54 protein-coding genes (2 of these 54 cut by a window edge) are annotated in these 57,671 nt (G+C 36.6%); 11 read left to right on the top strand and 43 right to left on the bottom strand.

Features of this window, described 5'->3' with window-relative positions:
- Positions 1–904 carry the 5' portion of a carbon starvation CstA family protein gene (locus tag BLQ66_RS01735; protein ID WP_074520642.1) on the bottom strand. 560 nt of this gene lie to the left of the window's left edge, so only the first 904 of its 1,464 coding nucleotides appear in the window; the start codon lies at positions 902–904; its stop codon lies off the left edge, out of view.
- 298 nt (positions 905–1,202) lie between these two features.
- On the opposite strand from BLQ66_RS01735, the gene BLQ66_RS01730 reads away from it, so the two are divergent.
- A complete protein-coding gene (locus BLQ66_RS01730; RefSeq protein ID WP_074520641.1) occupies positions 1,203–2,783 on the top strand; it encodes a methyl-accepting chemotaxis protein in 1,581 nt (526 codons plus the stop codon).
- 160 nt (positions 2,784–2,943) lie between these two features.
- On the opposite strand, the gene BLQ66_RS01725 is transcribed toward BLQ66_RS01730, so the two are convergent.
- Positions 2,944–4,287 carry a YkvI family membrane protein gene (locus tag BLQ66_RS01725; protein ID WP_074520640.1) on the bottom strand — a complete coding sequence of 448 codons (1,344 nt, stop codon included), beginning with the start codon at positions 4,285–4,287 and terminating at the stop codon, positions 2,944–2,946.
- Between the two features lie 210 nt (positions 4,288–4,497).
- Positions 4,498–5,535: a YeiH family protein gene (locus BLQ66_RS01720; protein WP_074520639.1), complete on the bottom strand. Its 1,038-nt coding sequence runs from the start codon at positions 5,533–5,535 to the stop codon at positions 4,498–4,500.
- A gap of 208 nt (positions 5,536–5,743) precedes the next feature.
- Between BLQ66_RS01720 and BLQ66_RS01715 the strand changes: the two genes are divergently transcribed.
- Positions 5,744–6,634, top strand: a complete 891-nt coding sequence (locus tag BLQ66_RS01715; RefSeq protein WP_074520638.1) for a LysR family transcriptional regulator — start codon at positions 5,744–5,746, stop codon at positions 6,632–6,634.
- A gap of 99 nt (positions 6,635–6,733) precedes the next feature.
- Here BLQ66_RS01715 and BLQ66_RS01710 read toward each other — a convergent pair whose 3' ends face one another.
- The 11 genes from BLQ66_RS01710 to BLQ66_RS01660 form a co-directional block, all read right to left on the bottom strand.
- Positions 6,734–7,927, bottom strand: coding sequence for an SLC13 family permease (locus BLQ66_RS01710; RefSeq protein WP_074520637.1), 1,194 nt, complete (start codon positions 7,925–7,927; stop codon positions 6,734–6,736).
- A 144-nt stretch (positions 7,928–8,071) separates the two neighbouring features.
- Positions 8,072–8,617 (bottom strand): prolyl-tRNA synthetase associated domain-containing protein, encoded by a 546-nt coding sequence (locus BLQ66_RS01705; protein ID WP_074520636.1) that lies wholly within the window; start codon positions 8,615–8,617, stop codon positions 8,072–8,074.
- Between the two features lie 117 nt (positions 8,618–8,734).
- Positions 8,735–9,178 carry a GNAT family N-acetyltransferase gene (locus BLQ66_RS01700; RefSeq protein WP_074520635.1) on the bottom strand — a complete coding sequence of 148 codons (444 nt, stop codon included), beginning with the start codon at positions 9,176–9,178 and terminating at the stop codon, positions 8,735–8,737.
- A gap of 164 nt (positions 9,179–9,342) precedes the next feature.
- Positions 9,343–10,992, bottom strand: coding sequence for an FAD-dependent oxidoreductase (locus BLQ66_RS01695; RefSeq protein WP_074520634.1), 1,650 nt, complete (start codon positions 10,990–10,992; stop codon positions 9,343–9,345).
- Between the two features lie 286 nt (positions 10,993–11,278).
- Entirely contained in the window at positions 11,279–11,848 is a 570-nt protein-coding gene (locus BLQ66_RS01690; RefSeq protein WP_074520633.1) for an HD domain-containing protein, read from the bottom strand.
- A gap of 24 nt (positions 11,849–11,872) precedes the next feature.
- Positions 11,873–12,724 carry a hypothetical protein gene (locus BLQ66_RS01685; RefSeq protein ID WP_074520632.1) on the bottom strand — a complete coding sequence of 284 codons (852 nt, stop codon included), beginning with the start codon at positions 12,722–12,724 and terminating at the stop codon, positions 11,873–11,875.
- Between the two features lie 2 nt (positions 12,725–12,726).
- On the bottom strand, positions 12,727–13,440 hold the full coding sequence (locus tag BLQ66_RS01680; protein WP_074520631.1) for a DUF4097 family beta strand repeat-containing protein: 714 nt from the start codon (positions 13,438–13,440) through the stop codon (positions 12,727–12,729).
- Between the two features lie 3 nt (positions 13,441–13,443).
- A complete protein-coding gene (locus tag BLQ66_RS01675; protein WP_074520630.1) occupies positions 13,444–14,409 on the bottom strand; it encodes a permease prefix domain 1-containing protein in 966 nt (321 codons plus the stop codon).
- A gap of 108 nt (positions 14,410–14,517) precedes the next feature.
- On the bottom strand, positions 14,518–14,859 hold the full coding sequence (locus BLQ66_RS01670; RefSeq protein WP_074520629.1) for a PadR family transcriptional regulator: 342 nt from the start codon (positions 14,857–14,859) through the stop codon (positions 14,518–14,520).
- Between the two features lie 491 nt (positions 14,860–15,350).
- Positions 15,351–16,832, bottom strand: coding sequence for an alanine/glycine:cation symporter family protein (locus BLQ66_RS01665; protein WP_083330222.1), 1,482 nt, complete (start codon positions 16,830–16,832; stop codon positions 15,351–15,353).
- Positions 16,833–16,959: 127 nt separating this feature from the next.
- On the bottom strand, positions 16,960–17,421 hold the full coding sequence (locus tag BLQ66_RS01660; RefSeq protein WP_074520628.1) for an RpiB/LacA/LacB family sugar-phosphate isomerase: 462 nt from the start codon (positions 17,419–17,421) through the stop codon (positions 16,960–16,962).
- 265 nt (positions 17,422–17,686) lie between these two features.
- On the opposite strand from BLQ66_RS01660, the gene BLQ66_RS01655 reads away from it, so the two are divergent.
- Positions 17,687–18,511 carry an exodeoxyribonuclease III gene (locus BLQ66_RS01655; protein ID WP_074520627.1) on the top strand — a complete coding sequence of 275 codons (825 nt, stop codon included), beginning with the start codon at positions 17,687–17,689 and terminating at the stop codon, positions 18,509–18,511.
- 63 nt (positions 18,512–18,574) lie between these two features.
- Here the strand turns inward: BLQ66_RS01655 and BLQ66_RS01650 are convergent, their stop codons facing one another.
- Positions 18,575–19,159, bottom strand: coding sequence for a hypothetical protein (locus BLQ66_RS01650; RefSeq protein ID WP_074520626.1), 585 nt, complete (start codon positions 19,157–19,159; stop codon positions 18,575–18,577).
- Positions 19,160–19,354: 195 nt separating this feature from the next.
- On the opposite strand from BLQ66_RS01650, the gene BLQ66_RS01645 reads away from it, so the two are divergent.
- Entirely contained in the window at positions 19,355–20,329 is a 975-nt protein-coding gene (locus BLQ66_RS01645) for a glycosyltransferase family 2 protein (RefSeq protein ID WP_074520625.1), read from the top strand.
- A 93-nt stretch (positions 20,330–20,422) separates the two neighbouring features.
- Here BLQ66_RS01645 and BLQ66_RS01640 read toward each other — a convergent pair whose 3' ends face one another.
- The 13 genes from BLQ66_RS01640 to BLQ66_RS01580 all read right to left on the bottom strand — a co-directional run bounded on the left by BLQ66_RS01640 (position 20,423) and on the right by BLQ66_RS01580 (position 33,950).
- Complete coding sequence (locus tag BLQ66_RS01640; RefSeq protein WP_074520624.1) at positions 20,423–21,667, bottom strand: dicarboxylate/amino acid:cation symporter; 1,245 nt, start codon at positions 21,665–21,667, stop codon at positions 20,423–20,425.
- 262 nt (positions 21,668–21,929) lie between these two features.
- On the bottom strand, positions 21,930–23,744 hold the full coding sequence (locus BLQ66_RS01635) for a DUF438 domain-containing protein (RefSeq protein ID WP_074520623.1): 1,815 nt from the start codon (positions 23,742–23,744) through the stop codon (positions 21,930–21,932).
- Positions 23,745–23,884: 140 nt separating this feature from the next.
- Positions 23,885–24,847 (bottom strand): polysaccharide deacetylase family protein, encoded by a 963-nt coding sequence (locus tag BLQ66_RS01630; protein ID WP_207645126.1) that lies wholly within the window; start codon positions 24,845–24,847, stop codon positions 23,885–23,887.
- Positions 24,848–24,874: 27 nt separating this feature from the next.
- Positions 24,875–26,233 carry an HD-GYP domain-containing protein gene (locus BLQ66_RS01625; RefSeq protein WP_074520622.1) on the bottom strand — a complete coding sequence of 453 codons (1,359 nt, stop codon included), beginning with the start codon at positions 26,231–26,233 and terminating at the stop codon, positions 24,875–24,877.
- Positions 26,234–26,413: 180 nt separating this feature from the next.
- Positions 26,414–27,175, bottom strand: a complete 762-nt coding sequence (locus tag BLQ66_RS01620) for a formate/nitrite transporter family protein (protein WP_074520621.1) — start codon at positions 27,173–27,175, stop codon at positions 26,414–26,416.
- 27 nt (positions 27,176–27,202) lie between these two features.
- Positions 27,203–28,195, bottom strand: coding sequence for a sulfite reductase subunit C (gene asrC, locus BLQ66_RS01615; protein WP_074520620.1), 993 nt, complete (start codon positions 28,193–28,195; stop codon positions 27,203–27,205).
- 10 nt (positions 28,196–28,205) lie between these two features.
- Entirely contained in the window at positions 28,206–28,997 is a 792-nt protein-coding gene (asrB, locus tag BLQ66_RS01610) for an anaerobic sulfite reductase subunit AsrB (protein WP_074520619.1), read from the bottom strand.
- A 1-nt stretch (position 28,998) separates the two neighbouring features.
- On the bottom strand, positions 28,999–29,991 hold the full coding sequence (gene asrA, locus BLQ66_RS01605) for an anaerobic sulfite reductase subunit AsrA (RefSeq protein ID WP_074520618.1): 993 nt from the start codon (positions 29,989–29,991) through the stop codon (positions 28,999–29,001).
- 234 nt (positions 29,992–30,225) lie between these two features.
- Positions 30,226–30,897, bottom strand: coding sequence for a Crp/Fnr family transcriptional regulator (locus tag BLQ66_RS01600; RefSeq protein ID WP_074520617.1), 672 nt, complete (start codon positions 30,895–30,897; stop codon positions 30,226–30,228).
- 39 nt (positions 30,898–30,936) lie between these two features.
- A complete protein-coding gene (locus tag BLQ66_RS01595) occupies positions 30,937–32,217 on the bottom strand; it encodes a glycoside hydrolase family 140 protein (RefSeq protein WP_074520616.1) in 1,281 nt (426 codons plus the stop codon).
- Positions 32,218–32,371: 154 nt separating this feature from the next.
- Positions 32,372–32,785, bottom strand: a complete 414-nt coding sequence (locus BLQ66_RS01590) for an EamA family transporter (protein ID WP_074520615.1) — start codon at positions 32,783–32,785, stop codon at positions 32,372–32,374.
- A gap of 58 nt (positions 32,786–32,843) precedes the next feature.
- Positions 32,844–33,371: a nitroreductase gene (locus tag BLQ66_RS01585; RefSeq protein ID WP_074520614.1), complete on the bottom strand. Its 528-nt coding sequence runs from the start codon at positions 33,369–33,371 to the stop codon at positions 32,844–32,846.
- 72 nt (positions 33,372–33,443) lie between these two features.
- Positions 33,444–33,950 carry a flavodoxin family protein gene (locus tag BLQ66_RS01580; RefSeq protein ID WP_074520613.1) on the bottom strand — a complete coding sequence of 169 codons (507 nt, stop codon included), beginning with the start codon at positions 33,948–33,950 and terminating at the stop codon, positions 33,444–33,446.
- 213 nt (positions 33,951–34,163) lie between these two features.
- Between BLQ66_RS01580 and BLQ66_RS01575 the strand changes: the two genes are divergently transcribed.
- Entirely contained in the window at positions 34,164–34,970 is an 807-nt protein-coding gene (locus BLQ66_RS01575; protein ID WP_074520612.1) for a helix-turn-helix domain-containing protein, read from the top strand.
- A gap of 72 nt (positions 34,971–35,042) precedes the next feature.
- Here the strand turns inward: BLQ66_RS01575 and BLQ66_RS01570 are convergent, their stop codons facing one another.
- The 7 genes from BLQ66_RS01570 to BLQ66_RS01540 form a co-directional block, all read right to left on the bottom strand.
- Positions 35,043–36,446, bottom strand: a complete 1,404-nt coding sequence (locus BLQ66_RS01570; protein WP_074520611.1) for an APC family permease — start codon at positions 36,444–36,446, stop codon at positions 35,043–35,045.
- A 12-nt stretch (positions 36,447–36,458) separates the two neighbouring features.
- Positions 36,459–36,806: a P-II family nitrogen regulator gene (locus BLQ66_RS01565; RefSeq protein WP_242869306.1), complete on the bottom strand. Its 348-nt coding sequence runs from the start codon at positions 36,804–36,806 to the stop codon at positions 36,459–36,461.
- 44 nt (positions 36,807–36,850) lie between these two features.
- Positions 36,851–37,987: a tyramine oxidase subunit B gene (locus BLQ66_RS01560; RefSeq protein ID WP_074520609.1), complete on the bottom strand. Its 1,137-nt coding sequence runs from the start codon at positions 37,985–37,987 to the stop codon at positions 36,851–36,853.
- A 75-nt stretch (positions 37,988–38,062) separates the two neighbouring features.
- Positions 38,063–39,187 (bottom strand): NAD(P)/FAD-dependent oxidoreductase, encoded by a 1,125-nt coding sequence (locus BLQ66_RS01555; RefSeq protein WP_074520608.1) that lies wholly within the window; start codon positions 39,185–39,187, stop codon positions 38,063–38,065.
- A gap of 15 nt (positions 39,188–39,202) precedes the next feature.
- A complete protein-coding gene (locus BLQ66_RS01550; protein WP_074520607.1) occupies positions 39,203–39,523 on the bottom strand; it encodes a (2Fe-2S)-binding protein in 321 nt (106 codons plus the stop codon).
- Positions 39,524–39,573: 50 nt separating this feature from the next.
- Entirely contained in the window at positions 39,574–41,169 is a 1,596-nt protein-coding gene (locus BLQ66_RS01545; RefSeq protein ID WP_074520606.1) for an FAD-dependent oxidoreductase, read from the bottom strand.
- A gap of 85 nt (positions 41,170–41,254) precedes the next feature.
- The gene (locus tag BLQ66_RS01540) at positions 41,255–41,596 is read right to left on the bottom strand and encodes a (2Fe-2S)-binding protein (protein WP_074520605.1); all 342 of its coding nucleotides are present in this window, start codon (positions 41,594–41,596) and stop codon (positions 41,255–41,257) included.
- Between the two features lie 601 nt (positions 41,597–42,197).
- On the opposite strand from BLQ66_RS01540, the gene BLQ66_RS01535 reads away from it, so the two are divergent.
- Positions 42,198–43,568, top strand: coding sequence for a dihydrolipoyl dehydrogenase family protein (locus BLQ66_RS01535; protein ID WP_074520604.1), 1,371 nt, complete (start codon positions 42,198–42,200; stop codon positions 43,566–43,568).
- A gap of 78 nt (positions 43,569–43,646) precedes the next feature.
- Here the strand turns inward: BLQ66_RS01535 and BLQ66_RS01530 are convergent, their stop codons facing one another.
- The 7 genes from BLQ66_RS01530 to BLQ66_RS01500 all read right to left on the bottom strand — a co-directional run bounded on the left by BLQ66_RS01530 (position 43,647) and on the right by BLQ66_RS01500 (position 50,975).
- Positions 43,647–44,282, bottom strand: coding sequence for an L-2-amino-thiazoline-4-carboxylic acid hydrolase (locus BLQ66_RS01530; RefSeq protein ID WP_074520603.1), 636 nt, complete (start codon positions 44,280–44,282; stop codon positions 43,647–43,649).
- A 216-nt stretch (positions 44,283–44,498) separates the two neighbouring features.
- Positions 44,499–44,999: a GNAT family N-acetyltransferase gene (locus BLQ66_RS01525; RefSeq protein WP_074520602.1), complete on the bottom strand. Its 501-nt coding sequence runs from the start codon at positions 44,997–44,999 to the stop codon at positions 44,499–44,501.
- A 109-nt stretch (positions 45,000–45,108) separates the two neighbouring features.
- Positions 45,109–46,350 (bottom strand): L-lactate MFS transporter, encoded by a 1,242-nt coding sequence (locus BLQ66_RS01520; RefSeq protein ID WP_074520601.1) that lies wholly within the window; start codon positions 46,348–46,350, stop codon positions 45,109–45,111.
- Between the two features lie 151 nt (positions 46,351–46,501).
- Positions 46,502–48,448, bottom strand: a complete 1,947-nt coding sequence (locus tag BLQ66_RS01515; protein WP_074520600.1) for an oxidoreductase — start codon at positions 48,446–48,448, stop codon at positions 46,502–46,504.
- Positions 48,449–48,619: 171 nt separating this feature from the next.
- Positions 48,620–49,498 (bottom strand): LysR family transcriptional regulator, encoded by an 879-nt coding sequence (locus tag BLQ66_RS01510; RefSeq protein WP_074520599.1) that lies wholly within the window; start codon positions 49,496–49,498, stop codon positions 48,620–48,622.
- A 9-nt stretch (positions 49,499–49,507) separates the two neighbouring features.
- A complete protein-coding gene (locus BLQ66_RS01505; protein WP_074520598.1) occupies positions 49,508–50,347 on the bottom strand; it encodes an MBL fold metallo-hydrolase in 840 nt (279 codons plus the stop codon).
- A gap of 127 nt (positions 50,348–50,474) precedes the next feature.
- Complete coding sequence (locus BLQ66_RS01500; protein WP_074520597.1) at positions 50,475–50,975, bottom strand: ferritin; 501 nt, start codon at positions 50,973–50,975, stop codon at positions 50,475–50,477.
- Positions 50,976–51,243: 268 nt separating this feature from the next.
- On the opposite strand from BLQ66_RS01500, the gene BLQ66_RS01495 reads away from it, so the two are divergent.
- From BLQ66_RS01495 to BLQ66_RS01475, 5 genes are read left to right on the top strand one after another with little or no spacing between them, the layout of a single operon-like run.
- Positions 51,244–52,185 carry an ABC transporter ATP-binding protein gene (locus BLQ66_RS01495; protein WP_074520596.1) on the top strand — a complete coding sequence of 314 codons (942 nt, stop codon included), beginning with the start codon at positions 51,244–51,246 and terminating at the stop codon, positions 52,183–52,185.
- Positions 52,185–53,330 carry an ABC transporter permease gene (locus BLQ66_RS01490; protein WP_074520595.1) on the top strand — a complete coding sequence of 382 codons (1,146 nt, stop codon included), beginning with the start codon at positions 52,185–52,187 and terminating at the stop codon, positions 53,328–53,330. The genes BLQ66_RS01495 and BLQ66_RS01490 overlap by 1 nt, the downstream gene beginning before the upstream one ends.
- A complete protein-coding gene (locus BLQ66_RS01485) occupies positions 53,317–54,504 on the top strand; it encodes an ABC transporter permease (protein ID WP_074520594.1) in 1,188 nt (395 codons plus the stop codon). The genes BLQ66_RS01490 and BLQ66_RS01485 overlap by 14 nt, the downstream gene beginning before the upstream one ends.
- The gene (locus BLQ66_RS01480; RefSeq protein ID WP_083330220.1) at positions 54,494–55,489 is read left to right on the top strand and encodes a sensor histidine kinase; all 996 of its coding nucleotides are present in this window, start codon (positions 54,494–54,496) and stop codon (positions 55,487–55,489) included. Before BLQ66_RS01485 ends, BLQ66_RS01480 begins: the two co-directional genes overlap by 11 nt.
- Before the next feature lie 15 nt (positions 55,490–55,504).
- Positions 55,505–56,200, top strand: a complete 696-nt coding sequence (locus BLQ66_RS01475; RefSeq protein ID WP_074520593.1) for a response regulator — start codon at positions 55,505–55,507, stop codon at positions 56,198–56,200.
- Between the two features lie 155 nt (positions 56,201–56,355).
- Here the strand turns inward: BLQ66_RS01475 and BLQ66_RS01470 are convergent, their stop codons facing one another.
- Positions 56,356–57,671: the 3' portion of a Na/Pi cotransporter family protein gene (locus BLQ66_RS01470; protein ID WP_074520592.1), read on the bottom strand. The gene runs 475 nt beyond the window's last position; only the last 1,316 of its 1,791 coding nucleotides appear in the window; its start codon lies off the right edge, out of view; the stop codon is at positions 56,356–56,358.

Raw genomic sequence — 57,671 nt, 5'->3', positions numbered from 1 at the left:
CTGCTACAAGGCCTTCGCTGCCGTAAATTGCACAACCTGCTGCTGCCCAAACTAAGGCAATAACACCTTCAGCAACCATTGCGCCGTAGAATACGAATCTACCTTGCTTCTCACTCTTTAAGCAACGAGCCATAAGAGGAGACTGAGTTGAATGGAAACCTGAAATAGCACCACAAGCTACTGTAATGAACATAAATGCCCAGATTGGTGTACCTGATGGATGCATATTTCTAAAGTGTGACCAAATTTCTGGTACCTGATATCCACCTGCAAATGTACCGATGATAACACCGACTGCCATGATAATAAGGCAAATACCAAATACAGGATAAATACGACCAATAATCTTATCAATTGAAATAAATGTTGCAATGAAATAATAGATAAGAATAATTGCAAGCCAGAAAGGTGCACTTGTAAGAATTCCAGAAACTCCATTATTCTTGAATAGTACAACAATTAAACCTGCAGGACCAACTGCAAATACTGTACCAACCATGACTAGTAAGACAACTGAGAATACTCTCATTATATTTTTCATAGTCTTACCAAGGTAAATACCGGTAACTTCTGCAATAGAAGCACCTCTGTTACGTTCTGATAACATTCCTGAGAAGTAATCATGGACACCACCGGCAAAGATTGTACCGAATGTAATCCAAAGAAATACTACAGGACCCCATTCAGCACCAGTTAAGGCACCAAAGATAGGACCAAGTCCTGCTATATTTAGAAGCTGTACTAAGAACAGTTTCCAGAGAGGCATGACAACATAGTCAACGCCATCGTTTAAAGCGATTGCTGGAGTTTCACGATCATCTGGTCCAAATGTGCTTTCCACAAATTTACCGTAAGTGAAATAACCGGCAATTAAGATAAATAGACAAATAAAAAAGCTTATCATATAAAATACCCCCTTAGATGCTTTTTTTATGTAGTCAATCTCAAGATAAGTCTCATAAGTCTATAAAGGTGGATGTAAATTATGGCTTATGAAAAGCCACCTTCAAGGTTTTCTACTGCTTTTAATTATAGTCCTTTTAAAAAATAACTTCAATCTTTTTTGTATTTATAAGACATATAGCATTGATATATTTTTAACGAAGTAAACTTTTATCTGTTTTATATTCCTATTCTAGCAAAAATATATTATACTATTATTATAGTTTTTGAACGTAATAATTTAATAAAGGAGAAAACATATGGGTAATGAAAATGGTACAGAAAACAAGCAGACCATAAGTTATTTAATTAAAAGCACTATCCGTAACCTTTCGATTTTAGTTGCGGTGTTCCTTTTATTTATAGCTTGCGCACTATATCTTTTCACAAGATACACATCTGTTGTTAATAACGGTGGTATTGTTCGAGGGGGTAGCCAAAGAGTTGTTAAACTCGTTCTTGCAGGTTCCGATGAATCCGCAGGAGTTTCCGTAGTAGATACGAATCTTACTAATATTAAAAATGCAATGCATGTAGGAAATTTCGTTTCTAGCCGAAACGATGTTGACGACTATTGGAATGGCACAATTAAAACAGATATTGCTAGCTATAAGTCAACTGGGGATTCTAGTGCATTAATTGCAGATAGCGAAACATTTTTCAAAATGACTAATCAAATGGTTAGCGATGCACAATCGGTGGTTAATGTAATTGCCTACTTTATGTATTTTGTTTTAATCGCTTTCTTTATTGTGGCCTTCTTAATCTTTAGAAATATTAAGAAACTCTTTGATATAAGAGTGGTTGAGCCTCTTGCTAATCTTGAGACAAATCTTGATTCTCTTGCAACTGGCCACCTTTCAGAGGAAATCAGCTATGACAGAGAAGACGAGATTGGTAGATTATATGATCAGCTAAATAGCATGAGCGACAACATTTTAGCATATATAAAGGATATTGAAGAAAACTTAAATCTTATGGCGGATGGCGACTTAGTTACGGAAAGCGGTATGACCTACATGGGTGACTACATTCCTATTCAAAACAACATCAGCCACATTAGAGACTCGCTTTCTACTGAGTTTAAGAGCATGGATTCCTTAGCCGACCACGTGGCAGCTTCTGCTGTAGAGGTTTCAAAGATTTCTCAGGCCCTTGCAGAGGGCGCCGTTAGCCAGGCCGACAGCCTACAGGATTTAAGAAAGAAGATTCAGATTACCTTAAAGGAAAATAAGAAGGTTGACGATTATGTTGACGATGTTAGAAATTCTAGTGGTTTAACTTCAAATAGCGTTGAAAAAACTCGTGAGCAGATGGATAGAGCGGTTCGCGCCATGGCTGACATTAGCACAGCTTCTGAGGAAATTAGAAACATTATCAAGTCTCTTAACGAGATTACAGATGAAACTAGTCTTCTCTCCCTTAACGCCAGCATTGAAGCCGCTAGAGCCGGTGAGGCCGGTAAGGGCTTTGCCATTGTTGCTGAAAATGTAAGAAAGCTCGCAGATGAAACAAGTCAATCTACAGAATCAATTGCACAGCTTATTGAAACAGCACTTGCAAGTATTGCAAAGGGTACAAACATTGTTAATGATGCCGCTGATTCTCTTAATGACATCACATCAAACACTGAAAGCGTAGATAAAATCATTAATAAGCTTAATGAACAAAGCAAAGCTCAATATGAATTAATGGTAGAAATCGACAAGCTTTCAACTTCAATCTTTGATGTTGTAAATGGTAACTCAGCCGTATCTGAAGAATGTGCCGCATCTTCAAGCGAACTTTCTTCTTACTCAGATAACTTAAAGACTTCTGTTGGCAAGTTCCACACAAGCTAAACTTGCTAATTAGGAATATGCTTTACTTACAAAACACATTCCATATAAAAAAACTAGGCAAGATGATTGGATTTCCTTTCATACTTGCCTAGTTCTTTTTTACGAAGAATTATAACTTATTATATTTTTATTTATTGTCGGGACTTGTCAAAGTTCCTACTTATTGACTAGACTCTGCTATGCTGCCCTCACTTTGGCTAGTCTCGGATGTGCTGTTGCCTCCCTCAGGGCTACTGCTGCCGCTTTGGCTAGTCTCCTCGCTACTAGTGTCTGCTAGTTCTTCTTTAACCACTTCTCTAACTTCTTTCTTAATATCTGCATTATCAATAATGGACTCTTCTGCTAACTTCTTAAATAATTTCTTATCCTTAGCTGTATATTCCTGATCGTCGTCATATTTTTTAGCTTCAAGCTTAATCATCTTTCTTCTAAGTCTCTTTTCTTTCATGATATTCTGCTTTTCGCGAATCCATGCCACAAGTAAGACTAAAAGAAGAAGTAGGCCAATATATCCAAGAATTGGGTACATAATTGAGATCAATTTTTTAAAGCCCGCAAAACTGCAAATATAACCTGCAATAACTACTAGGATTAATATCTTTCTTAGTTTCTTTATGTCATCCCCTGCAAATCGCTTAGCAAGGGCATAACTTAAACTAAAAGCTGTATTGAAAATCAATGCAAAGATTATAAAGGTGTAAATCTGGGCAAGCACTGGATTAATCTGGGCTACGATAGTAAGCATTGGAATGTCTGAACTTTTAACAAGGTCTACATTTGCAAATAAAACGCCATAAGCACATAAAACGATAAGTCCAATCAAGGCTCCACCAATGGCTCCGCCTTTCTCTGCTACACCGATTCTAACTAAAGAACCGCCTAAAACAAAAGCCATGGAAACACCTGTAATAGCACAAAGGGCGTAATAATTAACGGCTGAAAAATACACGTTTGGCATTGGTGATGCTACGGTTTCTGCCACATTTGACAAACTATCAAAATCGTAGCTTTTGCCAATAAATGTGTAAGCGGTTATTGCAATAATTAATAATATAATAATCGGTGTGAAAATTCCCAACACCGCTGTAATCTTATCAAAATCCAAAAATGAAACCACAATTACGAGTAGCGCACAAATAAGGGCGCCGATTGCCGATGGCAAATTAAACTGCTGCTGCAAGTTAGCTCCCGCTCCTGCAATCATAACAAAGAAAATTATAAAACCCGACACAATTAGTGTAAGGTCGATTATTTTATTAATAATTGGATGAGCAACTTGCTCAAGAACATCTTGATGACTATTAGAATCGTAGTAACAGCCCAGGGCTATAATAATTCTACCGAAAATAATGTTTAAAGCCACAAGTATCAATATACCGATTAAACCTCGCTTGCCAAAGCAAACAAAGTATTGCATTAAATCCTGACCTGATGATAAACCAGCTCCAACGATTACGCCGACATAAGCCAACGCAATCTTCATACTTTTGCCTAATGTCTTCATACAAAATCTCCTATCTTTAGTTGTAAACAAACATGTCTATTTGTATATATTTTAGCATTGATTAGGAAAATGGTCAAATTGTAGGAATTTTAGGTGCAATTTAAAAAGCCCTCAAATGCTGCATTTGCTGCAATGAGGGCTAGTTAACTTATTAAATTTTGTATAGATTTTTTTGAAAATGTATCGACAATTTTTTATGAAAATCATAATTTAAATAAGTCCAAGTAAATTTTGTAATAATAAGCTCACGGCTGTAATACCTATCCAACAGCTTGCACCAATAATTAAAGGTTTGCCACCAGTTTTAACTAGCTTCACTACGTTACTATTTAAGCCGATTGCTGCCATGGCCATGATGATGCAGAACTTGCTTAAGTCCTTAAGGGGTGCGAATACATTTGCAGAAACCCCAAAATGAATGGCAAGAGTTGTAATAATTGAGGCTAACACAAAGTATAAAATAAACATTGGGAAGGCTCTTTTTAGGCTAAAACCATTAGTCTGCTCGCTGTTTTTCTTTGCCTTCTTGGCTCTAATTATTGATAACACGAGGGTGATTGGAATGATCATGAGGGTTCTTGTAAGCTTGACAGTTACTGCCTTATCTAGTGTTTGGCTGCCAAGATTCCACATGCTATCCCAAGTTGAGGCTGTGGCTGTAACGGAACTTGTATCATTTACAGCAGTTCCCGCAAAGATACCAAAAGCCTCGCCAGAACCTGTGTCAAAGCCGATTAGTTTACCTAGTGTTGGAAAAAATAGAGCTGCGAGGACGTTAAAGAAGAATATAACTGAAATTGCCTGTGCCACTTCCTCTTCCTTAGCATCTACAACTGGCGCTGTTGCTGCAATGGCAGAACCCCCACAAATTGATGAACCAACACCTACAAGAGTTGCTGTGTTTCCCTTAACCTTTAGGGCCTTGTGTAATATGAAGGCGATAAGTAGAGATGTGGAAATTGTGCAGATAATTATTGGAAAAGACTGCTTTCCTGTCTTAACTACCACTCCTAAATCCATGCCGAAACCTAGTAAAACAACGGCTAATTGAAGGATGTATTTAGATGTGAATTTAATACCTTCCTGTGCCTTTGTTCCCTTGTTGTCCCAGAATAAGGCAATTACCATGCCGATTAAAATTGCTATTACTGCTCCACCAATGATTGGAAATTCTTTTCCTAAAAACCACGATGGAATTGAAATTACTAGGCAAATTAAAAAGCCTAACAATTTATCTTTTATTTTCATAATTTCCTCCTTTTTAGCTTTACGCTTTACGCTTTATAACTTAAGAAAGCTTGTATCTGCCTTTCTTCTTAAAAGATTATATTAGAGTTAATGGCAAAAATAAAATTATATATTATAATATAACCATAAGAATTTCTTATGATTAATGGAGCATGCAATTAATTGTAGAACCTAATTAATAATAGATTTCACAAACATAGGAGGGCTTATGTTAGATTTTAGAGTTACAACTTTTTTGACCGTTTGCAAATATATGAATTACACCCATGCAGCAAAGGAGCTTAATATCACTCAACCTGCGGTGTCACAACATATCAAGTTTTTAGAGAGTTCCTACGGTGTTGGTTTATTTAGACAAGAAGGTAAGAAGCTTATCTTAACAGAAGCTGGTGAATTACTTTTTGAAAAAATGCGACAATTAAAAAACGATGAAGAAAAACTTATGAAAACTATTTCTTCTGATTTCAATTCAAAAGGTCCATTTTTTACAAGAGATATTTCCTTTGGCGTTACTATGACTATTGGTGAATATGCCATAGCTAGGCCTATTAGCGACTATCTAAAGGAAAATCCTGAAGCAAATTTTAAGATACATTTTGCAAATACTGAGGAGCTACTAAAAAATCTAGATGATGGAAAGATTGATTTTGCCTTGATTGAGGGCTACTTTCCAAAGGATAAATATGATTATAAGGTCTATAAAACTGTGGACTTTATTCCTGTGGCCTCAAAGAAACACAAGTTTTCAACTAAGGTAACAAAGATTTCTGACCTATTTAGGGAACGCCTAATTATTCGTGAACCTGGCTCTGGTACTAGAAATATCCTAGAGCGAAGCCTTAGCCTAGAAAACTTTAAAATCGCGGACTTTAAACATTTTCTTCAAGTTGAAAATATGCACTCTATAATACAGCTACTTAACCTTGATGCAGGAATTTCCTTTCTTTATAAGGCGGCAGTTGAAGGGGAGCTAAAGTCTGGCAAGCTAGAAGAAATCAAGCTTTCAGACTTTAAGATGAAACATGATTTTACTTTTATTTGGCAAAAGAAAAGCATATTTTCTGAGGAAATTGAGAAAATATGCGATTCTTTGATGTGATGACATGTGATAGAAAGAAAGGCAGTCCCAAATCAATTCGGGCCTGCCTTTCTTTCTAACTTTCTTTCTATTTTCTTTTTTAATACGCATCTTAAATTATTATCTTAAGACTAACCAGGTTGCAATTAAAACTACTAGGAAAAGTAGGTTGTAAACTGTGAAGGTTTTTATGTATTTTCCAGTGTTTTCCTTATATTCCTTGGTGTAGGCCTTATAGGAAATGAGGCTTGCCATGGAAGCAATTAAAGTTCCAAGCCCACCAACATTTACACCAATAATTAATTCCTTATAGTTTGCTGTAAAGCCAGACAACATCAGGGTTGCAGGCACATTACTTATAAACTGGCTTGTGATTAGGGAGATGATGAACTCGCTATTTGCCATTACATTTTCTAAGAAGTCCTTTATAAAGGGAATTCTGCCCATGTTACCAGTGAAAATGAAAAATCCTATGAAGGTTAAAAGTAAGATATAATCTGCCTTGGCAATTAACTTTCTATCAAGCACTAAACCCGCTACTAGCACGATTCCCACAAAGATGTAGTAGGGAATTAATCGGCCTACGGTAAGCAATGCGATAATAAAAAGAAGACTAAAGGCTAGAACTTCTCCTATTTTTAGAGCATTTGCTGTCTTGATTTCTTCTTTTTTTGCAGTCTCTTCTAAATTAGAATTTTTATCCACAGACTTTTCTAAATCAGGATTTTTATCCACAGACTTTTCTAACTTATACAGACTATAATGTCTCTTATTTACAAAAAATATAGCAATAACTAAAAGGATAAAAGACATAACGCTATAGGGCAGCATAATTTTACAAAAATCTATTAAACTAAGGCCTGTAAGCCCGTACATATAGAGATTCTGCGGGTTGCCAATAGGTGTTAACATGCTACCTAGATTGGCTGCTATGGTTTGGAGAACGATTATGGGTATCATTACATTTTCCAAATTCGCCCTTCTTAAAATCATGATTGCAATAGGTACGAAAGTAATTAGGGCCACATCATTAGTTATAAACATGCTTAAGAAAAAGCAGATAAATACTAGGATTGCCATTAACTGCCAAGCTTTACTAAACTTGCTAATTAGCTTATTTGCTAGCATGTCAAAGAGATTGTTTTTCTTAAAGCCTTGAATTATTATCATCAATCCCCACAAAATTCCTAGGGATCTAAAATCTATATAATCTATGTATTTTCCATCTGGACGCACAAGAAGCGCAGACACTATTGCTAGTATCCACGCTACTGTCATCACGATGTCCAATTTTTTCAATTTATCAAAAATCATCGTTTAACATTCCTCTATTTCTAGGAGATGTTTTATGCAGCTTTTTTCTTCTTAATAACTAAAAAAGCTGTTACACATGCAGCTGCGATTGCAGCGATTACCACCTGAATCTTCATAAAATCACCTCCATCTCTTTATATTATTCTAATCCTCACCTAACAGATGCACGATTCTTGCCTCATGCCCTACTGCTGGTAAATATTTTTCAAATACATCGGCAGTTTTAAGCTTCAAGCTGGAAGTATTAATGCAAGGATGACAACCGATATATTCATCCTTTAACACATCTTCATCAACTAGGAGCTGCACTGCATTTTCCTTATCATTCATAAGTCCCATGATGCTAACGGAGCCTGGTGTGATGTCTAAATATTTAAGCATATCTTCTTCATCAGCAAAGGATAATCTTGCTGAGTTTATCTGTTTTGAAAGTTCCTTGGTCTTAAACTTCTTATCTCCAGGCATCATGAGTAAGTAAAAATTCGTCTTCTGACGATTGCATAAAAATAAATTCTTACAAATGACAACTTCTAAAACCTTATCTATTTCATTGCAAAGTTCCATTGTATCTGTTGGCTCATGGTCTGTTCTTTCATAGCCAATTTCTAATTTATCTAGTAAATCATAGACTCTTATTTCTTTATCTAATCGATTCGATATACATTCGGGTCTACCTTTGTACAATTCCATTTTAACACTTCCACCTTTCTTTTAATAGCATTTCTATCGTAAAGATTTTATAAATATTTTATAGAAAATTTTATTTTTATTTATCAATTTCCTAACAAATTACAAACAAACTTGTGTTTATTCTACCAAGGCATACTCCATCTTCACATGCATTATGCCCTCTTCTAAGAATTCCTCAGATACCACCTTAAAGCCAAACTTCTCGTAAAACTTTATGGCATGGGTCTGGGCATCAAGCTTTAATTTATTAGTATGAAAATGTGTCTTTATTCGCTCAAGTCCTTCTTTTAGGAGCTTTCCTCCATCGCCTCTAGCATGAGTTGTTGTAAGAACTCGACCGATCTTAATAAAGTTATCCTCTACCTTAAAGGCTCTAAGATAAGCAATTACCTTATCTCCTTCCTTCATAAATACATGAAGTGCATCATAATCGATATCATCCATATCTTGATATACGATATTTTGCTCCACTACAAAGACTTCTGCTCTTGCCTTTAGTATTTCATAAACTTCTTTTGATGTTAATTCATCAAAAGTTTTTGCTTCTATATTTGTTTTCATATATTTCTTAATTTCCTTTTTATCTTTCATATTAGGCTAAGTATAGCATGATTATAGTGAATGTGGGAATTTTGTTTATATGTGGCTGCTATGCCCACACACTAAAAAGCCAGCCTAGCTTATCTCTAAGCTAGGCTGGCCACCATACTAACCCCGGTTATCTCCTATCTAATTGCAAGATAGAATCTTGTTCCTGCTGGGTAAACTTCTACCTTTTCAAAGCCATGCTGTGCAAGTAATCTTGCTGTGTTATAGCCTCTTACACCAATAGCGCAGAACACAATATATCTCTTTGACTTATCAAGTTCATTAATTCGACTTCTAAGTACACTAAGTGGGATATGTACTGCATCTTCAAACTTAAACATTTCAAGTTCTGGATTTTCTCTAATGTCAAGGATTACAGCATCCTTATCTTTTTCAAGGACGTCCCAATCACTAATCTTTACAAAGCCATTAAGAACATCCTCTGCTACATAACCTGCCATATTTACAGGATCCTTAGCTGATGAGAATGGTGGTGCATAAGATAATTCAAGACTAGTTAAGTCATCAATGCTTGCGCCAAGTCTAATAGCCACTGCAAGAGTATCTATTCTTTTATCAACACCTTCACTACCAACTACCTGTGCACCAAAAATCTTGCTGCCATCCATTGAGAAGAGAAGCTTTATAAAGATTGGCTTTGGATCTGGGTAATATCCTGCATGTGAATTCTGAGTAATAATAATACTTCTGTAATCCTTATCCTTTACAAGGCCACGCTTCTTTAAGGTCTTTTCATTAACACCTGTTGAAGCTGCTGCCATGTTAAAGATTTTAGCAATTGAAGAACCTTGTGTTCCCTTATAAACTGACTTAATACCTGCAATATTATCAGCTACGATTCTAGCCTGCTTATTAGCTGGTCCTGCAAGAGGTACCATAGTCTTCTCACCAAATACAAATTCCTTAACCTCGATAACATCGCCGGCTGCATAAATACTTGGGTCTGAAGTCTGAAGATTGTCATTTACTACAACTCCACCTCTATCATTAACCTCTAGGCCAGCCTCAATGGCTAACTTACTATTTGCTCTTGTACCAATGGCAAGGATTACGATTTCTGACTTAATCTCCTTACCTGATGCAAGCTTTGTTGTAATATCTGCTCCATTATCAACAAATTCTGAAACACCATCATTTAATACAAGTTCGACTCCATTAGCTCTGATTTCCTTATTAAGTAAAAGTGCCATCTCATAATCTAGTGGTGCCATTACTTGATCCTGTGCCTCAACGATTGTTACCTCAAGACCGATTTCTCTTAAGTTTTCTGCCATCTCAAGACCAATGAAACCACCACCTACAACTACTGCACGCTTTGTAGTGTCTGCATTAACTAATTCCTTAATCTTATCTGTATCTGGAACTGTCCAAATTGTCTTAATCTTATCTGAATCTATACCAGGAATTCTAGGTCTTACTGGGCTTGAACCTGTGGCAAGCACAAGATTGTCATAAGACTCTTCGTATTCCTTTCCTGATACCTCTCTTACAAGAAGCTTCTTTTCTTCTTTATTTATGGAAATTACTTCGCTGTTATTTCTAACATCTACCTTAAATCTACTCTTCATAACTGGGAGCTTTGTAACAAGCAAGCTCTCTCTATCCTTAATTACGTCGCCCACGTGATATGGTAAACCACAGTTAGCATAAGAAATGTATTCACCACGCTCTAAGATGACGATTTCCTCATCTTCTCTTAATCTTCTAAGTCTTGCCGCTGTACCAGCACCGGCAGCGACGCCACCAATAATTACTGTTTTGCTCATGTAAAACCTCCTATAATAAAATCAATATTAATATCTCTATAAAAAGAATTTCTCCTTATATATTCAATTGTAGACTTTGACATTTTTTTATCAAGTACGCAAAAATTAATTATCTAGTCAGTTTTTTCTTACCTTTGCGGTCAATTCTCAACACCCGGCAGCTCCCTGTAAAGCCCCAAGACGCATTTCACGGACAAATGTCTTATTTTTACTAAAGGCCAAAAAATAGGACTTAAGCCACATTACTTAAGTCCTTTAAATCCGTCTAATATTATATTGTAATTTACTAGTTTTCCTTAGCTGCCGCTATCTTATCTAGGCTATCCTTAAGCACCTCTGCTCTTAGTTCCTTTAGCCATTCTGAAAATGCAACAGCATCGTGAGCGTAAGTCTTTTGGAGCTCGTATTCATTTTCCGCCCAAGTACTAATAGGCGCTTCGTTGTGCTGAATCAAAGCCTCAAGCTTATCAAGTGCCTTATAAAGCTTGGCTTCCTTAGTTTCTAGGGCATCCATCTCTGCGTAAAGAGCGCTAAAACTTTTTTTAGTTTCCTCAGGGAGACTATTTACCCAATCGGATAATAGCTTATCTTCCACTTCTCTGTCCTTGTCGGTTTTATTAAAAACCGGAATGTCCCCTGTAAAGCACTCTCCTAAGTCATGGATAATGCACATGCAAATTACCTTGTCTATATCAAGCTCAGGAAACTCCTCTCTTAAAAGCATTGCCATAAGAGAGATTCTCCAACTGTGCTCCGCAACGCTTTCCACTCTACCCTTAGATGTGGTGCAATGTCTAGTTGTATCCTTTAGTCTTTCTGCCACATGTAAAATATCTAAGTATTCCCTTGCTTTCATCTTTATTCCTCTTTTCTAAAATTTTTAATTATCTTTCGTTTTTTCAGCCTTTAGCTGCCTTTTATACTCTGTCTTATATTCTTTCTCGTAACGCTTTATCTCTTTTTTAGTAAACTTCTCACCTAATTTAACAATCTTAGCTTCCCTTTTCAACTGCTTCTTCTCTTGCTTTAAACATCGCTTTTCTTCATCAATTCTTAGCTTTTCCTCGTATCTGGAAAGAAGCTTAACCAGATTCTCCTCATTGCTATATTTTCTGCCAACATAAATCATGCGAACTGCCATTATTCCAACTGTGACAAAGATTGCAGAACCTGAAAAGATTGTCATATATTTTCTTAGCTGAATATCCTCTTCCCCAAATCTTCCTAACATAGCAATTTCAAGTGATAACATTGAGATTAGAGCTGCAGTAAAACTCGCCACTCTCGCTGCCCCGTAAAGAGGTCTTGAAATAGTGTGAATCTGCACTAGATTTTTTATAACAAAACCCATGGAAACAAAGGCATAAAGCGCCATTCCATAAATAAGTGGGCCTGGATATATAACCACTGCTTTAAACTCTACCGCCATGTCTAGGATATAGATTAAGAAAATGTCTAGACCAACCAAAATATAGCCACAAACCGTATATCTTTTGTATTCGTTATTCATGTCAACATTTTCATCATGTCTTCTTTCATATCTAATTATGTAGGTTCTAAAGCTCGCCAAAATCAGATAATAGCCGCCCATAAAGGAGAGCCATAGAGAGCCGTAAAGCATTCCTGCTGCCACCTTAATAAAGCCGTATATTAAATTTATAAGAGCCCCAGCATAAAGAAATACTCTCTGTCTTAATTTGAAATCTGATAAAAATGTTGACAAATACTGCATTTTTAGTTATCTCCGTTAATTTTTACATTACCTAGTTTTGAACTAGCCTTTAAATCACCAACATTGCCACTAATTTTTATATTTCCTACTTGGCTAGTACAGCTACCTGTTTCTATATCACAATCTGTTATCTTTATGTTTCCTGTATTTACAGATATTGTGCAATCATCTGCTGAACCATCTGTGATTTTCACATTTCCAACTGAAGAATCAATATTAAGCTTCTCTGTAGTAATTCCATTAAGCTTAGTATTTCCCACATCACTCTTAATATCAATTTCTTCAGAATTAATATCTTCTATATTTAAATTTCCCGCTGCTAAATCTACATCTATTTTATCAAGATTTGTGTTATATGGCAAAGTAATTGTTATTACTCCTGATTCACTAGCTAAAAAAGAGATTCCTACCACTTTTGTTGAAGAATTTTCTTTAACATTTAGCTTTCCATCCTCAAGTTCAACTTTTACATCACTTCCTCTTGAAACGCTATATTTAACATTAAATTCATCTCCATAAACAATCTTTGTTGTTGCAGTATCTGTATCAAGCTCAATGCTATTAACTTCTTCCCCTGTAAAATCCTGACTTAAATTCTTGCCTAGTGCCCCACCAATGCTGTATCTGATTACATGTATATAAAGACCAATTAAAATCGCTACAAGAGTTATTGTATATAACACTAATTTGTATTTCTTCTTTGTTTTATTTGACATAAATTAATCCTCCTCCTCAATGAAATTAAGTCTTAAAATCTTATTAATAAGAAATGCTATTGGGAAAATAATCCATGTCACTTCCCATCTAAAAGTTAAGAAGCTAATAATCAAATAAATGCAAATTACTGTTGTCTTATAAGACTCTAAAATAACTTCAGCCTTCTTACTTGTATAAGTTACACTAGAAGCTCTTGCATGTTCCCCACTCATTGTCTTCTCATCATTAAGATTTAAGACTGTGGAATAACTAGCATTAATAATAGATGCATAAACAATTAAGAATACTCCAATTCCTACAATTAGAAATAAAAGGGCTGGAGAAATAATGTCATCATCTATAACAATTGCAGGAACCACTGATAAAATAAAGCACATAACTCCAACTGAAGTGCAAATAGTATTAGTTAATTCGAAATTTCTTTTTCTTTCTTTTACATAATCTGTTGTAAGCATATCAATCTTACAAGGTTCATCCTTTATATAAGACCACTTTGAGGACTTCATTGCAGAAATTATAAATAGCGCAACAGCTACGGCTACAAATACAAACATAAAGGCCACGTTAGCATTTGAACGAACGCCAAAATCTACATTTGAAAGTATAGGTGGAATTATACTTGTAATGCATAAAAATACGCCTAATGCCACAAATAAAGCTGACTTAGCTCTTGTACTTAAATATCCCTTTACTTCTTCCTTAGTAAGGAATCTTGCCTTTGAATTCTCTTCTCTTTCCTTAGTTTCCTCTACTTCCTTCTCAAGGCCAAGCTCGCTTGCAAGCTCATCTAAATTTCCAAATTCAGAAATTACAGTTCCAACAGCCTCATTATCTGTCTTACCTTCTGCCTTAAGCTCGTTATATTTATCTTCCATCATTTCTAAAAGCTCTGCTTTCGCCTTCTTAACCTCATTAGTGTTTGGTAGATTTCCAAACATAGCATCAAGATAGCTTTTTATTGTTTCCATATTGTCTCCCTTCCATGGCTTAATTAAGTCTCACCCTGAATCCACTTAATTAAACGCATTGCTAATTTTAATATAGTTTTATTAAGGAATTATTAATAATTTAGTATTTTAATAATTTTTTGTAAATTTATTCACCACTTCTTTAATTAAATCCCATTCAAGACATTTCTCCTTATAGTATTCAAGGCCTGCTTCTGTAATTCTATAATAGGTTCTCTTCTTAGCAGTTCCTTCAGAATCTTTATTAGCCACAAAGGATTCAATATAGCCATTCTTCTCTAATCGATTAAATGCTGAATATAGGGTTGTTTCTTTTATTGTATATTTCTCCTCTGAGATTTCCTTAATCTGCTTTGAAATCTCGTAACCGTAAGATGGCTCCTTTAAGAGGATATACAAAATCATAGTGTCGTTGTAACCGCGGATCACGTCACTACTTATCTCAACCATTAGATCACCTCCTAGTTTTGAAAATGTATCTTTAATTTGAACACAGTGTAAGCAATCCCCCGCTTCAAAAGCGTAAGCTTTAAGCGGGGGTATAAAGCTTACTAGTGTCAGAAGGGGTTAAAGCCCCTTCTGACATGTGGCACAAAGTGCCACTGCGTTCATGAGGGAGTAGCGAAGCGGATTCCGAATGTCCGCTATACATTATATCTCCTACGACTATCGTACTACGGCTGTCGTAGTACGTCTATCAAAGTAAATATACTACGACCGTCGTAGTATGTCAATATTAGTTTCCAAATTTAATTAACTTTTCTAAAAACTCTTAAATTTCCAGGCAATAAAAAACTCCTAAAGCCAGATAAATACTGACTCTAGGAGTTGAAAGTTATTCTTATTTAATTTTTCTAAAATTTGTTTCCTTTAGCTTCTTAGTCTAAAGTTTCCTTCTTAACTTTAGGCCGTGACACATTTTCACAAAAAATAATTAGTTCTTATGACACTGCACTTTCGTCATCAAGCTTATTGTTAATGCTTGTAACCTTATTAGCTAAATTAGCAACTTTCTCAGCCTTCTTCTTATCGAAGTACTTCTTAGTTTCAGCAGAAACCACACCTGAAAGAGCAATAAGGGCAATAAGGTTTGGAATTGCCATAAGACCGTTAACGATATCTGCAATTGTCCAAACTGCGCTAACTGTCATGTAAGGCCCGATGAATACGCAAGCGATGTAAATCCATCTATAAACATTTACAACCTTAGTATTCTCGTTAGTTAAGTACTCAAGGCAACGCTCTGAATAGTAGTCCCAACCAAGAATAGTTGTGAAGGCGAAGAATACTAGGCAAAGCATAAGCACGAAGGATGAAACCACTGCTGGGAATGGGAGTCCGTTCTGGAAAGCAAATGTAGTAACTGCCGCACCTTCTAAGCCTTCCACCTGCCAAGCGCCTGTAATAATAATTGCAAGACCTGTCATTGTACAAATCATAAGTGTATCAATTACTGTACCAAGCATAGATACAAGGCCCTGCTCAACTGGCTCGTCAACCTGAGCGGCTGCTGCTGCGATTGGAGCTGAACCAATACCTGCTTCGTTTGAGAAGATACCTCTTGCGATACCTTTCTGCATAGCCATAACCATGGCACCAAGTGCACCACCGGCTGCAGCTCTAAGACCAAAAGCACCCTGGAAAATCTGAAGGAAAGCATCTGGAATCTTAGTAAAGTTAAGTAAAAGGATAAGTACACCAAATGCGATGTATAAAATAGCCATAAATGGCACAACTACCTGTGCTACTGAAGAAATTCTCTTTAAACCACCAATAAGAACTAAGGCTACACAGACAGTAAGGATAACGCCTGAAACTACTGTAGCTACTGAATAATCCATACCAAGGATTGAAACTGTATTAACAGTGTTTGGATCAAAGAAGTTCTTAACTGCTGATGTAATACCATTGATCTGTGTAAATGTACCAATACCGAAAAGACCTACCATTACGCCAAATACTGCGAAAATCTTTGCAAGCCATTTCCACTTAGGGCCCATGCCCTTCTCAATATAGTAAAATGGTCCACCAATAATATGACCATCTTTTGCTTCGCTTCTATACTTAACAGCAAGCATACATTCTGCATACTTTGTGCCTGTTCCTACTAATGCTGCAAGCCACATCCAGAATAGGGCTCCTGGACCACCTGCACAAATTGCTGTTGCAACACCTACAATATTACCGGTTCCAATTGTTGCTGAAAGTGCTGTACATAGCGCTGCAAAGCTTGATACTTCACCTTGTTTACCAGACTTATCATTCTTAAACATGAGTCTAAAGCCCATGCCGATTTTAGAAAATTGCATTCCGTGAAGTCTGATTGTTAGTAGCAAGCCTGTAAATAAGATTAAAACTATGAGGGGCATACCCCAAACATAGCCATCTAGAGTTACAAGAAAGTCATTAATTGAGTGTAACATAAAATAATCTCCTAAATAAATTGTTTTGATAGCTTTACCTTGTTGTCGTTCACACATTTTCTAAAATTTAGGATGGTAAGCCTTCTCCTAATTAAACCGGGATATAAAAATGTGCCTAAGCTTTGGTTTACTTAACTGGGACGCAATGCTTATCGTTGATTTCACAGACCTTTCTTACTCTGTTACGGTATTTCTCTTCCATTAAAGGATCTGTGTTTAGCCAAGTTTTAACAACTTCCATGGCCATAAGTCCTCCAATGATCTTAGCGCCTAAACAAAGAATGTTAGAATCTGTGTGCTGTCTTGCAAGTGTTGCACATAGGAGATCTTGGCAAACCGCTGCATAACAACCATTAATCTTATTGGCGATTAAGGCACTTCCATATCCTACGCCATCGCAAAAAATTCCTCTTTCACATTCACCTTTGGCTACTGCAAGACTTGCAGGGTAAACGAAATCTGAAAGGTCGCAGGATTTTTCGTCGTAGGTTCCAAAGTCTTCTACTTCGTATCCATTTTCCAATAAATACTTTTTGATTTCTTCTTTCATTGCTGTACCAGCATGATCATTAGCCATTGCTATCTTCATAAAAACCTCCTAAAAAATAAAATTTTTCCCACATTATAAATTTTGCTTTTGCGAAAATGTATTTCTAGTAAAGACATTTGTCCGCGTACCTAGTATAGCATAAATTTTAGGATTTACCCATATAAATTTATATAACTTTTAAGAAATTCGCTATTTTACTGGATTTAGAGCTATTTTTTTATTTTAGTACAATCTAAATGTCCGCTTTATTTAGCTAAAAGCCTATGTTAGAATAAAATTAGCTTATTTAAAAAGGAGAAAATTTATGAAGTTTATTTCATGGAATATTGATTCTTTAAATGCTGCTCTTACAAGTGATAGCAACAGAGCTCTCCTTACAAGAGAAGTTTTAAAGACTATTGCAGACAAAGACGCCGACCTTATAGCAATTCAGGAAACAAAGCTTCCAGCCACAGGCATGAATACTAAGCAGGAAACTGCACTTAAGGCTTTCTTCCCAGATTATAACTATGAATTTGTAAGTTCTTGCCCACCAGCTAGAAAGGGCTATGCAGGAACTATGGTTTTGTATAAAAAAGACATGCAGGTTAAGGCTAGTTTCCCAAAGATTGGAGCTCCTGACACTATGGATGATGAGGGTAGAATGATTACTCTAGAGCTTGAGGACTATTTCTTCAACCTTGTTTATACCCCTAATGCCGGAGATGGACTTAAGCGTCTAGCTCTTCGTCAGGAATGGGACAAATGTTACGCTAACTATCTTGCCAAGCTTGATCAGACAAAGCCTGTTATTGCCTGTGGTGACTACAATGTAGCCCACACTGAAATCGACCTTGCCAATCCTGCTAGCAATCATATGTCAGCAGGCTTTACAGATGAGGAAAGAGAAGGCTTTACTAATCTATTAGCAAAGGGCTTTACAGATAGCTTCCGCTATACTCATCCAGAGGAAAAGGGCTGCTATTCATGGTGGTCACAAAGAATTAAGACAAGTAAGATTAACAACTCAGGCTGGAGAATTGACTACTTCCTTATTAGCGACAGATTAAAGGATAGCCTAGTTTCTTCAGAGATGGTGGATTCTGGTGAACGTCAGGATCACGCACCGATTTATTTAGAGTTAAAGTAGAATTGGATTATTGTAAAAATAAGACATCCTATCACAGCGATAGGATGTCCTTTTATTACAATTTTATTTTTGATTATAAGAATTGTTATAGTTGTTATTATTGTAATTTTGATTGTTAAATTGAGTATTAAGCTGCTGTGGTTGCTGATTTTGCTGTGGTGTCTGCCATTGCTGCCACTGTCTACTTTCTTCCTCTCTCATAGCCTTATCTTTAGCTTCTTTTCTTGCAAACACCTTTCTTTGTTTCTTCTTAAGTCCTATAACTAGAAGTAAAAAGAGAATGGATGTGACTAAATAAATCACTTTACTTGTGGTTAATTCAGATTTTGAGGTATACCACTGAGGATCTGAACTATTATACTGAGTATTGTTAGTATAAATTGTAATCACATCTCCTACTTCTGCATTCCAATCATTAATTTTATATATATTACCTGCACTGTCATAAGCAAGCATATAGTGACCTCTTACTCTTTCTCTATGTCCATATTGTATTTTTTTCTTGCACTTCTCTGATATAGTTACAGTTGCAGTATGTATCTCATTATCAATAACCAAGTCATAAAAACTGCTACAGAAAGAGAATATAAAAAAGACTATTAAAATTGCAATTCCTATATTGGTTAAGTGTTTCATCAGTTTCGTCATAATATGCCACCCCTTTAACTTTTTTCAGTACTATTTTACACAAAGTTTCTCAAAAATCAAACTATGTCCTTTTTTTACAATTATTATAAGCTAGCTTATGCTAGACTTTTTCTTGTTTTAAGGACTTTTAGGCCTATTTTGCCATAATCTTAAAACAATCACTTAAACAAGAGACACAATATGTGGGAGGAAAAAATGATTAGTATACTTATTCCTATTTATAACAGTGAAAAATATCTCGAGGAACTTTTTGAAAGTATCAAAGCCCAGACTTTTACTGACTTTGAGGTCATTATGATAGATGATGGTTCCATTGATAGCACAGCTAATATTTGTAAAAAATGGACATCAACCGATTCTAGATTTAAATATTTCTACAAAGAAAATTCTGGATATTCTAAGACAAGGAATTACGCATTAGATAAAGCAACTGGCGACTATGTCTTCTTTATTGACAGCGATGATTTTATGTCCCCTCAAACTCTTGAATTCCTATACGAGACCCTAACTAAGAATAATTTAGACTTAGTGGCTTGTTATGAAAATGATTTTAAAGACGGCAGTAAGCCTGAAATAATCAGCTATGACGCTCCGACAATTAAACATTTTCTAAATAATAAGGACTATCTTACAACCTTAACTTATGAGGATCTTGTTATTGCTAGAATCTGGAACAAGCTCTATAAGCGCAGTATCTTAAAGGACATTGTCTTTAGGGAATGCGTCATGGAGGATAGAATCTTTAACATTGAGCTTTCCAAGCGAATCACTAAGGGGGCCATTCTTGATAATAAGCTTATTTACCACAGATTCCATGAAAATAGCGTCATGACCACAGTAAGTAAGGACATTTACGAGGGCATGTATCTTGCCTGCAAGGAGCACATTGTCTATGCTAAGAGGCTTATTAGTGATGAGAGGGAGTTTAAGGGCATAAATGAGGCTCTTATAAGCCTTCTTAATAGATTTGCTGCAGGCGCTCATGCTGAGGGCTTCCTTGAGGAAGAGAGAAAGCTTCGTAGTCTTTTAATGAGTTTTTATAAGGAAAATGGACTTAATAAGTTAACTTTAAAGCTATTCCTACAAATTTATCTTTATCCAATTTGGCGTGATAGAAGCCTTAGAAAGAATCACATATGGATTGGTGGAAGAAATATGAATAAGCACTAGAACTGATAAAATAAAGATCATCATAACGCAAAGAAAGACCTCTACAATAGAGGTCTTTCTTTGTTTTGGTTATTAATTTGATATAAAGTATAATTAGTTAGAAGCTAATTCTTTGGCTAGCTTTCTTTCCTTTTTACGTCTTTCAAGGGCTGAAACAATTACTGCACATGATGCATCACCTGTGATATTAACTGTTGTACGTCCCATATCGAAAATTCTATCCACACCAGCTACTAAGGCAATACCTTCAACTGGAAGGCCTACAGCCTGTAATACCATAGCAAGCATTACCATTCCGGCACCTGGAACACCAGCTGTACCGATTGAAGCAAGAGTTGCTGTAAGTACGATTGTAAGCATCTGTGGTAGAGTTAAATTCACACCATAACAAGCAGCGATAAAGATTGAACAAACACCCTGGTAAATCGCTGTACCATCCATGTTAATTGTTGCTCCTAGTGGAAGGATGAAAGATGAAACATCCTTGTCTGCACCAAGCTTTTCTGTACATTCCATGTTGATTGGAAGTGTACCAACTGAAGAAGCTGATGAGAAGGAGAACATGATAGCTGGTAACATCTCCTTAAAGAACTTAAGTGGTGAAATCTTAGCAAATGTTGACACTGTAGCCGAGTAAACAACTATCATATGGATTAAGTATGCAAGGTAAGCTACAAGTAATACCTTAGCAAGGGAACCAAGTACTGCTGGACCATTCTCAGCAACTACTGGACAAAGTAAGCAAAATACACCGATTGGTGAAAGGTTAATAATCATCTCCATAGCCTTTAAGAAGATGTCATTAATAGTATCTACTAAACTAAAATCTCTCTGCTTCTCACTGTTGTCGTTAATAAGTAATAATGCGAAACCAATAATTAATGAAGCTACGATAATCTGAAGCATGTTAGCCTCAACGAAAGGCTGAACAAAGTTAGATGGGAAAATACCTACTAAAGTATCCATGAAACTTACGCTTGAAGAAGCTTCATAAGTTAAATCTGTAGTCTCTACTACTGTGAAAATTCCCTTAAAGAGATTAGCAAATACAAGGCCTATTGTAATAGCTAAGGCTGTTGTACACATGTAGTAAAGCACTGTCTTAATACCGATTGAACCAACCTTCTTAATATCCTTCATTGAGAGCACGCCGCTCATGATTGAGAAGAATACTAATGGACCAACTACCCACTTAACTAAGTTAAGGAAAATTGTACCAAAAGGCTTAATATAAGTTGTTGCAATTTCTGGTTTTGCTGTAAATGCAATACCAGCTATAATTCCTAAAACCAAGGCAATAAAAATCTTGGCTGATAATGATAACTTTTTCTTTTTCATTTATACGATCCTCTTTCAAATGTGTTTTTCGTTCATTATCTTAACAAAAAAGGCGTCTTTAGGCAATATTTTTAATGCAATTCAAAAAATACTTTATAAAATTAACCATATGCTTGAAATTTGCCTTTTTATCTAAAGTGAATTTTTTCATTATCAGCCATTTTAGGGCATTGGCTTTATATAATTAATCTTTAATGTACACAACGGTAAAGCGGACATTCTAAATCCGCTTCGCTACTTCCTCATGAACGCAGTGGATTGCTTACATGCGTTCAAAATGCTTCTTTGCAAATCCCATTGGCTGCACACATTCAAGTGTTCCAACGTAGTTTTTATCCTTATCGCGAACTGCCATATACTTAATAAGTACAGGTTCTTCGTCTCTGCTTGTCCAAACATCTACACAGTCTCTTCTGCCTTCTTTAAAGTCCTCAAGAATCATTCTTACCATTGGATCAATTTTAGGTGGGTGGCATGAGAATACTTCTCTTCCTAGAGCTGAAAGTGGTCTCTTAAATAACTTTACGTCGTCTCCATCATTAAAATATCTATTTACATTTTCCGCATCAACAAAGGTAAGTTCCATAGGAATTGTGTTAAGCATAGCGTCTAGCTGCTCAATAGTTAAGCGGCCTGATGGGAGATTAGCGCTACCTGCTTCTTGCTTATAATCCTTAATATTGCCCTTAGGAGTTGCCTTTTCCCAAAGAGGACGACTTCCTATAAGGCAAGGCTTGTAATCTGCGAAATCTCTAGCTATATCGCACCAGTCTTCCTCTGTAAAATTCTTAGCGCATAGTGGGAAGAGGATATTTTCTTCTTTGTAAATCATCTCCTCAGCCCTTGTAACTACTGCATCTAATCTCTGGTTCCAAAGCTCATTAGTTAAAAAGCCCTCATCTTCTAAGGCGCTATTATAAAGGGATTTCATCTCGTCACGAATCTCGTCATCCACGCCCCACATTACATTGGCAGGGCCAGAAAAACCATACTTCACATTAAGGATTGGATATAATAAATCCCCTTTTTCTGCATAGTGAATTGAAGCTTCTCTAGCCTTCTTTAAGGCAGGCATTACATTTTCCTTAGTATCCATAGCATCTCTTAATTCCTTTAGTGCTTTTGATATTGCCTCGTTTTCTAGAGCAAAGGTATTAAGTGGGTGATTTTCAATCTTTCTTAATTCCATGTAAATACTATCGGCGCCATCCTGACGTTTAACAGGTGCTGCTTTAAACTTAGATCCAATACCCATACCAAAGGATTCGCTCATAGCTTCCTTAACATCTACCTTTCCAAGAGAACCAAAGGATACTGTAGCTCCATTTGGTGCAACTAGAGTCTGGGCGGTTTTTAGCTCTGCCCCTGCTTCTCTTTGGCGCTTAAGGGATTCTTCTACTGCTTTTTCAGCATTGGCGATTTTCTCTTCTCTTGTGGCACCATGGAATAGGGCTGAGTGCACATCACAGAGCTTTTGTACATCTGAAACCTTTGTGCCCCCTGCAATTAAGGCCTGCTCAGCCTTAGCAATTTCTGCTGCATCAACGTCTGTAAAATTTTCCACGAAGTCCTTTCTTACAGATTCAATGTCCTCACCCTTTGAAAGACGCTCAACATAAGACTTAATCTTAAGAGTTCTCTCATCAAGCTCTAGCTCTTTTACTTCATTGCCATTGGCATCTTTTCTTTTTGGAAGCTGGGCAGCTAACATCTTCTTGGCAGTCTCAGAATCCACCTTCTTTGTAGGCTTCACCTCTGTATCTGAATCAACACCTACATCAAATAATCCTTCTGCTGCCATCCTCTCTAACATCTTTTTATCTAACTTTCTTTGTACGAAAGCTGGCATCTTTCCTTCAAGTTCGAAGCCATTATTCTTTAGGGCAAGAATCACATCAATCATGTCGATTTTTTTCAAAATTGCTCCCTTAGGAATTGTCATTAACTGGCCCATTGTATTTAAAATCTTAGGCTTCGTTACCTCTGTAAAACCTAATTCATACATTATATCTATAAGTTCTGGATATTCATTACAAAGTTCATACACACTCTTCTTTAAATTGATTTTCTTACTCATAATTTTCCTTTCCTTAAAAACTTAGTCGAAAACTAAAAATCGACTGAAACTAAACTGCTAATAACTACACTATAAACTCTATAGAAAAAATAAGATGTGGCTAAAACCACATCTTATAACTTTCTTAATGATAAGATTTATCAGAAGTTCTTATAATTCTCACTTTTGGGTGGAAAATCATTACAGTCAAATCTAGGTAATAAAAGCTTATTATCTTTATTTAAATCAGCCACTCTAACCTCTGTTGTTAGACCCAGCTTAGCCCCTTTCTTTACTACAAAATCAAGAACATCCTGATTGTAGCTTCCGTATGGATAATTCATTACCCAGTTGTCCCTATCTATAAACTCATCCATAATTTCAAGGGCTGCCTCTAAGTCTTTTTCCATATGTTCCTTTTCTAGATTTCCAAGCCAATAGTGATCATAGCCATGAAGACCTATAAACATGCCGTTATTTTTAAGGACTCTAACTTGATTTTCTGTCATATATAATTCATAGGCTAGCTGCTCTTCTGTGACTCCAAGATAGTCGCTAAAAAGCTCACTAGATATGATGTTTCTTAAGTCTTCTGGAAGGACGGTTTGAAGTAATTTTTTTACAAAAACTACATCCTTTTTGTCATATTTTCCATCTACTGCATAGGTTTGCCAAAGCTCTTCATTAGTGGGGTAGTCATATTCCCTACCTCTATAAAAATCCAGCTTCTTTTTTAGGTCTGGGACTATTCTTTTAATATCTGTACTTGCAAGTATATAGTGGATTTTATTCACGTCTAGAAGTTCGTGCTTTGCGAAGGTTTTGCCGGTTATATAAAAGCTAGCGGTTAGCTTTAATTCCTGAAGAAGAGGAAAGGCAAAGGTATAGTTATCAATATAGCCATCATCAAAGGTGAGAGCTAATGCATTTTCAGGTAAATCTAAGTTTTCATTAGCAGCTGCTAATAATTCTTCCATGCTAATGACATTATAATTTTTTTTGAAAAATTCCAACTGTTCTTTAAATAAAGGAAAGTCCATGCCTTTAATGTTAGGATATCTTGAATGGACTAAATCTCTAGTATAGTGATACATTACGATTCGAACTTTTCTATTATTTTCCATAATCGTCTCCTTAGCAAAATCCCTTAGCTACTGGGCCTTTTTTAAAGGCTTAAATACATTATTATCATTTAAAAACAAGTTGTCAGCTTCCTCCGTCATTATATCTAACATAACCTTGCCAAATACTGGATCAAACTGACTTCCAAGGCCATTTATAATTTCTTCTCTTACTCTAGCCTCTGGCAAAGGATCTCTATAGCTTCGCTTTGAAGTCATAGTATCATAGGCATCTGCCACTGCAATAATCCTTGACATTACTGGTATTTCCTCACCCTTTAGTCCCTCTGGATAACCGCTTCCGTCATACCATTCATGATGATATTTTGCTCCAAGACTAAGGTATGGAGAGGAGTTTATACTTGATAAAATCTGGCTTCCGATGGTTGTATGAAGCTTAACCACTTCATACTCTTCTTTAGTAAGCTTGCCAGCTTTATTAATAATGTCATCAGGAATACCAATTTTTCCTACGTCGTGAAGTAGAGCTGCGTAGTAAATCTTTCTACACTCCGTAAGTTCAAGGCCTGCCATCTTTGCAATCATCCAAGAATATCTTGCCACACGTCTTGAATGACCATGGGTGTACTCATCCTTGGCATCTATAGCACTTGCTAGCGCTGAAGCAGTCTCTTCGAACATGCTAGCTAAAAGTTCCTGTTCTTCCTTTAAAATTCGAATTTCATTTTCATTAGCCTTACTAATCTTATCGTTAAGATCAATTAGAGAGAAAATGTATAGTAACATAGCAATTCCCACGATTGAAATGTTTGTAAGGGATAGGCCATAAAAGAAAATTTGAGCAATTGTGGCAAGAAGTGGCACAATAGTAAAAAGTGTAAGTGGCCAAATCATGATTTTACTGATTTTTTTGCGTTCTCTTTGAACGACTACCTGCTGTAGGATAAGGGAAAGAAGTGGAAAAATGTAACAAAGCATAAATAATTCCCCTCTTTGATACCTGTTGCTTTCATCAAAGGTGTAATACATTCCCGTAAACTGTGAAATTAATATAAATGCTTCACCTGTTATTAATAAAGAATCAACCATTCTAAGAACTGTAGAGTTGATTTTATCATTTTCATTAACTCTTACAACGAATTCCTTTAATACCATATTAAAGGTATAAATAACAAATAAACTTAAGGCATACACTAGATAATTACTAACTCTTACCATAACGTAGCCTGTTGTTGATGTATTTCCTCTATAAATATAAGCTAGTCTATCTGATAAAAGTAGGCATAGTGAACTAAACTCCATTAAAAATAGAGCTACCCTTCTTCTTTTAGTAAGTGCTTTTGAAATAAAAGCTAAAATTGTCAGGGCTGTACAAATACCGCAAATATACAGCATTATGTCCAATTGATTATCTTTTAGTATCCCCATATTCCCTCCATTATAATAGTATTTATTGATAATAATATAACTATTGTATTTATTATATCATTAAAATTATAAAGTGACTAGCATTTGGACTTAACTTAAAATGAAATAAGCTATCCCACATAACATAGGATAGCTTACTCGTTTAAATTCTTTTTTTCAATTATAAAGTCTAATATTTTTCTATTTTTCTTTAGCTGCGATATAGTAAGGAATAGCAATAAATAGAATTCCTCCCACCATATTTCCAAAGGTTACCCATAAGAGATTATGAAAATATCCTGCTGTAGTAACTGCTACACCACATGGATTTAAAAGTGCTTCTGTAAGGAGAGTCATATTGGCAATACTATGCTCAAAACCTGTTGTAATAAAGGCAAATAAGCACCAGAATACCATGATTAATTTTGCTGAATCAGACTTTGCTCTAAAACCTGACCAAACAGCTAGACAAACTAACATATTACAAAGAATAGCTCTTGTAAAAAGTTCAGGTGCTGTTGCTGACATTTTGCCTAATGCACCGTTTGCCATAAAGTTTCCTACTGCCCCTTTAGCAAGTCCTGTACAGTTATAGATCAATGCAAGTAAAACTGCACCTGCCCAGTTACCTAGATAGCAGACAATCCATACCTTAATAGCATCAAATATTGATGTCTTCTTCTTTAAAACACCTGCTGTCATTACAAGGTTATTACCTGTAAAAAGTTCTGCACCACAGATTACAACAAGTGAAAGTGCGATACCAAAGGAAGCACCCATAACTGTCTTAGTTGCTGGAGCACCTCCTAGCTGACCGCCAATAGTAAAAATAAGTAAAATACCAAAACCGATATAAGCACCGGCAAGCATTGATAAGAGGAAGTATCCAATAGGATTCTTTTTAAGCAAGTTTGCTTTTGCTGCAGCCCCATTTGCAGCCATTTCAAATTCATCTTTAAACATAAATTAACTCCTTTAACATTTACCCTATTAATGTTTATTATCAAAATGAATGCCTTCCCAATACACGTTATTATTCATAATAGTCTCTGGCATTAATTCTACATCTTTAAGTGCGAATTCTTTGAATTTTTCAAAGCCTACGCGATCAATAATATAACCAATATGCTCTTTTCTAGCTGGAGCATTTGGTGAAATATACTCTTCAACGAAAGCATATGTATTCTTGATAATCTTAACAATATTTTCTTCATCCGCCCATACAAGGAAGTCCTTACCAAGTCTAGGATTCTTCTTACCTGTACGACCCATTATTGTAAGCTTATAATACTTCTTTTCAGATCTTGTCCACGCTCTTGTAGGACACTTAGTAACACAGACACCACAACCAATACATTTTTCAGTATCTCTTACAATCTTATAGTTTTCCATACGAAGTGCTGAAACGGATAAGGCTGTACAACCCTTAACACAAGCATTACAGCTAATACATCTATCAGGATCGTATTGTGGCATTGTCATACCAATAATACCGAAATCGTGCATACGAACCTTAGCACAGTCGTTAGCACATCCTGTACATGCAATTTTAAAGTGAAGATCATTTGGGAAAATCTCCTTATCAATTCTTCTTGCAAGCTTAGATGTATTATAATTAGCAAATGGACATACATTATTACCGATACATGCTGATACATTACGTGTACCAGATGCAGAATAACCGTTATTATTGTCCTTATCTTCTGGATTTTGATTAATTCCAACCTTCTCAATAATTGGCTGAAGTAATTCGTTAACCTTGTCCATATCTTCAAGGTGAATTCCTTCAATTTCAAAACCCTGACGTGTTGTTAAATGAACATATCCATTACCATATTCTCTAGCAATTTTTTGTACCATGCCAAGTACTTCGGCATCTAGATAGCCGCCAGGAACTCTAATTCTAGAAGCTCCTATACCACGCTCTTTACTAATACGCCAAGCATGTTTTTTGGCTTTTTTTGTATTTATATCAAGACTCATAGAAACCTCCTTAATCAAATAATTCCTTAGCTTCAGTGTAATTAAATACAGGTCCATCTAAGCAGACGTACTTGTCATCCATCTTACAGTGACCACATTTTCCTATACCGCAACACATCTTTCTTTCATAAGATGTCCAAATCTGCTCATCTTCAATACCAAGCTTTTTAATTTCCTGGATTGTAAACTTAATCATAATTGGAGGTCCAACACAGATAAATACTGCATTCTTAGGATTTTCAAACTTAAGGTCTGGAATATATTTAGTAACCATACCCACAGGTCCTTCATAGCCTTCAGGCGCTGCATCTACAGTCTTAATTACATTAATAGTCTTAGCCCACTCTTCAAAATCTGCCTTAAATAAAACATCTTCAGGGCTCTTAAAACCTGCAATAAGTGTTGTTGAAACCGCATCTTTAGGATTAGCTGCAAAATGCTGAATAACACCTCTCATTGGAGATACACCAGTACCACCACCAATGATTACGACTTCCTTTCCCTTAAAATTTTCAATATCAAATCCGTTACCATAAGGTCCGCGAATAAGTAAAGTATCGCCAACATAATTTTCAAAAACCTCATCTGTAACCTTACCAACTCTTCGAATTGTAAAATCTACCAAGCCATCCCCAATACCACTTACTGAAATTGGAGCTTCACCATACTTTGGAATAGAAATTTCAAAGAACTGTCCTGGCTTAACCTCACCATTAAATTCCATACGGAAGGTGTACTCTAAATTTGTGTGCTTAATTACTTCTTTTATCTTAGAAGGAAATGGAACATATTCATTTTTCATATTAACCTTCCTCCTTTGCTAATCTATTAAGAATTGCTGCATGTGAAATGTACTCAGGACAGACATCATCGCATCTACCACAACCTACACACATGGAATAGCCAAATCTTTTCTCAAAATCATAATGCTTATGCATCACTTTAAATCTCATTCTATCTGCCTGCTTCTTTCTAAATTCAAAGCCACCAGCAATTTCTGAATAGCCATCTATCTGACAAGAAGCCCAAACTCTTCTTCTTTCACCAACCTTAGGATTATCCTTATAGAAAATGTCCTGCATTGTAAAACATGTACAAGTTGGACAGACAAAATTACATCTTCCACAGCCAATACATCTGCTGCCATATTCTTCCCAAATAGGATTGTCCTTAGTTGCCTTAGATAAATTCTTAGGGATTGTAACCTTTTCCTTATTCTCTGTTACATAATCTGGAGTTACATCCTGTTTTGTCTCTCCTTCAAAAACAGTTACAAAGTCTTCATTCTTTGCATCCACAAAGGCCTTATCCCCATCAAGCTTTAAGTATAAATCGTAATTATCTGCCTTATTAGTTCCCATGCTTACACAGTAACCTGATTCGCAAGACTTACTACAACCCATTAAGCAAAACTTAGCTCTTGCTCTAACTCTCTGGTAATAAAAATCCCCAAACTTATTATCAAGATAAATCTGGTCTAATCTTTTAAGAGCATGCATATCGCAGGCCCTAAGGAAAATTAGTAAATCCTTAGTTGGTCCCTTAGGGACAGTTGTTTCATCTTCTGTAAAGTAGAAAAGAGTTTCGTTAATCGATAATAAAGCCTCTTTAAAAGAATAATCTGATTTCTTATTCCATTCGATTTCATCAAGACTTGTTACTTTATCGTATCGAACAACGTCTACTTCTGAAAATGTACCGTCTCCTTTTTTTACTACAGGAGCATAAATATCATGTGTTTCCTGTAATTTCTTAAATATGGATTCCATCTTGTCTTTAGCTAATTGATAACCCATAACACATCTCCTTTCCTTTACAAAAAGATTTTTTATTAGCAGATTGTCTTTTATTTAACAATCTCAACTACAAAGTTGTCCCAGTCCTTTTCCTGTAAAAAAATAAATATCAAAAAAACCGGTCATACCTGATAATAATTATCAAGTATAACCGGTATAAAATCTGTGATTTAAATCACGCTCATGTCATTTTTGTTAAAAAATAATCAAATCTCCTCATATTTTTTGGTTGATTTATACTATAGTTTTTAAAGTGTCCATATCTGTTACAATTAAAACACCTTTATCATGTTTTATAAGTTTTTCTTTTTTCATTTTAGAAATTATTCTGGACACAGTTTCTCTTTTAGCTCCTACCATACTAGCTAGTAAAGTAACTGTTACCTCAAATTTAATCTTTCTTCCACTATCTATATCTTTACCATAATCCCTTGCAAGTTTCCAAATCCTAGCAGCTAATCTTTTTTCAATTGGAAAAGTTCCATTAGAATTTCCTGTTTGTCTATACAGCCTACGTAATTTGTGAGCTAAGGAATTATACACAATCTTAAAGGCTTCGTAATCATTTTCAAAAAAATTATCTAGGTCCTTAACATAAATCTTTAAAAGTCTTAGATCACTTAAGGCTCTTGCAGCAATAGACGTCTTATTGTCCTGTAAACAAACCTCATTTACAATTTCGCCATCAGTGCATATAAAAATAACTCTTTCATCTCCGTATTTTGAATTTCTATACAAAGAGACATAACCCTCTAGAATTATGTACATATGCTCTATCTTCTCTCTTTCAATAAAGAGAACATCGCCTTTTTTTCGTGTTTCAATTTTCCCAAGCTTTAAAAATTTTTCTCTGCTTTCACTAGAAAGCTTATCTAATACATTACGTGATTTTACTTTCTTTTCCATACTCGCAAATATATTATTATCCCTTCGTAATTTATAAATTTATTGTATCACCAACACTGTATCTGTGTTTCCATTGTAATCTGGAATTTGTTCATATTGGTAGATATCTGTTTTAACCTTATCAATGTAACTATAAATTCCTGTAGCCGGATTAAAATAATAAATATCTTTACCAATATAAGCACTAGTATCTAATTTATAGCTCTTTCCTAAATAATTATAGGCAAACAAGAAATCATCAGAAGCAAATACAGCAATTCTATCATGCTTTTCTCGCTGTCCTTCTATTAAATAATCATCTCTTGATTCACCATTAGTAAAATCTACTGACTCCATTAAGTCCTTAAGATGCTTCATCTGTCCTGAGCCTTCATGATGCATAGCCTTTTGCCAATAATCCTTAGCTCCATAAACCACTCCGTCTATACTACCATCATAAAACATTATAATTGAACAATCTCCATATGTATGTCCGGCAGCTCCAGCAAACACAGACCAATAAGCGTATCTTCTTACCTCCCTTGATTGCCAGTAAGGTTGAGTGTCATCATGCAGGCCTTGTAATATTTGCTCATAAGAAGGCTCTCCATCAAGAGTTGGTCTATTAGAGCTTGCATGATCAAATTCCACATAGCGCCAGTTATCCTCTCCAAATAAAGACAACTGATTACTTGTATCATCCCAGGCACCCATCTGGCACTGGTCATATCTTCTATGTCCAGACTGAAACATGTTAAAATCCAACCAATCTGCATCCTTAAACCACAAGCTAGACGAACATCTTCCAAAAGGATGAAAACCTATTAACTTATCAGGATTTTTCTCCTTAAAAAGCCTACCCATCTTATTATATAAATCTACATAAGGACCGGCTTTTATATCGCCTCCTATAAGCCATATAACATTTTCCTTCTTACCAAATCTATCAGCAAGAAAATTAATATATTCCTCTAGATTATCCATATTTAAAATATCTTTTTTAACCAAACTTCCCCAAGTTGGCACTAAAGCCATGTAGAGCCCTAAATCTTTTGCCATATCAATAATCTCTTCAACATGCTGCCAATAACTTTCTTTATGGCAATCATATCTTTTTGTAGGCATCTTATTAATATCTTTCATGCCCTCTGTAGCATAGATAAGCACCGCCTGAATTACATTGTAGCCCTTATCTGCCCTATTTTTTAAGAAAATGTATGCCTCCTCTTTAGTTAAATTGGCAAATATAAGCCAAGCCGTATCTGCAAGCCAGAAAAAAGGCTTATTATCTTTTATAAAATATGGCTTGTCCTCCATTATTTTAAGTGAATTAGTAAACATAAAAACCTCCCCAATTGCTTTTTATATCTTAAAAACATTTTAAACTTATTAAAATTTATTATCAATAAAAAAGAACCTTATAATCTTTACAAAAGTCCTAATTCCATGACTTTTATTTATTATAAGGTTCTAATTTCACATTTTATAATCATTATTAAAGTACCATAAATAATGTTCCTGCTGTTATAAGTCCACATCCAATAAGTGACTTAACTGTAAAGTCCTCATGTAAAAATACAAAAGCAAGAATTATAGTAATAACAACGCTTAACTTGTCCACTGGAACTACCTTTGAGGCACTTCCTATCTGTAGTGCTCTATAGTAACATAACCAAGAACCGCCTGTTGCAAGGCCTGATAGAATAAGGAAAATCCAATTCTTTCTTGAAAGCTCTGTAATACCTGAGTAAGTTCCAGTAATAAGTACCATTCCCCAAGCCATAAGCACAACCACTACTGTTCTAATGGCCGTTGCCAAATTAGAGTTAATTCCTTCAATACCTACCTTAGCTAAGATTGATGTTAAAGCTGCAAATACAGCTGATAACAAAGCAAATATAAACCACATATTTTTCCTCCTTTGTGATTGAATCATTTCCTGTTATGTCGCATTTTTACAAAGCAAATTAAATGTAATATACGTAATCAGCCTTACGTGGTGCTGGCTTAGGAGCTTCTGCTGCTGCATAACCTAAGGCACAGTGACCGATTCCTTCATATTCACCTTCAATGCCAAGTCTATCTAGAATCTTTTGTCCAAATTCTGACTCGAATTCCTGCTTAGCTCTGTTAATCCAAATGCTGCCAACGCCTAAGCTTTCAGCTGCATTCATAAGATTTCCCATAACAAGAGAACCATCATAAACATGATTTGGATTGTCCTTTTTTGCTATGACAATTAATATTACTGGTGCGCCGTAAAATGGATCAAAGCCTTCCTTCCAACCGCCAATCTTACAGTTTTCTTTTGCAATTTCATCACGTAACTCCTTATCAGTTACTGCAATAATTGTTGCACTCTGCATTCCCTTACCAGATGCTGCGTAAGTTCCTGCCTTAATAATTGCATCAAGTTCTTCCTTTGATACCATGTCAGGCTTAAATTTTCTACAACTTCTTCTAGTCTCTAGAACCTTTAATGTTTCATTAGTCATATTAAATTCTCCTCACTTTATTGACCTTATTAAATTTCACAATACATTTATCTAATTACAATTATGATACTCTTAGTTATTAATTTCAACCGCCTTTTTTGCAAATCTGCTACCAAAAATTGTGAAGTAATCCTTGTAGTTATCCATACCGTTAAAGGCTTCCTTATTGTTATTAACCCCTACAGGTCCTAGGTGAATAACAGGCATACCCTCTGAGTTTCCACCAGAATAGCAAAGCATTCCATTGACCATTTCAATGGTAAGGATTTCCTGAATTACTGCTGAACCACCACCATGAGTAAACTGCTGTGTAGCAAAGGCTCCGCCTAGCTTTCCTGCAAATGCTAACTTCTTACTGTTTGCAAGCATCCAACCGTGAATGTCTGGTGTCATTGTAGCTGCATAGCTTGGGGAACCTATAATAAGGCCCTTTGCTTCCTTAATAAATTCCTCGTCACATTCCTTAATATTAAAAGCCTTAGCTTCCACTGTATCTACACTGTTCATTCCTTCAACAATCCACTCAGCACCCTGCTTTGTGTTACCTGTCTTTGAATCGTAAACTACTGCTAATTTCATAATAAACCTCCTATTTTTCCATTTGTTTTATAATAGCAATAAATTGTATGCAATTAAAGTCTTATAGGAATAATTAATAATTTTTTTCATTTTACAATTCATATCAATTGTAGTAATATCTTTTTATGGACAAAGAAGTCGCTTTAGATTTCTTTGTCCTTTTTTTGTTGTTTTTCAACAGATAGCAAATAAATATTATTGGGGGATTAATAAATGAGAGCAATTCAACCTTATTTCGCACTTTCAGCAAGCAAGTACTACAAAAGAGAGCTAACAAAGCATGGAATTTCACACATTTACGAGTACAAATCAGACCTTTCTTCTGACCTTCACACCCTAGTGGTACCTGACGCTAGCATTGATATTCTCTTTGATTTAACGGATTATAGCTACAAGCCCTATGCTGCTGGCAGCGTTTTAAAAAGCTCATCCATTGATACTAAAAAAGATCACAAATACTTTGGAGTTCGCTTTGTACCCGGTGTTGTGCCTGACTTTCTAGATGGCCGATTTAAGGATTTTCTTGATAATTCCATTGAACTTGAGGCCTGTCTTAGAAAGAAGGACTTAATTGATAGACTAAACGATGCCAAGACTTTTCTTAATAAGGTTGAGGTCTTTTTGAACTTTTATAATGATAAAAACAAACCCGCTTGGAAGAACTCTACTTATGACATTTATAGTTATGCAAGAAAATGTATCAACAACAGCAAGGGTCTAATAAGGGTAAATGAACTTGAGTCGGAACTTAATTACAGTGTCCGATATATTAATAAACTTTTTAATGAATATTGTGGACTTTCTCCAAAGGCCTATTCAAATATTATTCGCTTTCAAACAACTCTTGATCAATTAAACCGCGAACCTAATAATTCCTTTACAAATATTTGCGAGACCCACGGCTACTACGACCAAGCCCAGTTTATTAGAGAGTTTAAAAAATTCACCACTAAAACCCCAGCGGTTTATAGAAAACTAGTAAATACTAGCAATTACAGCGATAAGTTTATTTTCCAATAATAACAAGAACGCTAAGCCACTATTATTAGGGCTTAGCGTCTTTTTATTTATGTCGCTTTTTAGGAAAGTAGTTTATGCGCTTTTTTTCTGTTCTTCTCTAACTAGATGATACAATTCATTTTCCATAGCCATAATATCCTTAACCTCATAGGCCTTAAATAGTGGGCGTTTCATAACCTTCTTAACCCAGATAAAGGCGTAAACTGCTAGGACTGCAAAGATTACAAGAACTGTTCTATAAATTATCATCTTTGTCTCAGTATCAGAGGCTATATTATAGATCATGAAAATGTTACCAACTATGCCAACTATTGGAATTACGGGACCAAATGGCACTTTAAAGGTCCTTGGTACATTTGCCATCTTCCTTCTAAATACTAGAACATTAAGGGATGAAATACAGTAGGCTGCCATCCAGAATACGCATCCAATAAGGATTAGTAGTGATAACTGTGAAGTTGTGGATAGGCCTGTTGCATTAATTAATACCATGGCGCCACCGATTAGTAGAATGCCTACAAATGGCGCATCATTTTTATTCTTCTTCATAAAAACCTTAGGCAATAAACCAATCTTTGCCATGCCTGCACAAATATAGGCAAGGGAAGAAATTATGGAATTTACTGTACTTACAACTGCAAAAACTGAAATGAGAGCCATCCAGTATTTTCCAAATTCACCAAAGAGGCTAATTCCGTAAAGTACGTGTGGAGCTGCATCTCCTGCAAGTGTTGCCCAGTCAGTGTAATTGTGCATTCCAAGGATTAAGATAATTTCCATGGCAGTAACAATTAAAAGACTTAGAATCATGCCAAGAGGTACATTTCTTCTTTGATTCTTAACGTTTGGAGCGATGGGAATAATAAATTCACATCCTAGGAATAAGAAGAAAGCTAAACCAACCATTGAAAATATATCTGACATATTAGATGTTAAAACTAATGGCTGCTCTACAACTTCCCCAGTTCCTAACTTTAAAGCTCCTATAATACCCATGATAAAAATTGAAAAAATAAGACCATAGGCTACTACATTTTGAATCTTAGCAAATAAATCTATACCGTGAAGATTAGCGGCGATTAGTATCAAAAGTAGGACTATACAAAATACGCTTCCAGGAATTTTTGTATTAAATACACCAGTTAATGTGTTACCAAACATGGCACATTCTGCGGAACCAGCAATTGTATTACATACAAGATAGCCACCTACCATTGTGATAATTGAAATAAATGGACCAAAGGAAGCTAGTGTGTACTGTGCAAGACCTCCTGTTAAGTTTGGCATTAGGGCATTTAACTCTGACAAACAAAGGGCTGTTGTAATGTTAATTGCACATGCCATAAGCATTGATATTATAAATGTTATTCCAAGGCTACCAGCACCTTGTCCCACTGACATTAAGCAGCTAGTAGCAACTATTAAACCTACTCCCGTTGCTATTACGCTTGGGAGACCTAATTTTCCATTGTTCATAAGCCTTCCTCCCTAGTTAAGTGCTGCTTTTCCTTCCTCGCCAGTTCTAACTCTAATGATGTTAGTAACATTTGAAACAAAGATTTTGCCATCTCCTATATGACCTGTATAGAGTTCTTTTTTAATCACGTCCACAACCTTTTCTACAAGGCCCTCCTCTACTACAAGCATCACCATTTGCTTTGGTAATAATTCAGGTGTCTTCTTCATTTCTAACTCATATTCCTGTGTTCCATTTTCAACACCACAACCAAGTGCCTGAATTACTGTCATTCCTGTAACTCCTAGCTTACCTAGTGCCTTTTGTAGATCTGATAACTTATAAAGTGATGTTACAACCTCTATTCTTTTAAATTCCATAGACAATTCCTCCCTATTTTGAAAATGTATTGCGAATTACGCCCTTAAGCTAGAGCTGGTTCCTGCCATAGATTAAGCTTTGTACCAATTCCCATTTCTAGAGCATTTCTATAAACCACAGTACCCCAAGCTACATCTTCAATTGGCATACCACCTACTGAATAAACTACGATTTCATCTTCTTTTCTATGAACTGGAATCTTGCCAAGTAAGACGTCGCCTAAATCGTCAATATCTGACATTTTCATCTTACCCTCTGCAATTAAATCCATAACCTTAACGGCTGGGATTGGAATCTGATTATAGGCATTAGGGCTATACTCTTCTTCCCAAGCCTCATAGAGCTTAATATTATCTGTTACAGTTCTTGCCCTATTCATAATGAAGTCTTCATCAAATCTTAGAGCTGCTGTTGTACAAATCATTGCCCCTTTCTTTACCCATTCCTCGTTAATGTATGGATAAAGCATTGGATCACCACTTGGACAAGAAGTTGCAGCATAAACTATATCTGAATCTCTTACGCAATCCTCAATGTTATCAACCACAATAACTTCCTTAACTGTTGGATATTTTTCATGTATGTGATCAATGAACTTATTAATAGATGCGATTCCTCTACCTTTTAACTTGATTGTCTCAATCATTGGTCTAACTGCCATCATTGCTGCAAGAGCTGTCTTACTCATAACCCCAGGTCCAATGATACCTACCACCTTAGTTTCCTTTGGTGCAAAATATTTAAAACCAACTCCAGGGATGGCGCCAGTTCTAACGGCTGACAATACATTTGCAGACATATAACAAAGAGGAGCGCCAGTTTCCTTATCATTTAGAGTTAACATAAGAATGGATCTTGGAAGGCCCTTCTTCTTATTCTCAACGTTAGAGCCGTACCACTTCATGCCTGCCATATCAAACTTGCCACCAAGGTAAGCTGGCATTGCCATAAAACGTCTATCTGGGGCATCTACTGGCATTTCTGGGAAGGGAGATTCTGTTGGGAAAGTTACCATGCAACCGTGAGAATTGCCATTGGCACCGCCCATTCTAAAGTCGCCCATCTTCATAAGTTTAAGCATTTCTTCCATTGTTTCGATACATTTTGGCATATCTGCCACACCTGCTTTGATTGCATCATTTTCATTAAGATATAAAAAATCTACCTGTGGATAACTCATAATAAATTCCTCCTTATTAACTTTTTGTAGTAGTTGATTATTGTGGGGCTCTCGCCCGAATTAGTTAATTTAGACTTATGCCTTAGCTGCGAAGCGGTTATAGGCAAGTCCTGAAATATCGCATGTTAGCCCCTCTCCTAAAACTAGATTTGCCATATTTAAACCTACTGCTGGTGCGATTCCAAAGCCATGTCCTGAAAATCCGCAAGCTAGGTAAAGGCCCTCCACCTCGTCTACCTTATCGATTACTGGCACGCCATCTACCATGCGGTCCATCCAGCCAGCCCAGGTTCTAACTATCTTTGCGTGGGATAACTTTGGAATGTACTTTATAATTCCCCTAGCAATACATGCTGCTGTAATGCTTGAATTAACTGGAGTTCCGTTATCTTTATTAACTGCCTCAAGTCCTGAGGAGCCGCCTATTACAAAGGAACCATGCTTTGATTGATGTCCGTAAAAATCTGCCTCTGCTGTACCAAGCATCTGTTCAAACATTCTAGGCTCTGCCTCGGTTACAAGACATTCAAGAAGTGCCCTAGACATTGGAATATCGATTCCTACGTAAGCTGCTAAATCTCTGGCTGCGATTCCATTTGCCAAAACCACATTGTCTGCCTCGTAAATATCATGGGCCGTAATAACCTGTCTTAATCTGCCTCTTAGTTTCTTAAGACTTAGAACCTCCTCTCCTGTAATAAATCTAACTCCAAGCCTTCTTGCTGCCTTATAGTAAGCAAGGGTTGCAAGTAGGGGATTTGCGTGTCCATCCGTTTCACACCAGCTAGCGCAGCTGACTTCTTCTGATAAAAATGGGTTAATCTGTCTAACCTCATAGGCATCTATCATTCTTACATCAAGGCCACAAGCCACTGCTCTATTAGTAAGACCTGTTAAAATTTCCTTGTGTTTTTCTGTCTTTCCTAGTCTTAAATTGCCTTTTTTATAATATTCAACCTCTGTTCCTAATTCTTCTGAAAGGTAAGGCCACAAATTCTTAATTCCATACATGGCTAGTGGCAACTCTCTTGGGTCACGTCCTGACTGTCTTACACCACCGCCGTTTCTTGAAGAACCACCGTCTCCAATGTTGTCGGATTTTTCCAAGACAATTACTTTCTGTCCTTTTTTAGCTAAATAGTAGGCTATGGCATTTCCAATAATTCCTGCCCCTACTACGATTGTGTCGGCTGTTGTCATTATTTACCCTCCTTTTTAATTTTCTTCGTTGGCAATGACATACATCTCTGTAGGTCTCATAGGAGATCTGCTTGTTGCTGGCTCTAGCTTATCTGGGCTAACGCCTAACTCCCTTGCCACAATGCCCTTAACTAGCTTGGCGCAAGTCTGGCCCTGACATAGTCCCATGGTGCAGCGAAGATATCTTCTAATCTCAGCCATGGTATACATACCGTCATGCACTGCTCTTCTAATCTCGCCTTTTGTGATTTCCTCACATCTGCATATGAGCATGTCATCATCTTCTCTTTCCTCAAATTCCTCGTCTTTAAGACTTCTATCTACAAGTTCGTGCATTCTAAAACCTCCTTTTGAAAATGTAATGCTTTTTCATAAATCTATTAAATCTAAACTGACTTAGCTAACTTTTCCTTCTTATAAAATCTTGCCTTCATAGCAAATTCCTTTGGAACCCTGATTGTAAGTACTGCTGTTTTATCAAAGGCAAGTCCTGTTCTTACCTTTACAACTTCAGCGATACACACAGGATGTCCTGCTCTTGAAAGGGCGATTCCCTTTTCTCCAACTTCTGGAAGTGGGTAGATCTCGTATGGAAGAGTGATTTCTGCCATGCCCTCGCCTACATTTTCATTGACCAAGAAAATGGCCTGTCCTGGACAAGATGCTACACACATTCCGCATCCTATACAGTCTACAGATTCATCAACTGCGGGCAATGATGTGATTTTTGAACCAATCTTTATACATTTCTTAGGACATGCATCCTGACATGGATTACATGGAATATTCTGTGTACACTCCATAACCGGGTGGATTCCTAACTTGTGAACTACTCCTGGGAATCTTTCTATCTCTTCATCAGCTACAAAGCCTTTTGCCAATAAATTGTTAGAAATGTCGATTCCTTCCTCTGTTTTTTCAATCTTCTTTCCTCTATTGGATGGTGCAAACATGCCTTGTCTTAGGCCGTCTAGCGCCTTATCTAACTCATCTTCTTTTTCCTTCATAAGCTTATCCTCGATGTAGCCTAGATAATTTGCGGCATAAATGCCTGCCTGTCTGCCTTCAATCATGGCTGAGCTTGCTTCTTCAATTCCTGAAACATCCCCTGCTGCAAAGATTCCCGGGATTGAAGTCTGGCCATGTTCATCAATAACTGGTACCTGACCGCCTTTTCGTGGGTTGTCATCCATCTTGCAACCTGCCATTTTAAGTAACTGACTCATTGGAGATAAACCAACGGCAACGCAGACAGTGTCTACATCAAAATGCATCTCAGTGCCTTCTATAAACTTAAAACTTGGATCTAGCTTTGCAATGGTTACGCCTGTCACGTGGTCTGTACCTTCCACCTTCTTGATGGTGTATGGCAAGTAAAATGGAATGCCCATTCTAGATATCTTTGCTGCATGTACGCCGTAACCGCCGATTCTTGGTGCGGCATCCACAAGTGCCACCACATCACAGCCGCACTGCTTTAGCTGATAACTAACAACTAGTCCTACATTTCCACTACCAAGCATTAATACTTTCTTTCCTGGTAGGATTCCGTGGAGATTAAGCATTGTTTGTGCAGCTCCGGCACCAATAACTCCCGGTAATGTCCAACCTTCAAATGGCACCATATTTTCAGCAGCACCAGTAGCTACGATTATGGAATCTGCCTTAAAGTGCTTGATTCCTTCCTTAATCTTTACCACCACTTCCTTATCCTGATAGATACCAAGGACTGTTGCAGAAAGTTCTACCTTAGCCCCTGCCTCATCTGCTTCTTTTAATAATTGGTATCCTATGTTAAAGCCTCTAACCTTGGCTCTGTGCTCCTTTGAACCGAAGAACTTGTGAATCTGCTTAAATAACTGTCCCCCTGGTTTTTCATTTTCATCAAAAATAATTACGCTAGCTCCGGCCTTGGCTGCCTCAATTCCTGCGGACAAGCCCGATGGACCAGCACCGATAACTATTAGGTCGTATCGTTCCATATGAATTCCTCCTGATTTATTTCTGGGATAAGTAAACCCCGAATGCTTAAGCTTTTGGCCTTTTAAGCTTACTTAACTCACCAGCTTACTTAGCTTCCTTTAATTCTTTTACAAATGGCTCATCACTTGTGCCATACTGTGTGTCTACTGTCATGCCCTCTTTTAGTGGAGTTACGCAGGTTCTGATGTTTGGCTCGCCGTTTACAATCATTACACAGTCTGTGCAACGGCCTATGGCACAAAAGACGCCTCGTGGACTGTGCTTCTTTTCTGTATATCTATGAACTAAAACTCCTGCTGCCTTTAGGGCCACTGCAATTGGCTCGCCTTCGTATCCTTCAAGGACTTGACCATCGTGAGTAAATTTAACTAGTCTTCCTTTCTTAACCTCTCCAAGTATTGGATGTTCCTTAATTCTTACTTCCATTTCAAACTCTCCTTTCTATAAAAAAAAGGGACCGAAGTCTTATGACCTCGGCCCCGTTGCCTTTGCTTTATGGCTATATGATAACTTTTCTCAAAACATGTGTATTGTAAAAATCGGAACTAATAACTTTGAACGCAGTGTAAGCAATCCCCCGCTTCAAAAGCGTAAGCTTTAAGCGGGGGTATAAAGCTTACTAGTGTCAGAAGGGGTTAAAGCCCCTTCTGACAGGTGGCACAAAGTGCCACTGCGTTCATAGGTAAGTAGCGAAGCGGATTCCGAATGTCCGCTTTACAATGTGTTCTCATTAATTTTGGCTATAGATATATTTTTATACAAATATATCTATATTGGATGTATAATATATGTGGCTTATGTGTATTTTAAAGAATTAATTGTATGCAATTAAATTTTGCGTTTGACAATTAACTAACAAAGTGTTATATTCATTGTACACAATTTAATCGCGTTTAAAATTAATACAATTCAATATAAAACTAATATTAGTCACTTTTAAAACATATACACATTTACATAACTACGAAAATTAAAACATTTACTAGAGTAACTACTTATTAATCTCATTTATGAAAGGAAGAAATTTATGGGAAATTTTGATTACGACGTACTTTACATTGGAACAGGACATGCGGCTTGGCATGGTGCCTTAATCTTAGCTGGAGCTGGCAAGAGAGTTGCATTTGCAGAAAGAGACCTTACAGGTGGTACTTGCACAAACTATGGTTGTGATGCTAAGGCCTTACTTGATGGTCCTGCAGAACTTGTATCTGCCCTTGATAGATACAAGAATCTCGGTCTTGAGACAGACATTAAGATGAACTGGCCAAAATTTATGGAATATAAGCATGCTAATATTGATCCTCTTGCAAATGCAATGACAGGCATGTTAACTGGTGCTGGATTTGAAATTATTAGAGGAGATGCTAAGTTTGTTGATGCTCATACAGTTCAGGTGGGCGACAAGTGCGTAACTGCTGAAAATATCGTCATTGCAACTGGTCAGTATGATTACAAGCTTGACATTCCAGGCAAGGAATTCATGCACACAAGCCGTGAAATTCTTGACTTAAAGGATTTACCTGAGCACATTACATTTGTTGGTGCTGGTATTATCTCAATGGAATTCGCTTCTTTACTTACACAGTTTGGCGTAAAGGCTACAGTTATTGAATTTACTGATAGAGCCCTTCGTCAGTACAGCGAAGAGTACACAAACAGAATTATTGCTAAATTAAAGGATGCTGGAGTTGAATTCTACTTTAATGAGGCAGTTTGCGGCGTTGAAAAGAGTGGAGAAAAGTACCTTGTTAAGACACAATCTGGCTTATGTGTTGAAACAGATTATGTTTTAGCAGCAACAGGTCGAAGAGCTAACACAGAGGGCTTAGATCTTGAAAAGGCTGGCGTTGAATATACAAACAGCGGTATTACAGTTGATGGATTTATGCGAACAAGCACAGCAAACATCTATGCTAGCGGTGATGTAGTTGATAAGAAGATTCCAAGACTTACACCTACTGCTACTTTTGAATCTAATTACATTGCTACTGCAATCCTTGGAAATCCTCAGGAAATTGCATATCCTGCAGTTCCAAACGTAGTATTTACACTACCTAGAATTGCTGCCGCTGGTGTTGGCGTTAATGAAGCCCTTGCAAATCCAGATAAATACACAGTTCAGAAGATTAGCTATGGTCAAATGCTAGCTTTTGAATATAGAAATGAAACAGATGCTGAAGCTACAGTAATCCTTGATAAGGATAACTATCTTGTTGGTGCTGAACTTTACGGCGACTTAGCAGCTGAAATGATCAATGTTGTTGCAATGATCATCAACGGCCGCATGACAAGAGAAATGATGATGGGTACAATCTGGGCTTTCCCAAGTCAGGTAGATGGCCTAACAGAGATGCTTGCACCAATGCTTCACTCTGATTTCGCACCAAATAATTAATCCAAAAAAGTGATATTAAACTTTCCAGAAAAGCCACAGGTTGTAGGACCTGTGGCTTTTTCTTTTAAAAAGCAAATCCTATATGCTCTTACTTCTTTCCCAACCATCTCCTGCGTCTGTTGTATAGCGAACAAATCTAAAGTCACAGCAATCGCCGCCCTGACATAGCGTTTTTGTTCTTATGAAATCAGTATATGGAAGGCTTCCGTAATTGATAATATCTGCGTGACAGCACATTGCTCCAAGCTTTAATAAGTCTCGCTTTCCAAGAATCTTTGCGTAGATACATTCGTTACATTCAAACTTAAATTCATTTTTTGAATCCTCATCTAAATGCCATGTGTATCTCCAGCCTGTGCCTGACTTATGCTTAAAGCCAAAAGGCACTACCTTTTTCATAAGTGGTAAGAAGAAACTTTTCCTTGCAAGCTTTTGCATGCTGCTTGGATCAAGGAATTCCCACATTTTCTCAGAAACTAATTTGTAGGCTTCTTCTTCGGATTTACCATGTTTTTGTAAAACTTCGTAAAGTGCAATAGAAGTTATTATTTGTGCCATGTGCTCATAGTTTCTCTTATCACAATATTCTTTCTCCTCCACAAGCAACTCTTCCATTCGCTTGTAAACATCTTCCTTAATTGACTCCTCTAATGTTGGAAAATAATTTTGATATCTACTAATTTTAACTAATGCTTTTGCTTTGTACTTTTTCATTCCTATCTCCTCTTAAATCGATTATTAAGTATTTAGGTTTAATATCTCTAACTTAAAATAATTATAATCTGAAAAAAAGTCCTAGAATAGCCCTATTTTTAAATACATTTGTTTTAGTTTCTTAATCTTGCACATAAAAAGACGATTACATAGAAATGTATTAAAAACATTTTCCATATAATCGCCTAAAGTTTTTATTATTATATTAATTACAAACTAAGCAATCTTCTCAAATGCGATTCTTGGCATATTATCACTTTCTACATAAACTGTTCCAGTGTGCTTAAAACCTAGCTTTGTAAGTAGGTTCTGCATTACCTTGTTGTCGCCGTGAGTATCGATTCTTACGTGACCTGATTTCTCGAAAGCCCAGTTTAAGCAAAATGTACCAATACCTCTTTCAGAACCATCCACTGCAAGTCTGTGAACTACTGCGTATGGACTATCTTCAATCCAACCACCTTCAGTGATATCGCCGTAAGTTGGATCAATGTCCTTACCGAAGTTATAGAAGAATACGCCGATTACTTCGTCTTTGTCGTTTAGACAAACAAAGCTTTTCTCTCTTTTGATATCTTCAACAATTAAATCTCTTGGTGGCCACTGTGTTGGTCCCCACTGAGTTGGATTTCCATGTTCTGTCATGAATTTTCTTGCGTAAGCATAAATATCCATGATGCGGTCTAGATCAGTTGTTACTGCATTTCTGATTTTCATAATTTAAAATTTCCCTTTCTAATAACTTCCTTTTAAATATAAATAAATGTATTATCAAGAGATATTTTAACAGAGCTAGATACATTTTCAAGTAAAAAGATTTAGCCTTTTACTTATTCTTCTTAGCTACTAGTCTGTAGATAAATGTAAAAAGGATACCTACAACTGAGAATACAATTGCGTAAATAAATGCATTCTGGTATGCTCCTGTCTTTGCAAATGTTTGTCCCATGATCTGTGGACCAAAGTAACCTGCGATAGCGAAACCGATAAACATAATTCCGTAGTTTACTGAGTTATTCTTAGGGCCGAACTGGTCAGCTGTAAAGCCTGGGTATACGCCCATGAAAGCGCCATAGCTGATACCAACGATTGAAAGGCCGATGTAGAATAGAGTAACTGTGCCCATTCCTGAGAAATAAAGGCATAAAAGGCCAATTACTGCAAGGATGCAAGCAAGGAATAAAGTATTAATTCTACCAATCTTATCTGAAACGAAACCAGCCACAATTCTACCTAAAGCATTAAATAAAGCTAATACTGAAACTGCTAAGCTCGCTGCTACTGCTGATAAACCTACCATGTGCTGGGCAACTGATGAAGCCTGTGATGTGATCATCATACCAGTAAAGGCGCCACATGTAAGAAGTAAAAGCATTACGTAGAATGTAGGTGTCTTTAACATTTCCTTCCAGTTCATGTTCTGCTTAACTGCTGCTGTTTTCTTTGGTGTGAAACCTGCTGGTGTGTAGTCATCCGGGCACTTCTCAAGGAAGATTACAGAAACTGCAATAAGCACCATGAAAACTATACCAACAATCTTAAAGGCTGTTGTTGCATTTGTCTTAGCAACAATTACAGTAACGATTGGTGGGAGAATTACTGAACTTAAGCCGTAAACAGCTGTTGTGATGCCACCAACTAAGCCTCTCTTATCTGGGAAGAACTTAACGCAAGTAGAAATTGTGCTACCGTAAGCCATTCCAAGACCGAGACCACCAATGAGACCGTAAGTTAGGATAAGTCCGTTAACGTTAGTTGCAAAGCCTGATAAAAACATACCTAAGCCCCACATGATACCGCCAATTAAAATGACTTTTCTTGGTCCAAACTTATCATTAAACCAACCACCTGAAATCATTGTGATTGGGCCAACTGAGTTAGCAATTGTATAAACGATTGCAAGGTCTGCGGAAGTCACTGTTTTTCCAAGGGTATTTGTAAAATAGTCTGCCATACCAGCAGAGAACACGCTCCACACATAAATAGAGCCTAAACAAAGATTAATAAAACATCCTGCAATTAGGACAATCCATCTTCTTTTATCTAAATTTTTAATTCCTAAATTCATATTTTTATTCCTCAATTTTTTTATATTATTTTGCTAGGTGCGGTCGCCTTGGGAGTGACGACCTATCTTTAGTGATTATATTTCCCGGGCTTTTTACATTTTCAAAACTACTTATCTTTATGAAAATGTAAAAGCACCGGTTAGTTACATCTTAGATATCAAGTGCTGCGTGGTAGCCCCAATATACTGCGTTTGTAATTGTTGAAACCTTAGCGGCATCACCGATTACTCTAACGAATGGAGCGCAGTCTCTTAATTCTTCAACTACGTTTGTTCTTGAACGCTGGCCAAGGGCGCAGATTACGCTTGAACCCTTAACAAATACTGCCTTGCCGTCTTTGTCTTCACATTCAACGCCATCAGCTGTTACCTTAACTGCCTTAAGGCCTGTGTGTACATCAACATATTTGTCAATCTGCTGTAAGAGTAATGGACGATGTCTTACGTTAGCATCCGGTGCGAGGCTATCTCTCATTTCTACGATAGAAACCTTCTTACCTTCCTGACCTAAATGAATTGCACACTCAGAACCTGCAAGGCCGCCACCAAGAATTACAACTTCGTCGCCTACCTTGTCCTTTTCCTTGTAATAGTTGTTGACGATGACTACATTTTCACCATCAAGACCTGGGATAGGAGGTACAAGTGGTGAGGAGCCAACAGCGATAATTATTGCGTCTGCATTTTCAGCAAGGGCATATTCCTTAGTAACTTCAGTATTTAAGCGGATTTCAACGCCAGCCTCACGAGCTAATTTCTCGTAAGTGCCTGTAAGCTGGTACATTTCGTATTTGAAAGAAATTGCCTGCTCACTCTTTAAAATACCGCCAAGTTCAGATTCCTTCTCGCAAAGGATAACCTCATGGCCACGTCTTGCTGCTGTGTAGGCTGCATAAAGTCCGCCAGGGCCGCCACCTGCAACTAAAACCTTCTTCTTAACTGGAGCTGGTGTGATTTCGTCTCCCTCGATTTCACGACCAATAATTGGATTTACTGTACAACGTCTTGTGGATGTAGCTGCACGTTCTGCCATACAAGTAAAGCAACGAAGGCAACGAACGATTTCGTCATCACGATTCTGCATAACCTTTTCTGGAAGGTATGGATCTGCAAGGAGGGCACGTCCCATGTAGACAATATCTGCCTTTCCAGAGGCAATAATCTCTTCCATCTGTGCTGGGTCATTAAGACCACCAAGAGTGGCAACAGGCACAGATACGTGCTTCTTAATTTCTGCTGCAAGATATACATTTCTACCATGCTCTTCAAACATAGATGGATGTGTAATTCCAAATGTTCTCTGGTAAGTACCTGCTGAAACATGAAGGATGTCTACATAAGACTCTAATTCCTTAGCAATTTCTACACCTTCTTCAAGGCCATAACCCTCATCAAAGAATTCAGAACCTGACATTCTAAATTCGATTGGGAAACGAGGACCTACTGCATTTCTTACTGAAATAAGGACTTCCTTTGCAAATCTGCATCTATTTTCAAGGCTTCCACCATACTCGTCAGTTCTTTTGTTAAAGTATGGTGAAAGGAACTGATTTATTAGCCAGCCGTGTCCGCCGTGAATCATAAGCATTTCAAAGCCTGCGCGCTTTGCCATGGCTGCTACATCACCATAAGACTTAACGATGTCATCAATCATGTCCTTAGTTAAGGCCTTAACTTCTACGCCGTCAGGACGAACTGTATCAGATGGTCCCCACTGATTCATGCTCTTTTGCTTTGACTTATCTGTCATGTAAGTTCCTGCATACATTCCTGAATGTGAAAGCTCTAAGGAAGCAATTGCACCATGTCTTCTAATTGCATCTGCTGTGTATGTAGCACAAGCAAGGGAATTTAAAATTGAAGGATCAAGGTGATATGCGTGGCTTCCATCAGTTTTTGGATGAACCATACATTCTGATACTGTTACAGCACCAGCGCCGCCCTTTCCTCTAAGCTCATAGAAGGCTGTAGACTTAGGTCCGATACAACCATCATTAGTAATGTCAGTTCCGCCCATTGGTGCAGAAAACATTCTGTTCTTAAAAGTTACGCCAGCCACTGTAATTGGGCTTGATAAATGTGGATACTTTCTTTCCATCTGTTTTTCTCCTTTTGAAAATGTATTTTTTTATTTACTATTTCTTTAACCGCAAATTATCTGCTAATTTAAGGGATTGATAATTATTTAACATTTGCTTGTTATAATTTTAACACTCCTTATTGATAATATTCTATCAACAAAAAAATAGAAGGTAGAAACTAATAGTTTCTACCTTCTTGCATTCTTTTTTAACTCTTTTTCAATCTTTAACAAGCATTCATCTTTTCTTTTTTCACTTTTATAAACTAGATAGACACTCCAAGGAATGGCGTCTTTAATAGGGATTAGCGCTACATTTTCAAAAAGTCCTTCTCTATTATGGATGTCCACATCGATTCCTATTCCAATGCCTTCTCTAACAAACTCATAAATCATGGCAGCTTCCATGGTTTTAATGCGTATGTGTGGGAAAAATCCTTCGCGCTCGCAGGAATTAATCAAGTTATCATAAGCCTGATATTTCTCGTTTAAACTAATTAACTGCTCATCCTTTAAGTCTGCTATCTTTAGGCTTTTCCTATTAAAGAGCTTATGCCCCTTTGGCACAACTGCACACATGGTCTTACTTTCAAGCTCCACTTCAATAACATTCTCTGCTGCCACACGGCCAATTACTAGGCCTAGGTCTATCTGATTTTTTGCAAGCTTTTGCTTAACATCAAGGTTTGAGGATTCCTCGATACTTAGCTCTACATTTTCAAAATCCTCTTGTATCTTATCGATGACACTTAAGGGCAACATCCTGATTAAACCGCAGGAATAGCCAAGTTTAAAGAGCTTCTTCTTGCTTTTAATCTCTTCTAGGCCTTCCTCAAGCTCTCTTGTGCTCTCCAAAATTCTGTGGCTTTTCTTATAAAAGAAAACTCCCGCTTCTGTTGGCACAAGGCCTTGCTTGGTTCTATCAAAGAGCTTAACCTGAAGCTCTGTTTCAATTCTATCCAGGGCTTTACCTAGTCCCTGAGGTGTGATAAATAAAGACTTCGCTGCCTTATTTATACTTCTTGCCTCATAGCATTCCATATAAAAACGTATATCTTTAATATCCATAGTGACTCCTTATGCTAATTTTACTTCATCGCCAGAATGCACGTATTCTAGCTGATCTCCCATGATGTCCTTCATCATATCAAAAGCTGGGAGGCCTGTGCAATGACAGGTATAAAATTTAGTATTGTAGGTCTTTAATACATTTGCAATCTCTTTAATTTCCTTAACCTCAGCCTCTGTGTAATCGGAGTTCTTCTTTAGGTGGAAACCGCTGATTACGTAGTCTGGAGTGGAATCGTATTTATAAATGTAATCATCCATAATACTTAAGATTCCATTGTGAGCACAGCCTGAAACTAGGATGCTTTTATTATCATCTCTAATAACTAAGAACTGCTCATGCTTGAAATCATCCTTCACAAATCCATCTGGCTTCTTTACTAGAAGACGGGCGTTTGTAAATGGAAGAGGATGAGTTCTTTCCTTAATGGTGAAAAGCTCAAGCTCCTCATCGATTTTAAAGTTGCCACCAATCTTTTTTAGATTATCAAGCTTGCTTATTTCTGGATCAATTCCAATATATCTATATCTTTTTCTTCCTGCCTCCACGCCATCATCAGCGTAGTATTCACGCTCCGCAAGGGCCTGCATATAGATAGTTGCCTGATTATTTATTTTTGTAAAGGGCATTATGCCCCCTGAGTGGTCATAGTGGCCATGACTTAGTATAACTGTGTCCACTTTTTTCAAATCTATATCAAGCTTTTTTGCATTCTCAAGTGTCACCTCTGATGGTCCTAAGTCCACTAATAGCTTGTGACTTGTGGTTTCAATGTAAAAAGAAAAACCATGGGCACAGTCACAACCGCTACATCCTTTTGTGTTTTCGATTAAGTTTTGAATTCGCATATAGGCCTCCTTCCAATTTCTTTTTATATAATAGCAAAAATGTTTCACTTTGCCTAATTATGCAAAAACCCTTCAGCCATAGAAGCCGAAGGGTAAATTACTGTAAAGTGGCTAATTACTCGCGCTTTTAAAGCGGGGGATTGCTTACACTGCGTTCAATTTTCTTATCTAACATATAGAGAAGTCTTCTATCGCTGCCAACGGCCTCAACCCTTGAAATCATCTTTCTTGAATTCTCCTCTTCCTCCTTTTGCTCCTCTATAAACCAATCGAGGAAGCTTTGAGTTGTGTAATCATTTTCAGCAATAGCCAAATCCATAATCTTGCAAATCTCTGCGGTAATGTACTGCTCGTGCTTATCCGCCTCAATTACTGCAGCCAAGGCACTTTCTATCTTAATATCCACCTTATCTATGGCCTCAAGGCACACATCCTGCTTAGAATCTAGAAGATAATCATAAATCTTCATGGCATGCTCCTGCTCTTCTGTGGCCTGAACTCTATACCAGTTGGCAAAGCCATATAATTTAGCCTTTGTAAAAAACTTAGAAATTCCCAAATACAGGTAAGCAGAGTAAAACTCCTTATTTACCTGTGCATTAAGCAAATCTGCTACATTCTGTTTCATAGTCCGTCTCCTTTGCTATTTATTTGTTTGACACATGTATATCTATTGCTAGTTTACCATATCTATAATTAGAATACAAAGTTTTTATTTTTATGAAAATGTAAAAAGACATGACATTTGTCACATGCAGGAAATGACTGCAATCACTAGTATCCAGAGCAGGAATTTAATATTATAATTTTAGATTTACGAAATTGCTTTTAAACTTGTGTAAGTTAATGCTAGGTAAATTGATAATAATAAGGGAGTTTATTAAGGAGATAAATTTATGAGTGATTCAATCGTTAAAGTTAACAATTTAGTTAAGCGATACAAGGAAAAAATCGCAGTGGACAACTTCTCACTTGAGCTAAAAAAGGGAGAAATTCTAGGACTTTTAGGACCTAACGGTTCTGGAAAAACTACAACTATTAACTGCATTTTATCTCTTCTAAGTTTTAACAAGGGAGAGATTATGATTTTCGATAAAGAAATGAGCCCAAAGGCCTACGACATTAAGTCAAAGATTGGCGTAGTTCCTCAAAATGTTGCAGTTATGAATACTTTGAATGTATATGAAAATGTAGATTTCTTCTGTGGGCTCTACATTAAAGATAAAAATAAACGCCGCCGTTATGTTGAGGAAGCTCTTGAATTTACAGGACTTAGCGACTACAAAAAATATAAGCCTAAAAAATTATCTGGTGGTTTAGTTCGTAGACTTAACATCGCTTGTGGCATCGCCCATAAGCCAAGCTTAATTATCTTTGATGAGCCTACTGTTGCTGTTGATCCTCAAAGTAGAAATGCAATCCTTGAGGGTATTAAAGAAATGAATAGAGCCGGAGCTTCTATTATTTATACTTCTCATTACATGGAGGAGGTTGAGGAAATCTGTAGCCGCATCATCATTATGGATCACGGCAAGAAGGTAGCCGAGGGCACAGCAAATGATTTAAAGAATTCCTTAAAGATTCGCGAAAGCATTTGCATAGGAATGCCTGCCATAAATGAGGATATAATTAAGGATATTAAGGGCATCAACCATGTCTATGACGCTAAGTATAGCGAGGGCGAGCTTGTTATTAGCCTAGATGGGGGCGAACATAATCTTGTACATGTACTTGAATATTTTAATGAAAAAAATCTACCATTCGGTCATGTACAAACTAAGCTACCTACACTTAATGATGTCTTCCTAGAAATTACTGGAAAGGAGTTGCGTGATTAATGTTTTTAAGAATATTTTCCTATAAGATAAAGCAATTAATTAGAATGCCATGGATTGTGGGCTGGAACTTTCTCTTTCCATTAGTCCTTGCAAGCGCCTTTTATCTTGGCTTTGGCAACATGATTAAGGATGACCCCAACCGTTTAGACACTATTGAGGTTGCCTATGTGGCTGGTGATGGTATAAATAGTAACTTTTTATCCGTTATAAAGGAGCTTTCAAAAGAGACAAAAGATCACGGTAAAATCCTTGAGGTCACTAGCTTTGATAGCTTAGAAGCTGCTAGTGATGCTTTGAATAAAAAAGACATTGAAGGAATTTATTATGAGCATGATGACAGCATTGAAGTCATTGTTACTGAAAATGGTCTTATCTCCACTAGTCTTTCTCAGATAGTAAAAAGTTATCAAAACTATCAAGCAAGTTTTGAAAAAATTTTATCAGAGAAGCCAGAAGCAATTGACGCTCTTATTGCTAGTATAAATTCCAATATGAGCTTTTTGAAAAAATACGACTTTAAATCCGGGGTATCACAGTATATGCAATTTTTCTATGCCCTACTTGCCATGTCCTCACTTTTCTCATCTTGGGTAAGTACAGCCATGATGACTAGCCTATGTGCCAACCTTTCTGAATGTGGCAAAAGATTTGAGATGGCACCAGGTCATAAGCTAAAGGCGATTTTTGCAGGAATCCTTGCAGGTACTCTACTTCAGTCCATATCAAACACAGTTGTTATCTGCTATGTAGAGTATTGCCTAGGCCTTCACTGGGGCGCACCAATTTACATGGTCATTGCCATTACTAGCCTTGCTAGTGCCCTTGGAATCTCAATTGGTACCTTGATTGGCTCTATCTTTAAAAATGAAATGGCCCTCTCCATGGTACCACTTGCCTTTACCATGACTTGCTCCTTCTTTTCAGGACTTATGATGGGTGGCATCCAGCAGATTATAAAAAATTTCTGCCCAATTTTAAATAAAATCAATCCTGCCACAGTTTTCACAGATAGCCTATATCAGCTAGCTTGTTATGGCAAAACTTCTGCCTACTATCAGGATTTAGGAATAATGGTGCTTATGATTGCCATTTGCCTAATTATTAGTGTTCTAATTTTAAGGAGGAGAAATTATGACAGTCTTTAAGGCTACGCTTCTATCATTAAGGAGCTTTCTATCAACAATAATTATATACTTTTTAATATTTGCTATATTCACAGTTGTAAGAGCCAATTTTTCAACTAACTATAATGCTGACATTTACAAGGATACAAGCCTTAATGTGGCAGTGGTAGATTTGGATAAAAGCGACATCAGTGAAGCTTTAATTAGCTATCTAGATTCTAGTCAAAATATTACAAAATTAAATTTAAGCAATAATGAACTAGATTACCAAGCAATCAATGATAACGTTCGTTTTGAAATTTACGACTACGCAATTGTTATTCCAGAAGGCTTTAAAAATAAACTTCTCTCTGGAGATTACAAAGATTCAATCCAATACCTTGCTTCCACAAATTCAGCTAGTGGTTATTTAATAAGTCAGAAAATAAATACATTTTTATCAGACATCAAAACTTACCTAGATTGTGGATATAGTGAGGAGGAGGCCATTAGCATCTCCCTAGAGCAAGTTAAAAAAACAGACATTGTAGAAACTAAGATTTACTCAAACAATGACTATAAATCAACTATTAACAATGCATCTATTTCAAGCTCCTTCATATTTAGCGCCTATTCCTGCCTTATGATTCTTACGGTTTGCATCGCTTCTGTTCTAGGATTTTTGAAAAATAAAGACTCAAGGGATAGAATTAGCATTAGTGGTACATCTTTTGCTAGGCGTAACAAGGAATTAATTCTTGCAGTTTTAGTTATAGGCTTTGTTATTACTGTATTTTTCTTTATCTATTCTGCTATTCTTGGAAGAAATCAGCCAGATTTTCATATGCTTTTCTTCTATGGAATTAATGAATTTTTCTTAATGCTACTTGGCCTTGGAATTGCTTACTTTATATGCTCTATCACTTCAAATACAAACCTTATAAATATGATTTCCAACATGATTGTTCTCTCAATGAGTTTCCTTTGTGGAGTGTTTGTTCCTTCAGAATTCATGTCAGAATCAGTGGTTAAGTTTTCACAGCTTCTACCTGTTTATTGGTTTGTTGATTGTTGCAAATATATCGAGCATCATAGTGCTTCAAATGTTATTAGTTCACATTTTATAGAGTGTTTGCTTATTCAATTAGTTTATGCAATAATATTCTTTGTAGCAGGAATTATTATTAACAAAAAGAAGGAGCAATATGCTTACTGATGTTTTTATTAGACTAGTTGCAGCAATCATGCTGATCATATTAATAAATGCAAATGACATTACGACAAGTTCAGTCGTAGTGTCAATTTGCACATTTTTATTCTTAGAAATCACTATCTTAATTCCAAAAAGGAAACTAGCAGATGCACTTATCTTTGTGCCTTTCGTAGTTTGCCTAATTTTTCTAATTATAAGGAAGCCGACAAATTTTCCTATATACTTGGCCTTCCTCTTATTGTCTTTAATTTTTACCTATGTTTCCACAATTCTTTACGAAGAAGTCATAACTTATAAACAAAAGCTCTACAAAACTCGTGATGATAGTGTGGAAATCGAGAGTTTACTTAAAAATAAAAATAAGCATTTAGTGCTTGAACAGGACCAGCAAATTCACCTTGCTACCCTAAACGAGCGTAACCGAATTGCTAGGGAAATCCACGATAATGTAGGCCACATGCTTAGTCGCGCCATTCTACTGCTAGGCGCCATTAAGACTATGAATTCTGATGAAAATATAATGCCCCAGCTAGAGATGCTATCAAACACTTTAGATGAATCCATGGAAAAAATGCGAAATTCTGTCCATGACCTTAGAGATGACTCTATTGATCTTGCAAAAAATTTTGACGACATTATAAAGGAACTCACTGATTTTCAGGTTTCTACAGAATTAGATTTTGAAAATAATTTACCAAAGGAAGTTAAGTTTAGCCTTATTGGAATCTTAAAAGAAGGAGTTACAAATATAATTAAGCACAGCAAGGGTGACAAGGTTTCAATTATTTTGCACCAAAACAGAAACTTTTGTACTCTTACAATTTCTGATAACGGAGAACTAGATTCTGATATTAAGAAGATGATTCAGTCTGGAATTTTTGAAGGAATTGGACTTGAAAATATAAGACAGAGAGCTAACGCCTGCAACGGCGATGCTTACTTTTACTGCAATGATGGCTTTACAATCTTTGCTAGGTTGAATTTTTAATAACGAGGTAGAAAAATGCAAAAATCTATTTTACTAATTGATGATGACGAACTTATTACCATGTCCCTTGAAATGATTATTTCAAGCAAGGAAGAATTTAAAATTGTAGGAAAAGGACATAGCGGATTAGAAGCTATTAAACTTTACGAAGAGCTACGACCTGACTTACTTTTAATGGATATTAGAATGGAGGGCATGAATGGATTAGAAGCTGCAAGGGAAATTCTAGGGAAGCACCCTGAGGCAACTATCCTATTTTTAACTACATTTTCAGATGACGAATATATTATCGAGGCCTTAAAACTTGGGGTTCGCGGCTATCTTTTAAAGCAGGACTACAAGGCATTAGACACTGCTCTCACTGCTGCCATAAATGGCCAAAGCGTCTTTGGGGGAACTATTATAAATAAGTTGCCAAAGCTAATGCAGGTTGGGACTAACTCTGAAAATGATTCCTCTAGCCTTGGGGCTAATAATGCCACAAGTTCAGCAACTGCTACTCTCCCTAGCTTTGACTATGCCGCCGCAGATATTACTGATAAGGAATTTGCTGTTATTCAATTAGTTGCTGATGGTTATTCAAACAAAGAAATTGCTGGCAAACTTTTCTTATCAGAGGGAACAGTTAGAAATTATCTCTCCACAATTTTAGAAAAATTAGACTTAAGGGATAGAACCCAGCTTGCTATTTTTTATTTGAAGAATATCTAAATAAGATTTATTGTATTTAATTGTAAAAATAAGACATGTAAAAAGTGCTATAGATAGTGATTATAAAGGCCTTGCCCATCACTTTCCATAGCACTTTTCTTTATGGTTAATTACTTGTAAGCTTAAGTTTTGTCGCAATCTACTTATAATGAATTTTAGCTAACCTCGTCTAATTCAGGTAACATGTAGATTTGCTTTAGTCTAATATACTCTTTTCTAAAGTATGGGTCGCTACCCTTTACCTTAACATCCACATATTCGTGCATATCAAGCTCATCAGATTCGATTTCAATTAGGGCTGCCGCTACATTAGAGCAATGGTCTGATACTCTTTCATAATTTGTCAAAATATCTTCTAGTAAAATACCTGCCTCCATTGAGCACTCACCGCGCTTTAATCTATCAATATGTCTTTGCTTCATTTCCATTACAAGATCGTCAATGACCTCTTCAAGTGGCTCAACATTTACTGCAATCTTTGTATCTCTAGATTTAAATGTTGTTAATGTCAATTTCATAATATTCTTAACTGCAACGCCTAAGAACTTTAATTCCTCAGTAGCCTTGAAGGAGAAGTCTATATTTTCATCATTCTTCTTTTTAAAGGACTCGGCGATATTGATTGCATGATCTGACATTCTTTCAAAATCACTGATAGAATGTAGTAAAATTGATAACTCATGGCTATCGTCTTTACCTAAATCCTTGCTTGCTAACTTAACTAAATAAGTTCCAATCTTATCTTCAAATTCATCCACTAACTGCTCAAGCTTTATTACTTCTTCAACCTTTTCCTCTGAATATTTAGCCTGAAGGTCGAGAGCTGAAAGAATAGCTTCGTTAGTGAGTTCTGACATTTTTACAACTGCCTTCTTACAAAGTCTAATTGCATAAGAAGGTGTATCAAGGAAACGCTCATCAAGGGCTGCAAGCTCTGCTGGTCTGTCGGACTCAAATTCAGTATCCTTATGATTTCTAACTGTAAATGAAGCGAGCTTTACAAGCTGATTTGCAAATGGGAATAATACCACTGCGCATCCTATGTTAAATAAACTGTGAATTACTGCAATTCCAGCTGCTCCTGCAGAATCTGTAAGGAATGTAAAATGCATCACACTATTAATTGAATAGAAGCAAATCATGAAAATAATTGTTCCAATTAAGTTAAAGTATAGATGAATAAATGCAGCTCTCTTAGCATTCTTACTTGCTCCGATAGCTGAAATCAAAGCAGTTACGCAAGTTCCTATGTTCTGTCCCATAATAATTGGAAGTGCTGTTCCGTAAGTTACTGCACCACTCATACAAAGGGCCTGTAAAATACCTACGGATGCTGATGAACTCTGAATTACTGCTGTAAGTACTGCACCTGCTACCATTCCAAGTAATGGATTTGAAAATGCAGTTAACATTCCTGTAAATGCTTCGTTATCCTTAAGTGGCTCTACTGCTCCACTCATGGTTTCCATAC

Origin of the sequence: Lachnospira pectinoschiza (genome assembly GCF_900103815.1) — a bacterium.
Classification (GTDB): domain Bacteria; phylum Bacillota; class Clostridia; order Lachnospirales; family Lachnospiraceae; genus Lachnospira; species Lachnospira pectinoschiza_B.
Note: the sequence above shows the minus strand (reverse complement) of the source record. Positions and strands in the feature narration are given on the sequence as shown.

Bases quoted from the DNA above. Each gene is read 5' to 3' on its own strand.
- BLQ66_RS01730 (WP_074520641.1), top strand. From the start codon at position 1,203: ATGGGTAATGAAAATGGTACAGAAAACAAGCAGACCATAAGTTATTTA.
- BLQ66_RS01725 (WP_074520640.1), bottom strand. From the start codon at position 4,287: ATGAAGACATTAGGCAAAAGTATGAAGATTGCGTTGGCTTATGTCGGC.
- BLQ66_RS01720 (WP_074520639.1), bottom strand. From the start codon at position 5,535: ATGAAAATAAAAGATAAATTGTTAGGCTTTTTAATTTGCCTAGTAATT.
- BLQ66_RS01715 (WP_074520638.1), top strand. From the start codon at position 5,744: ATGTTAGATTTTAGAGTTACAACTTTTTTGACCGTTTGCAAATATATG.
- BLQ66_RS01710 (WP_074520637.1), bottom strand. From the start codon at position 7,927: ATGATTTTTGATAAATTGAAAAAATTGGACATCGTGATGACAGTAGCG.
- BLQ66_RS01705 (WP_074520636.1), bottom strand. From the start codon at position 8,617: ATGGAATTGTACAAAGGTAGACCCGAATGTATATCGAATCGATTAGAT.
- BLQ66_RS01700 (WP_074520635.1), bottom strand. From the start codon at position 9,178: ATGAAAACAAATATAGAAGCAAAAACTTTTGATGAATTAACATCAAAA.
- BLQ66_RS01695 (WP_074520634.1), bottom strand. From the start codon at position 10,992: ATGAGCAAAACAGTAATTATTGGTGGCGTCGCTGCCGGTGCTGGTACA.
- BLQ66_RS01690 (WP_074520633.1), bottom strand. From the start codon at position 11,848: ATGAAAGCAAGGGAATACTTAGATATTTTACATGTGGCAGAAAGACTA.
- BLQ66_RS01685 (WP_074520632.1), bottom strand. From the start codon at position 12,724: ATGCAGTATTTGTCAACATTTTTATCAGATTTCAAATTAAGACAGAGA.
- BLQ66_RS01680 (WP_074520631.1), bottom strand. From the start codon at position 13,440: ATGTCAAATAAAACAAAGAAGAAATACAAATTAGTGTTATATACAATA.
- BLQ66_RS01675 (WP_074520630.1), bottom strand. From the start codon at position 14,409: ATGGAAACAATAAAAAGCTATCTTGATGCTATGTTTGGAAATCTACCA.
- BLQ66_RS01670 (WP_074520629.1), bottom strand. From the start codon at position 14,859: ATGGTTGAGATAAGTAGTGACGTGATCCGCGGTTACAACGACACTATG.
- BLQ66_RS01665 (WP_083330222.1), bottom strand. From the start codon at position 16,832: ATGTTACACTCAATTAATGACTTTCTTGTAACTCTAGATGGCTATGTT.
- BLQ66_RS01660 (WP_074520628.1), bottom strand. From the start codon at position 17,421: ATGAAGATAGCAATGGCTAATGATCATGCTGGTACAGCAATGAAAGAA.
- BLQ66_RS01655 (WP_074520627.1), top strand. From the start codon at position 17,687: ATGAAGTTTATTTCATGGAATATTGATTCTTTAAATGCTGCTCTTACA.
- BLQ66_RS01650 (WP_074520626.1), bottom strand. From the start codon at position 19,159: ATGACGAAACTGATGAAACACTTAACCAATATAGGAATTGCAATTTTA.
- BLQ66_RS01645 (WP_074520625.1), top strand. From the start codon at position 19,355: ATGATTAGTATACTTATTCCTATTTATAACAGTGAAAAATATCTCGAG.
- BLQ66_RS01640 (WP_074520624.1), bottom strand. From the start codon at position 21,667: ATGAAAAAGAAAAAGTTATCATTATCAGCCAAGATTTTTATTGCCTTG.
- BLQ66_RS01635 (WP_074520623.1), bottom strand. From the start codon at position 23,744: ATGAGTAAGAAAATCAATTTAAAGAAGAGTGTGTATGAACTTTGTAAT.
- BLQ66_RS01630 (WP_207645126.1), bottom strand. From the start codon at position 24,847: ATGGAAAATAATAGAAAAGTTCGAATCGTAATGTATCACTATACTAGA.
- BLQ66_RS01625 (WP_074520622.1), bottom strand. From the start codon at position 26,233: ATGGGGATACTAAAAGATAATCAATTGGACATAATGCTGTATATTTGC.
- BLQ66_RS01620 (WP_074520621.1), bottom strand. From the start codon at position 27,175: ATGTTTAAAGATGAATTTGAAATGGCTGCAAATGGGGCTGCAGCAAAA.
- asrC (WP_074520620.1), bottom strand. From the start codon at position 28,195: ATGAGTCTTGATATAAATACAAAAAAAGCCAAAAAACATGCTTGGCGT.
- asrB (WP_074520619.1), bottom strand. From the start codon at position 28,997: ATGAAAAATGAATATGTTCCATTTCCTTCTAAGATAAAAGAAGTAATT.
- asrA (WP_074520618.1), bottom strand. From the start codon at position 29,991: ATGGGTTATCAATTAGCTAAAGACAAGATGGAATCCATATTTAAGAAA.
- BLQ66_RS01600 (WP_074520617.1), bottom strand. From the start codon at position 30,897: ATGGAAAAGAAAGTAAAATCACGTAATGTATTAGATAAGCTTTCTAGT.
- BLQ66_RS01595 (WP_074520616.1), bottom strand. From the start codon at position 32,217: ATGTTTACTAATTCACTTAAAATAATGGAGGACAAGCCATATTTTATA.
- BLQ66_RS01590 (WP_074520615.1), bottom strand. From the start codon at position 32,785: ATGTGGTTTATATTTGCTTTGTTATCAGCTGTATTTGCAGCTTTAACA.
- BLQ66_RS01585 (WP_074520614.1), bottom strand. From the start codon at position 33,371: ATGACTAATGAAACATTAAAGGTTCTAGAGACTAGAAGAAGTTGTAGA.
- BLQ66_RS01580 (WP_074520613.1), bottom strand. From the start codon at position 33,950: ATGAAATTAGCAGTAGTTTACGATTCAAAGACAGGTAACACAAAGCAG.
- BLQ66_RS01575 (WP_074520612.1), top strand. From the start codon at position 34,164: ATGAGAGCAATTCAACCTTATTTCGCACTTTCAGCAAGCAAGTACTAC.
- BLQ66_RS01570 (WP_074520611.1), bottom strand. From the start codon at position 36,446: ATGAACAATGGAAAATTAGGTCTCCCAAGCGTAATAGCAACGGGAGTA.
- BLQ66_RS01565 (WP_242869306.1), bottom strand. From the start codon at position 36,806: ATGGAATTTAAAAGAATAGAGGTTGTAACATCACTTTATAAGTTATCA.
- BLQ66_RS01560 (WP_074520609.1), bottom strand. From the start codon at position 37,987: ATGAGTTATCCACAGGTAGATTTTTTATATCTTAATGAAAATGATGCA.
- BLQ66_RS01555 (WP_074520608.1), bottom strand. From the start codon at position 39,187: ATGACAACAGCCGACACAATCGTAGTAGGGGCAGGAATTATTGGAAAT.
- BLQ66_RS01550 (WP_074520607.1), bottom strand. From the start codon at position 39,523: ATGCACGAACTTGTAGATAGAAGTCTTAAAGACGAGGAATTTGAGGAA.
- BLQ66_RS01545 (WP_074520606.1), bottom strand. From the start codon at position 41,169: ATGGAACGATACGACCTAATAGTTATCGGTGCTGGTCCATCGGGCTTG.
- BLQ66_RS01540 (WP_074520605.1), bottom strand. From the start codon at position 41,596: ATGGAAGTAAGAATTAAGGAACATCCAATACTTGGAGAGGTTAAGAAA.
- BLQ66_RS01535 (WP_074520604.1), top strand. From the start codon at position 42,198: ATGGGAAATTTTGATTACGACGTACTTTACATTGGAACAGGACATGCG.
- BLQ66_RS01530 (WP_074520603.1), bottom strand. From the start codon at position 44,282: ATGAAAAAGTACAAAGCAAAAGCATTAGTTAAAATTAGTAGATATCAA.
- BLQ66_RS01525 (WP_074520602.1), bottom strand. From the start codon at position 44,999: ATGAAAATCAGAAATGCAGTAACAACTGATCTAGACCGCATCATGGAT.
- BLQ66_RS01520 (WP_074520601.1), bottom strand. From the start codon at position 46,350: ATGAATTTAGGAATTAAAAATTTAGATAAAAGAAGATGGATTGTCCTA.
- BLQ66_RS01515 (WP_074520600.1), bottom strand. From the start codon at position 48,448: ATGGAAAGAAAGTATCCACATTTATCAAGCCCAATTACAGTGGCTGGC.
- BLQ66_RS01510 (WP_074520599.1), bottom strand. From the start codon at position 49,498: ATGGATATTAAAGATATACGTTTTTATATGGAATGCTATGAGGCAAGA.
- BLQ66_RS01505 (WP_074520598.1), bottom strand. From the start codon at position 50,347: ATGCGAATTCAAAACTTAATCGAAAACACAAAAGGATGTAGCGGTTGT.
- BLQ66_RS01500 (WP_074520597.1), bottom strand. From the start codon at position 50,975: ATGAAACAGAATGTAGCAGATTTGCTTAATGCACAGGTAAATAAGGAG.
- BLQ66_RS01495 (WP_074520596.1), top strand. From the start codon at position 51,244: ATGAGTGATTCAATCGTTAAAGTTAACAATTTAGTTAAGCGATACAAG.
- BLQ66_RS01490 (WP_074520595.1), top strand. From the start codon at position 52,185: ATGTTTTTAAGAATATTTTCCTATAAGATAAAGCAATTAATTAGAATG.
- BLQ66_RS01485 (WP_074520594.1), top strand. From the start codon at position 53,317: ATGACAGTCTTTAAGGCTACGCTTCTATCATTAAGGAGCTTTCTATCA.
- BLQ66_RS01480 (WP_083330220.1), top strand. From the start codon at position 54,494: ATGCTTACTGATGTTTTTATTAGACTAGTTGCAGCAATCATGCTGATC.
- BLQ66_RS01475 (WP_074520593.1), top strand. From the start codon at position 55,505: ATGCAAAAATCTATTTTACTAATTGATGATGACGAACTTATTACCATG.